This window comes from Pseudoalteromonas ardens (genome assembly GCF_030125445.1).
Classification (GTDB): Bacteria; Pseudomonadota; Gammaproteobacteria; order Enterobacterales; family Alteromonadaceae; genus Pseudoalteromonas; species Pseudoalteromonas ardens.
The window spans coordinates 57672-115342 of sequence record NZ_JASJUV010000007.1 but is presented as its reverse complement, the minus strand read 5'-3'; the positions used below and the strand labels follow the sequence as shown (position 1 = coordinate 115342).

Sequence of the window (57671 nt, the reverse complement as noted above, 5' to 3'; positions counted from 1 at the left end):
AACGCGCTGCAAAAACGTCAACATAGCAGCGCGCAAGTCTGCACCATGCACAATGTCGAGGGCACAGAGTTTCACGTCTCAGTACAATTGTGTCCGCTGGATGAATCACACAGCTTTGCCGTGATCCACGATGTGACAGCGCAGTATCAACCTTTGGTGGACGCCTCCTCAGCCACACAGGCCTTGTCAAACGCCCAAGCTTGGGCAGAGCTGGACCTGCGAGGCACGGTATTGAATGCCAACGAGCATTTCCTATCCCTGGTGGATGCCACAAGACAGCAGTTGGTTAATCAGCACTATCAGCAATTTGTGGTCAATGAACAGCTCAATGCCGCTTGCTGGGAAGCGCTTTGTGAAGGCCAGACGCTTGAGTGTGACCTTAAATGGCAAACTTCGGAGCAAACATTTGCCTGGCTGCATGCCAAACTGGTTCCGGTGCCGGATCCACACCAACGCACAGCTAAAGTCTTGTTGTTAGCCAGCGATATCTCTAAGCAAAAACATATGACAATCAATCTCAACAGTCAGATTGACGGGATCCGCAATGCCCAGGCAGTTATCGAGTTTACCCTCGATGGCACGATAGTAACGGCCAATCAAAATTTTCTTGATGTGATGGGTTATCAGCTTGAAGAGATCCAGGGTCAGCACCATCGCCTGTTTGTCACTACAAAAGAAGCTGCCAGTGATGAGTATGCGGCATTCTGGCGGGCTTTAGGCCGAGGTGAACTTCAATCTGGCGAGTTTAAACGGGTCAACAAACACGGGGAAGCGGTCTGGATCCAGGCGCACTATACCCCCTTGTATGACGAGAATGGTCGGCTCTGGAAAATCATGAAGTTCGCCTCTGACATAACCGCAGATAAACTGAATGCCTTTGAGGCACAAGGACAAATCGAGGCAATCAATCGCTCTCAGGCGGTGATCCAATTCAATTTAGACGGGACCATTTTAGACGCCAACGACAACTTTTTGAGTGCCATGGGTTATAGCAAAGAGGAAATCATCGGCCAGCACCACAGGCTGTTTGTTGAGCCCAATTATGCTCAAAGTGAGGAATATCAGCAGTTTTGGCAAGATCTGAAGAATGGCCATTTCCATTCCGGTGAATTTTTTCGACTAGGCAAACATGCCAAACCTATCTGGATCAGTGCAACTTATAACCTGATCCGTGATGATGAGGGCAACCCGCTGAAAGTGGTTAAATACGCCATGGATATCACCCATCAGAAACAAATCACAGCGGATCTGGAAGGGCAAGTACAGGCCATTCATAAATCTCAGGCGGTCATTGAATTTGAAATGGACGGTACCATACTGTGGGCCAATGACCTGTTCTTAGCAACCATGGGCTATACACTCGATGAAGTCAAAGGCCAGCATCACCGCATGTTTGCCACCCCGGAGCAGGCTCAGAGCAACGAATATCAACAATTCTGGGCACAGCTCAATCGTGGCGAATTTGACTCGGGGCAGTATATGCGGATAGCCAAAAATGGCCAGGAAATCTGGATCCAGGCAACCTATAACCCAATCCTGGATCAACATGGCCGCCCAGTCAAAGTGGTGAAATATGCCACAGATATCACCGCACAAAAGCAGGCTGTGCAACATATCAAAAACGCCATTTTTGCACTTGAGCAAGGCGATTTAACCCACCGGATCACCGCTGAACTGGGAGAGGACTTCTCAGTGCTAACCCAAGCAATGAATGGCCTGTTCGACAAGCTCAGCGAGCTGGTTCAGACCATTAATAACGGGGCGGCTCAGGTGTTTGATATCGCCCGGCAAATCGCCTCCAATAATGAAGAGCTCAATAGCCGGGTAGAAAGCCAGGCAGCCAGCCTGGAACAAACGGCCGCCACAATGGAGCAACTTACAGCGACGGTGAAAAATAACGCGATCAGCGCAACCACAGCGTCAGAACGAGCAGCGGTTGTGCGTGAAAAAGCACTCAGTGGTAAACAAACCATTGAAGATGCCATCAATGCGGTTGGCAATATTGAAAGCTATAGCAGAAAAATCTCCGACATCGTTGGCGTGATTGATGAAATTGCCTTTCAAACTAACCTGTTAGCACTCAATGCCTCGGTTGAGGCCGCCAGAGCGGGCGAAGCTGGCAGAGGGTTTGCCGTGGTCGCCAGTGAAGTGCGTAATCTGGCACAACGCAGCGCCAGCGCAGCCAAAGAGATTAAAGCCCTCATCAAGAACAGTGTTGACGCCGTTACCGAAGGAAGCAAGCTGGTTTATGATTCCGGCACGACTTTCGATGAGTTGACGCAATCGATTACACAAGTCAGTGACATGGTCTCGAACATTGACGATGCCAGCAAAGAGCAAGCATCAGGCATTGCCGCGGTATGCTCGACCATTGCACAAATGGATGGCATTACTCAGCAAAATGTCTCCCTGGTCGAAACTACGTCAAAGTCGGGCAAAACCATGGAGAGTCAGGCCCGGGTGTTGACCGATCAGGTTGCCTTTTTCAACCTCGAAGACAGCCGCTTGTCTTAGCGGCTGTTCGGTTGATACTCACGAATAAAACTGTATTCAAATTTGCCCGTATTGAGTTCAGCGCAAACGGGCTCAAAGCCGTAGCTACGAATGCTGTCAATTTCTGCGCTGATGGGAGACTCATCGCTCAGCTGAGACAAGCCGTTAATTAGCGTCAACGCCTGGTCTTTATCATAACGACAACCAAACTCAATGGTTTTAAACAGCTTGGCATAGTCATCGCCAAGCTCTGCCGCCTGTTCAATTTGCTGACTTCCTTGACTCCCCCCGTTGATGATGCCCAGAATAAACAAAGCACGGGGTTCAGCCCTTTGCTCTGTCAAATGGATCAGGATGGTTTTCGCCTTGAACTCAGAGTGCACAAACTGGCCCTTATTTCTGCCATATTCGTCTATCCGGTAACCGCTAAAATAAGCGTAGGCATAATGCAACGCTTGTCTGGTTGAGAGGGCCTTAAGACCCTGAGGCGTAACGTCAATTTCGTTTTTCTGAGCGCGCAGTGCTCGCTGTTGCTGCTGTTCGTCTAGCTCCTGTGCAATCAATAACTGCTCCGCTGTCGTCACACCATATATTGCCATCAGACTGGTGGCCAGCGAGGTGATCAGTAAAACAGGTAACACAATAAACCAACGGTTTTTCAGCTTCTTTCGACTTGCATGCTGCTGTTTTTCCGCGAGCTCAAAAAAAGCCCGGTGCTCAGAAAACGGTACCTTTTTACGTGCCAGAAACACACTGGACCAAACGCCAATGGCATATAAAATACCCAATACCATCAGCCAGGTATCGTTACTGACGATTAATTCCAGTGCCAGGGCCAGAAAAACCAGCCAGGCATGCAGTACAAAGGCAATAACACCAAATACTTTCTGATAGCCCCGACCGTGTAATCGGATCACTAAACCGACCAGCACGCCACTCACGGCGAGCATCAAGGGGCCAAAGTCTGCGTTTAATGTAAAAGCACCAAACCAGGCAAATAAAATGGGAAACACCCACAATCCACCAGCAATCGCTGCACCCAGCGCATTTTGTTTATTGAGCCGGTGCTCAACTTTGGCTAACTCGTCACAAGGAACCTGCATCTGACTTTCCTGTTTTTATTATTGTTTTGTTTTTTATTGTCATATCAGCATAAAGCATTGGCTTGTGTGAACACTTCACACTTTGGCCGCAAAGAGCGGCAGATGCATAAAATCAAAACGACCCGACACATCTGACCAGCACTTGGTTAGTGCGCTTTCTTCGGCCCCTGACGGACAAGGTCCTTACCATTATCAAACACTTCTTGCGTCACCCAGCGGCCCAGGATCAACTGATGGTTATCATCCAATACAGCAACAAATGGCCGACCATTACTATTATTCGTCGCCAGTGCCACTCCTGCTGCGTTATTCAGACCTAACCCACCACTTTCTACCAGCTGTAAAAACGCTTCCAGTTCGTCCAGTGTGCTGATCAATTCTTTATCGTCAATCATGTTTCGTACTCAGTTGTCGCTAAAAGCGTGTAGCATATCAGGTCTGTCACTGTCTGCACCAGCATTGGCATGGAGATCTTCGTCACTCCTGTTTCGTGACGTCATCGCTACCCTGCCCACCCCTGTGTTCGGCTTGCATGGCTGCTTTGATGGCCTCCTCAGTCTGAATGAACAGCTTACGAAAATCATGATCATATTGCTGGCCATCGCTACCATGTTGCCAGGTATCGTAGAGCTGCTCGGATGCAGCCTGCTCGGTTTCCCAGAAGGCTTGTTTTTTCTGCGCCGCAGTGTCTGGCGCAAAGCCCAGACAGGTAAGCGCCTGTGCCCCCAAATCGAGCGCAGAATGATACGTTTCACTGACAATCACATCCGCGCCGGCATGTTTCAGTTCGTAGTGATGACCTCGGTCAAATGCTCTGGCCAACACAGTCACCCCGGGATGACTATGCTTGACCGACTGCACCAGTGCCTTCGCACTTTCTCTGTCATCAATGGCAACAACCAGCAAGGCAGCTTGCTCAATACCCGCGGTATGCAGCAATTCAGGTCGTGTGGCATCACCAAAGTAGGCCTTAACCTGAATGCGGCGCATTGACTCCACCTGGGTTGCATCCAGGTCCATCACCACAGTGTGCACGCCATTGGCGATGAGTAAACGATTAACAATTTGCCCAAAACGACCAATGCCTGCGATGATCACCTGCCCATGTTCATCAATCTCATCATACTCCTGTTGATTGGCCGTATGTTGATAGCGAGGCAAAATCACTTTGTCGTAAAGAATAAACAAAGTCGGTGTCAGAAACATAGACAACGCCACAACTAGCTGCAACAAGCTCACCGTGTCGGGTGGGATGACATGGTTTTGCAACGCGTAGCTTAACAACACAAAACCAAATTCCCCGGCCTGAGATAAACTCAGCGCAAACAACCAGCGATCGCTATTATGGATTTTAAACATCATAGCGAGCCCCCAAAGTACTGCGGCTTTTACCAACATCACGGTCAGTGTCAAACTCAGGATCAAAAGTAAGTGCTCAGAGAGTATGGCAAAATTGATCCCAGCCCCCACAGTAATGAAAAACAGCCCTAGCAACAGACCTTTAAAAGGCTCAATATTTGATTCAAGCTCATGACGGAATTCGCTGTTCGCCAGTACTACCCCGGCCAGAAAAGTCCCCAGTGCCGGAGACAGCCCAACCAGACTCATCAAAGTAGCGATGCCAATCACAAGCAATAAGGCGGTTGCGACAAAGATTTCCCGTAGTCCGGAGTTAGCAACATAATGGAACAAAGGACGACTCAGATAATGACCTATCACAACCACACCGGCGATACTGGCAAAAATAGCCCCCGCGTAGGCCCAGGCTGGCAAACCTGCAACCAGGCTCAATGATTCATGATGTTCCGCTGTGGTTTGCAGTGCTTGCGCTGCACTCATTAACTCAGGTAAAGCCAAAACAGGGATAAATGCCAGTATGGGTATCACAGCGATGTCCTGCATCAGTAATACAGAAAACGCATTTTGCCCGCCTTCGGTTTTCGTCAGACCTTTCTCGTTCAATGTTTGCAACACAATGGCGGTCGACGACAAAGAGAAGAGCAGACCGATTGCCACCGCAATGGAAAGAGGCTGACCCAATAGCCAGGCAATAAAGGCAAGCAACAGAGCACTTGCAACCACCTGCAAGCCGCCCAGCCCGAGCAACCTGTGACGCATTTTCCACAGCATCTGAGGGTGTAGCTCAAGCCCCACCAGAAACAACATCATCACCACCCCGAACTCAGCAAAATGTTGTATTGTCACCGTTTCCTTGCCGACAACACCTGCCACAGGGCCGATCAGCACACCGGCTATCAGGTAACCCAATACAGAGCCAAGCCCCAGGCGTTTTGCCAGTGGCACCATCACCACTGCCGCGGCCAGATAGATAAAAGCCTGAATAAAATAGCCGGTCATGCTAGGACGTCCTCCGTGGTTAAACGCTGCACCACCGGGCAACGACCGAGGCCATTACAGGGTGACTGCTGTTGAAGTGATTTCATACTAAAACATCTCTATGTTGCGCGCAGATCTTTTACACTTTAGTACGAAACGGATGACTGTGCCGACGGCACACTGCATTTGCACTTGTTCATATAATCACAGCCGTGTCTTATATTCGCTATCGCTCACTGAATAATAGTAAGACATCCAGTCATATAGCTTTTTGCCACCTAACCTGCTGCATCAGTATTCTCCCGGGGCGTTTGATGCTAACCTGTTCACAGTCGCAGCTTTAAGGATAAACGTTATGCACACTTCCCCTCGTTTTCACTACATAGATAACTTGCGTAGCCTGGCACTTTTACTGGGCGTGGTGTTCCATGCAGCGCTGGCCTATGGCCCTTACTTCTCAAACATCTGGTTTACCGCCGATCCGAGCAAACATGTCGCTTTTGAGTACTTTGCTATCTGGTCGCACTTATTCAGAATGCCGTTGTTTTTCGCCATCGCCGGGTTTTGCGCTGCACTGCTGATCAGTAAACGCGGGGGTAATGCCTTTATCAGCAATCGCCTCAAACGCGTTTTTTTACCCTTTGTGATATTTTTTCCGCTGACCATGTTGGTGTTAATTCATGCGCTTGGCTGGGGCGCAGAAATCGTCCATGAAAAACCGGGCCTGTTTACCATTTTTCAGTCCGTCGACGAACCGCTCATCTCCACCATGCACTTGTGGTTTCTATGGAACCTGACCCAGTTCTGCTGCATCATCTGGTTATTGCAAAAATATACTCAGGTTTATCAATCCATACTCGCCTTTGTCGTGCGCCCTCTGTTTTTAGGAGTAGCTTTGCCGGTATTGCTTACGCTTGCCATGCACCAGCAACTGGTGCCATTCCCGGCGCCCGATAAGCTGTATCCGCAACTCTGGTCCTACGGGTTTTATGGTATCCTGTTTTTAATCGGTGCCGGGCTCTATCATCATCATACCCGGGTAGAACAGTACGCCAGATACTTTACGCCTTTACTGATACTGGCTTGTGTGTCATTACTGCCTTACTTTTACCTGATGGACCCTCCCCCCTCGATAGAAACCATCATTCGGGCAGCGAATACCGGAGACATGACACCAGAGCACATCAATCTCTACGCCGTGCTCGCACAATCGGTTGCCATCGTTAGCTGGACCGGTGTTGCCTTCCTGGCCGGATATAAATGGCTCAATCAATACAGTCAGCTGAACAAGTATATGTCCGACGCGTCTTACTGGATTTACCTCATTCATGTACCGGTACTGATGTACATCCAGTTTCCACTGAGCAATACCACGCTGCCATTATTACTTAAGCTCGTCATTTCGGTCACCACCACCCTGGCTATCGGTTTGGTAAGTTATCAGTTATTGGTCAGACACACCTGGATAGGCGTTTTGTTAAATGGCAAAAAAGCAAAACCAAGCACCTCCCCTCAACGTGCTGAATCTGCTTCTTAGGTGTATTTTGGGTCGGTACCCTGAAAACGGGCTGTCTGTTTCCTTTATCGCTCCGTTAACAAAAGAAACATCGGGTCCGAACAATTAGGAGGAGTCGCCCTCCTCCTTCCTTACTCACCAATGCAAATAGACGAGTTCATTATCGGGTCCTTCCCATTTTGTGGATCAATACACAAGTTGCAACGAATAAAGCGTTGGGTATCCAGAGCACATCTATTCTCCTCCATGTAGATAATAAAAGACCTTTTTTAGACAGTACCAAGCGAACCCATGGCATACAGGCACCCCCGAAATAAAAAACAAACTATTGATTAAATTACTTATTTTATATATCTAAACGCTAATTGGTATGAGCAGGCCCATTCGAACGACCGAACATCCTCTTCACGGCACACTTGAAAGCATATTCACCGTTACGAGGCCATCACAATGGACAAAATACTTAATACGACTTCTGGAACAGAAGCAATAAAAGAGGCAAGCGCAGCCACATCGCACAAAGGTATATCAACGCACACTGCTGGCAAGACGCTCAGTTACACTGCCATATTCTGGTTTATTTCCGTGTTACTCGGGCAATGGTTTTTCTTTTACTACATCATTAAGTTCTACGGGTTTTCCGTGATCAATGACAATATGGAAATTTGGAACCGCTGGGAGGTTATGGGTGCAACCCCTTACCATGTGGGAGACTTTGCCGGTAACCTGGCATTTGCAGCGCACACAATCGGCGCAGGCATCGTCGCGTTCGGCGGCGTATTTCAACTTATTCCTAAGATGCGCAGCCGCTTCCCTACTTTCCATAAAATCAATGGCTACGTCTATCTGCTTACCGTTATTCTGTTGGCTTTCTCAGGGTATTACCTGGTGTGGTTCAGAGACGCCAGCCCGATCGAACTGGGCGACATAGGCACCAGTATCAATGGCTCTTTGATCCTGCTGTTCTCTTATTTAACGGTACGCAGCGCGATTAAAAAAGACATCGCGAGCCACAGAAAGTGGGCTATCTGCTTGTTTCTTGTATCAAATGCGCAATGGTTCCTGAGAGTGGGCGTGTTCAGCTATCTGGTCACCGGTACCACCCTGGGTCTTAATCCCGCGTTTGGTGACCCGTTTTTCCCAATGTGGACTTTTGGCTGCTTTTTAATCCCGCTACTGACCGCTAAGGTCTACTTTTATGCACAACAAAGCCGCAATGCACAGGTGAAGCTGGCGATTAGCATCATCTTATGTGCACTCACACTGCTTATGCTGATCGGTATTATGGGATATACGCCATTTCTGCTATCCGTTATGTCTGAAGATCCTATCTCCTTCTGATCCCTCAGCACTGACACAATCACAAAAAAGCAGGGCGATGGTATCATCGCCCTGCTTTGCGTTAATAAAGCCTGTTTAAACGTGGTTATAACTGATTGACATCAACACGCAAAGTATCCAAATGTGCGCTAATGGCTGGATTAACCTTGTTAGAAGTGCCGCCACCCAGGTGTTTAGCAAAAAAGCGCTCCATTGCCACAATAGAGGCCAGTTTATTGTTTTGCTTCATAAACCCATGCCCTTCGTCTTTTGCCAGAATATATTCGAGCGGGTGATTTTTAGCGGCCAGCGCTCTGGCAATATTATCCGATTCAACCTGTGTCACACGCGGGTCGTTTGCCCCCTGTACCAGCATCAAAGGCGCTTTGATTTGGTCAACGAAGTTAATCGGTGAACGTGATTCCATGTCTGCTCTGTCCTTTGCAATCTCAGGGTCGCCTACTGCGACATACCAGGTCCCCAGATAAGGGCGGTAGTGTGCCGGGAAAGACTCCATCAAAGTCACCAGGCTGGATGGTCCAACATAAGAAATCACCGCTTTATATACGTCTGGTGTAAATGTCGCACCAGCCAGTGCTGCATAGCCGCCGTAGGAGGCTCCCATAATACCCACGCGTTGTTTATCCGCAATGCCCTGCTCTATCAGGTAATTTACACCATCCGTCAAATCGTGCTGCATGGTGCCTGTGCCCCAGTTTTTCTCGCCCAGCTGAATAAAGCGCTTACCGAATCCCAATGAGCCACGGAAGTTAGGTTGCAGCACGGCATAGCCGCGGTTAGCAAAATAATGCGCCACAGGAACAAAATAACCGCTGCTGTAGCCCCACTGATCTCGCGCCCATGGACCGCCATGTGGCAACACTATAGTTGGCAGGTTCTTATTCAGGTTTTTAGGTAAAGTCAGATATGCCTGGATTTCAACACCATCTGATGCCGTATAAGTAATAGACTTTCGGTCTCCCAACAGCTTAGGGTCAAACTCTGGTGCCTCATTCAACAGGCCTGTCAGCTTATCCTGAGTCGGATAATACGCATATTTTTGATCCGGGCGGTCAGCAAAAGACACCGTTAGCAACCACTGATCTTCCTTATGGTTTATTTTATCTACTTTTAATTCAATATCTTGTGAGAAACGATTGTGTATCTGTTGTAACGCTTTAGCCGCGGTGTCGGTCAGTGGGTAATTACGCAGCTTACCCCCATAGTAAGATACGATCAGTGGCTGCCCTTGCTCGTCAAACACAACATGGTGCAGATCAGAACTTTGCTGGGGATCAAGGTGGACCGTCTCTGTCGACTTAGTCGCTAAATCCACTTTAATCAGTTCCTGTTTATCGCGTCCTTCAATACTGCCTGCAATAAAAGCGGTATTGGTTTGCTCATCAAAGCTGATGATTTCCAGGATCTCTCCCGGTTCAGTGGTCATCACCTTGAGCCAGCGCCCGTCTGTGAATGTGTACATGCTTGTGGAATTATCAGCATTGAGCGCCAACCCAAGCGCCACCTGACCCGCTTTATTCAGCTGTGTCTCAAACAGGCTCACACTGTTAGTCTGAGTTTGCGTCAGTTCGCCCTGATCCACCGTCAGGTGAAAGTAATCAATGCGCTCCGGTGTCACGTGATTGGCGGCGACAGCCAAAATATTTGCATCCTGCTCAGACTGTCCCAACAGAATGTAATCGACCTCATCATTATGAGTGAGTCGCGTCGTAGTGCTGGCTGTCAGATCTGTGCTATTCAGCGCCAGTTTATAAATCTGGCTATTTTCATTGCCCTGATGATCCTTAGAAAACAAGATCTCGTTGCGATTGGCAGACCAGATAAAACTGTCAACCGAATCGATGAGGTTAGTCACAGGTACGGGTATCGCATCAGACTTATCGGCAGCCACCACAAACAGGTTATGTGCGCCGTTGTGCATTTTCAGAAATGCGATCCACTGGCCATCCTTTGACATCGCAATCGACTTTTTCTCACTGGTACTGAATAAACTCTCTACATCCACAAATGCCGAAACATGCTGAACCGACTCTGCCTCGCTCACTGGCTGCTTGTCGCTCAGCGTACAGCCTGACAACACAGCCATAGTACCCAGTACGGTACTCAGTGCAACACTCAACGCTAATCTGGTTACTGTGCTTTTATTTTTCATCATGTCACTCCTTCTCTTTGTTGAAAATATCATTACACGGATTTTTATTATTGTAAAACGATAATTTGTTTTCTTTTTTCAGAAAATAGTTTCTGTGTGATATGATTCTCATCAAGAACAACATAGAAACAAGGGATCTTTATGGTCAAATCGACAGACAAAATTCAGCGCTGGTGCGGCACCTTCCGCGCTGTGGTGCTGGGTATCAGTGGCTTGGTATTTTCGTTTCTTATTTATCACCTGATCATCAATGGTCAGGTCCGGTATATCGAAAGCGAATCATTCAATTTATTGTGGGAAAGTGAGCAAGTCAGTCACGGCATGTTATTTAGTCTCACTCTCCCCTTGCTGGCTGGGATGCTACTCAGTGTGTACTGGATAATCAGGCTATTAAAACTCTTTAGTGGCGGACAGTTTTTTCATAACGACTGCTACACCTGCTATCAGGGATTTATCTGGACAAAAATTGCCTTGGTCCTCTATTCGTGTGGCCTGAATTTTTTTCTGGATTATTGGTATCACACGCTCTACCACTCAAACCAGGTGGTGCTGAAAATCCCTTTTGGTGAGCTCACGACGCTCGGACTCTTCGCTGTGGTGGCCTATCTGCTTAAAGCAGCAAAAGAAATCGAAGATGAAAACAAGGAGTTCATTTAGGCTATGGAGATTGTTGTGAACTTAGATGTAGTGATGGCAATGCGCAAAGTGTCATCCAAAGAGCTGGCCAAAGCCATAGGGATCACCGAAGCAAATTTGTCTTTGCTCAAACGCGGTAAGGTGAAGGGGGTGCGCTTTGAAACACTGGCACAGATCTGTCGATATTTAGACTGTCAGCCCGGCGACCTGTTGGCCTTTAAACCAGACGACGCGTGATTATTTAACAGGGTTGCAGGCCGCTGCAACCCTGTTTTATGCGTGGGCCTTAAAATTGCGCCACAAACTGCAAGCTGGTTTCTTCACCAGCATCACGATCTATGTATTCAGCTCTCAGGTAGTAGCTGTCGTTAAAGAAGTACTTACCTTCCAGTGCTAAATCAGAGTCATAAGAGCCTACGCCTACAGCAATATTACGGTTAAAGTAATAGTTTACCAAAGCATTGGTATACGACTCATCGGTGTATCCTAAATCGACCTCATGATGAGATACATCCACGCTGATATAGCGCTCTGCATCCAGATGCATAAAGTAACGGCCAGAAACCGTGTAATTATCCATCTCATCATCTGTATCAATGGTTACACCCAAATAGTCGGTGTCATTGAGCTGATGATTGTACTCGGCTTTTAACCAGGTGCTGTCAGCGCCCAGGTCTGACTCATTGCGACGAACGCTCAGTTTCAGCGTGTCGTTGTACAGATACCCAATCCCGTATGTGTAGTGGTCATCCATTTCACCCAGGTCACTCACCCGACCAATCACAAACACTTCTTTGTTGAAGTAACCTTCACCCGCAAAAGCGAAACGGTCCACATATTCGTCGTTGTAATAACCCAGCGCAACATTACTATCCGTATCCAGATAGCCATAGTCATCCCAAACGCCTGAGCTTTGCTGCGGAGCAAAGAAATAACGGCTGCTAATCATCAACGCATCGTTATCATACGCACGGTCCTGATCGGTATACGTGACGCTGTTAAACCATTGCTTAGTCTCGGTAGCGTGGGCTGATGTGGCGGTGATGACGGCAAGTGCCGCAAGTGTGAATAGCTTTTTCATAAAAAAACCTTTATTTCCATATAGTAAAGCAGTATTGCTCACCACTGTAGTGAGCGCGGCGCATCATATAGAAGCGAAACTGAATGCGCAATGACTTTCTCAGGTTTTACCGAATTTCGCTTTACAGGTAATATGTTAGCCCGACGCGCTGAGCAAACTGAATTTTATATATGACGATAGTAATCATTGAAGACGAGCCCGCCATTGCCGATACGCTGGTCCACATTCTTGAAATGGACGGGTTCGACGTGCACTGGTTTACAACCGCCGGGGCTGGCTGCGAGTACTTACAGCAACACCCTGCCGATCTGTTGATCCTGGATGTTGGCTTGCCGGATGGAAACGGCTTTGACGTGTGCAAACAGCTACGTCAGTATTCCGCTATTCCGATCATCTTCCTCACGGCACGCAGCGATGAAATTGATCGTGTGGTTGGCTTAGAAATTGGCGCGGACGATTATGTCACCAAACCCTTCAGCCCCAGAGAAATGCTCGCCCGGGTCAAACTCAGACTCAAAAAACTACATCCGCCTCTGACGAGTGTAGCGACGGAGCAAGCACCCAAGTGGCAGGCCAAGAACTTTGATTATTACTACAAAGGGGCGGCACTTGGGCTGACAGCATTGGAGTTCAAACTGCTTGATGCACTTATCACCCATACACCGCGTGTTCTGAGCAGAGCCCAGCTACTGGATGCAACCCAAGCACCGTCTGATTGCGGTTATGAGCGCAATATCGACAGCCATATCAAAGCCATTCGGGTCAAAATGAAGCGCTATGACTGTGCAGAGTCGTTAAAAACCAAGCGAGGGTTTGGTTACTATTTCGAGGATATAGCGTGAAAGCGCGACACTGGCCACGTATTCCGCTGGGGCTGAGATTCTTCATGCTCTATCTGATATTGGTTTTGCTGACGACTTACGTGATCAGCAATACGATGCTCAGAGAGATTAAGCCAACCATACGTCAGGCAACCGAAGAAACCCTGGTCGATATGGCCAACCTGCTCGCCGTTGTCGTAGCAGAAGATCTGGCTCAGGGTACCACCAGCAACAGCCGTCTGGTTGAACTGATGAAGGTATATGGACAGCGAGAAGTCGATGCCGCAATTTGGGGAATTGAAAAGACCAACATGTCACACCGCATTTATCTCACGGATCATCGCGGTATTGTGGTTGCTGATTCCTGGCAGCAAGATGTCGGTACTGACTTTTCGCAATGGAACGACGTATACCTGACTTTGCGCGGAGAATACGGTGCCCGCTCCAGTGCCACCGACCCTGATGATCCCCTGTCAACGGTTATGCATGTCGCCGCCCCGGTGATTTACCAGGATCAGATCATCGGCAGTCTCACCGTTGCCAAAGCAAACCGCTCGGTTCAGCCATTTATCGAGCACAGCCAGCAACGCATAGTGAAATGGCTCGCTCTGCTGAGCTTACTTGCACTTCTGATAGGCGCACTCATTGCCTGGCGGATCAATTCAGCGGTGAGTAAACTCGCTGACTACGCAAGAAAAATGGGCCAGGGCGAGCAAGCTGATAAACCCCAGTTCAGGGTCTTTTACGAGTATCGTCAACTCAGTGATGCCTTAGAACAAATGCGTAATCAACTCGATGGCAAAGTTTATATAGAACAATATGTTGAAACTTTAACGCATGAATTAAAAAGTCCACTGTCTGGGATCAAAGGGGCCAGCGAGCTATTACAGATGCCGTTAAGTGATGATAAACGTCATCAGTTTGCACACAATATCGAGCGCGAAACCCAGCGGATGCAACAGCTGATCGACAGGCTTCTTGAATTAGCCCGGTTGGAACAATTGCCCACGCTGAATACCCGACAATTGGTGTCAGTTGCACCTCTGCTTCACCAATGTGAGCAAATCCTGGCCCATCGGGTACTGCAAAAATCGGTTACCTTCACCACGACACAGGCGCGGATATCAGCGGTCAATGGCGATCCCTTTCTGTTACAACAAGCGCTCCTTAATTTGCTGGAAAATGCTCTGGACTTTGTTCCCTCACACGGAGATATCAGCCTGTCTGTCACCTCTGCCGGCAACACATGTTCGTTCAGCATCTACAACACCGGCCCGGCAATCCCAGACTATGCGCTGCCCAGATTATGTGAGCGATTTTACTCCTTGCCTCGTGCCAACGGCGCAAAGAGCACCGGACTGGGTCTCAATTTTGTGGAGCGGGTTGCCAAACTGCACCAAGGTAAGTTGACCATCAACAACCGCGCGCAAGGCGTGGAAGCCACACTCACCATTAAAACTCCATAGAGTCTCCACATATCCCCCATTCTGACACCAATTATCTCGGTTAACCTGTCGACAAATCAGGCCTAACCGAGATACTTATGACACAACAAATTACCGAAAAGACAGGGATCAAATTAGCCATCATCGCCGCAATCATTTTATTGCTGATGATCCCCATCGCCATGATCACCGACTTGATCGACGAGCGCTCCGCCACTGAGCACACTGTACAACAGGAAATTGCCCGCAGCACCAGCGGTACTCAATCTCTTATTGCCCCCTTTATCTACGCTGAGTATGAGGTATCCACAGAAGTCGATGGCGTACATACGCGCATAAAGCACCAGCGCACCTTTCTCCCCAAGCAATTGACAGTAAAGGGATCGCTCGACACGTTCGAAAAGTACCGCAGCATATACAAGGCACAGCTATATCGTGCAGACTTGGCGCTCACCGGTCACTTTGACCCCCAACAACTGAGTGACTTGGCTGACCTCACACCAACCCGGGTCGCCATGGTGTTAGGCGTCAGCGATATTCGGGGCATTGGCCTGAACACCCAGATTTCACTCAACGGACAAACCCACTCACTGGTTCCCGGCACCACATTAAGTTCTATAGAAGAAGGCGTGCACATTACGCTGCCCATCGCAACATTGCGCGATAACGCTTTGGCGTTTGATATTCAATTAGATTTGCAGGGGATGACTTCATTGTCGATCGCCCCTTTGGGCGCTCGAACTGAGGTATCATTAGACGCCAACTGGCCACACCCCAGCTTTCAGGGAGAATATCTGCCCGTTCACTCTGAGATCACTGACACACACTTTAGCGCCAGCTGGCAGACCAGCTACTTTGCCACCAATATGAAAGAGCTATTTTCGCGTTGTATTTTTAAGCATCAGTGCGAGCAGTTAGAAGCACGCAATATGGGCGTGCGCCTCGTGGAGCCGGTTGACCATTACCTGAAAAGTCATCGTGCCACAAACTATGCACTGTTGGTGATTATTTTAGTGATATCGAGTTTCTTTCTGCTGGAACTCAGTAAAACCAAAGCCATCCACCCGGTACAATACGGGTTTGTCGGGCTGTCATTAGCGGTCTTTTATCTGTTGCTGATTTCTCTGAGCGAACATCTGGGTTTTGCCTGGGCCTATGCGCTATCGGCACTGGCAGCCATCCTGCTGTTGGTCAGCTACATTTGGGGGATACTGCAAAGCGCGAAACTCAGTGCGGCTTATCTCATTGCTTTAAGTGCCCTGTATGCCATGCTCTACGCCATGTTAAGCGCCGAACATTATGCACTACTGCTGGGTAGCCTGTTGTGCTTCACGGTACTCGCGGCGGTTATGCTGGCGACCCGACACGTCAACTGGTACGGCACAACGCAGGCTAACGCTGGACAACCCCCAGCTCAACAAGGCAACTCGCCCGCCCAATAATCACCAGGGGTGTTGCAGATTTAGTCCGATATCTTTGGCTTGCCATCAGTTAACACCACTGTTATCTGATGGCCCGCACATATGAGAGCGCAATCACAGCGAAAATTTACAAAACAACCTATTGATAAAAAACAAAAAATACGTGATTTCTCGTAAAAACTCAAAGGTCCATAAAGTACAGCAGCTTGATCACGCCACGGCAGATAAAAAATAGAGCAAACACCTATTGGTGACACCATATAAAAGGTACACTCACATTTTATCTAAAAAGGACTAACCATGTTAAAAAAAGCAATAACCTTAGCACTTGCCCTGACAACGTTTAGCTCAGTGGCTGTAACGAATCACAATGGTGAGATAGCCAACATGAGAACCTGGGTGTCCGGTTCGAATACTTATGGAGTCTGGGTTAGTTTGAAAAGTAACCCGAGTCTTTGTCCCGGAGGCTTCTACCTGCCTCACACGTCTGACAATAAACAACTGGTTTACAGCACCTTACTCGCAGCACATATGTCTGGCAAAGCCATTATGATCCAGGCTGCAGACAGTTCCTACAAAATTGGCGATCGATGCCGTATCAACTACGTTATGCTCTAAAAATCGCCAACCCGGGTGTTTAAACTAAACACCCTCATACTTCTCGATGACCCAGAAAGAACAACCCCGTCCAAACTCATTATTCCTCCATATTTTTGCGATATACTAAACATTGGGTAAGAATAGATTAGGAAATACAATGCGCCATTTAACACGTGCCATTTTAGCGAGCGCTATGCTCACCACACTATCCGGGTGTGATCTTGGGGGGGACGATAAACTCCCTATCGTGATCCCGGTTGAACAGAGCAAAAGCAATATTGCCATTACCAAGATATCCACAGGTCCATTAGAAACACTGGAACCCAATACCGCTGTGCAGGTCTTCTATGATGTAGACATCAGTGGCTTTAAGGACATCGACGTTGATGTGCACTTCTATCTGGTGCATGCGGCTGAACTGGACACCTCTGACGGTGAAGAAGCTGAAATCGAAGAAGTCCATAAAGTAGGCGCATTGGAGTTAACTCAAGTCACTGAAGGCAGTCACAGCTTTGAAACGGAAATCACCATTCCGGATACCCTGCTGGGTGGTCATTATCACTTAATCGCACAGATTGACCCGCATGATGATCATGCCGAGGACGTTGAAGAAGACAACCACCCATCGGTTGATCACGCACCTTTCTCTGAGGGCGAGTTCCCTTTCGCTGACATTCAGGTGCGGGTACCAGAAAGCCACGATTATAAACTGCTAAACGCAGAATTTGGTCAACAAGCGTTGATCCTGGATGTACCAAATAATACCGACGGTACCAGCGAGCACCATTCTGATCTGGTCGGCTACCTGACTGCAGACTATGAAGGGGGCAATCTGGGCAGCACCGCGATTACAGCGGAAATTTTGGTAGACGGTAACTGGCAACCAACCCACTTCTGGAATACCGAAAACACCGCTTATGAGGCGCAGCTAACGCATAATTTCACTGCGGGTTTGCACGATGAGCACATTGGTTTTGACATTGCACTGGACGACGCACTGCTCACTCAGCTTTATCAGGGCTACGACGCGACTCAGGAGCAGTCTTTACAGGTTCGCTTCACGCTGACGGATTTGGCTCAGGATGCCGAAACCATCACAGACAACAATGTGATCGAAACTGAAATCCCGCTGTACTTCTTTACCGGTGACGACACGGACACCGAACAAAGTCTGGCAAAGCGTGATGCGCAATATGCAGTGGGACTAGCTAACATCAAGCTTGAGAAAGAGTTTGATAAGTCTTATGGCAACAAGTCTAAGTTCAGTGTCGGTGTTGATTTAAGCGGTCAGTTGTTTATTGTGCCAACTGGAGACCCGGGCGGTCGGATCACAGGTGAAGGCATCGTGGAAGCGTACTTCTTCAATGCTCAAAACACTTTGTTCAGTATTTCATATGACGGCAGTGCCTATATCAGCGGACAGAACACTGGCTATGCGTCTGAAATGATCATCTTCAATAACGTTGCGTTTGAAGATGAGAAATACACCACCAAATATGAAAAGTCCTGGGAAAAATCCTGGGAAGAAGAAAAAGTCCTGGCGCAGGCGCGCTTTACCATAGGTCCGGTGCCTATGAGTGTTGAAGCAGGCGTGACCGGCAGCCTGGGCTTTGAACTGACAGTAGGGTATAACGCCGAGCTTTATGCCGAGGGCGACTTGTTCCATGTTGACTTTAACGCCTTTGGTCGTGGTGGTGTGAATCTTGGCTTAGTGTCAGCCGGTATCCAGGCGATTTTGACCTTGATCGACAATACTTTTGCCATGGAGTCCAATGCGGGCTTTGCCCTGGTTTCTAACGGTAACAAAGCACCACACATTTATTATGGCATTGAGCTGAAGAACGACCTGGATGTGATTTCAGGTAAATTTGGGTTATACGCCGAGACCATTGGCGTGAAATGGTGTAAGAAATGGGGGATCCCTTATCCGTGTGGTAAGAAGACCCACCGCTACGACCTGTGGCTATACCAGACACCAAGCGTGTATAACAAATCCTGGACTTTGTACTCCAAAGAGGACGAAATCGAACTATGACCTTGTGTCGATTGACTCTGCTTGCAGCGCCCTGGGTGGCGCTGACAAGCGCACAGGTAATGGCTGACACACTCTGCCAGCCGCAATACCAGTTTGACATCAAAAGCCAAACCTCCTTTGACTACATTAAGCTGCAAAGTGCCCCGCAAACTTCTATGGTGCATTTACAGGGTAAGCTGTCGCTCAAACCGGCGCAAAAAGGAGAAGAGCACAACTGGTGGGCAATTAAAGCCGATCAGGTCGCTGCAGTTCAGGGCAAAGAACGTATGCCGCTGCCCAGTTATGAACACCCGTTTGCCTTTAAACTTACAGACAAAGGCCTGATCAGTGACTTTTACTTTGCAGGTCAGCTTGACCAGCAAACTCGGGACAAGCTGAAAGGGTTAGCTTATTATCTTCAATATCAAAGAGATATTAGTGAGGTAAGTAAAGAGCCCGACACGCTGGGCCAGTATCAACCCGCTTATCAGCAGGTCGATAAGCAGTTAAAAATGGTCAAACGACATTACAGCGACTTTGACCGCACTCAGCTGACGACCTTTAACCGTATCGACGTACTCGATTCTGCACATCTGATCACCCCTGATAGCTGCTTTTTGGTGCATCGTGAAGGCCAGGAGGCCCTGGCCCTGTCAGGCACCGATCTGCGATTTGGCTCGCAACAAAGCTATACCCTGACACAACTTAGCCAGCCTTTTAACAGTGCCTTGTACGAATTGGGCACCGATCTGACCACCTGGCAACGCACCACAGCCGAGCTCAGCGAAGCAGAAAAAGCACGTCTGGCAGCCGAGTTACAGCAGCTGCTCACTGGTCAGGATATCACTCAGATAGATGCCCATACGCTGTCTATTCTGTTGAAAAAATACGACGCTGTTATTGGCACTTTGGCGCCGTTGATGCTTTCAGGCACACTCAACGACAAAGCTCAGATGCGCCTGTTCAATGCACTGGGCCAACTAGACTCGGCCACCAGCCAACAGTTACTCAGCCAGCTGCTGCAGGCTGAGAAGCAACCACTCACTCAGTTCCGTGCGCTGCGCGCACTGACCCAGGGCAGTGCACCATTGTCACAACAAGCCACTGATATGCTGCTGGAAATGCTGGCAAATGGATTCAGCACCTTAGACTCAGAAGTCGAGTCCAGTTTCTATATGTCACTCGGCACCTTACTCAATAACCGCCGTGCATCAGATACCGCGATGCAGTTAAGCCAGGCAATCACTGAACAGATCACGCTGGGCGAAAACGAAGGTAAAACTGCCAACCTCATCACCGCTTTAGGGAATAGTCGTGATCCCCTGCATGAGCCGCTGCTCAATGCGCATCTGTCTGACAGCAGTGCCCGTATCGAGAAAGCCTCCATCCGAGCGCTGGGCATGATGCAAACCGACACGGCTTATCAGAATCTGGAACAGCACTTTTTTAACGCCCCTGCGCGCAATAAGAAGGCACTGATCAGTGCATTAGGGAATTATCAGATGAGTGCTAAAACCAGTGACACTGTGCTTAATATGGCGGTAAATGATCAGGATGATGCGATCCGTCTGGCTGCTATCAAAGCATTAGCTACTCAACAGCAAAAAGACGGGATCAAGCCAGTGTTACGCCAGGCGTTGAAAAACGAAACCTCGCGACGCAACTTTAAGGCCATCATAAAGCTGTTACACAGCAAAGAGCAACAGGCGCAATAGCGCCTTTTGTTCATCATCCCAGCCAAACCGCGATACGATGCCGCCCTACCGTGCAGGTTTTCTGACCTTTCACTTCCCAAAGCTGACTTTTGACACACCGACATATACAAGCACAGTAAGCACTTTCACAACCGTGGTTACTTATGTATACTAAAATACATTAATGAATATAATAGACATTGTGATACGCTTCGATGTCTGAGACATTTTTTAACGAAGGGAAACTGCATTATGACCAACACAAGCGCCTCTGCTCGCCGGGTATTTGAACAAAATGAGCGCTGCCCGATCCGCAATGTAGTAGCACAAATAGGCGATAAGTGGTCGATTTTAATCCTGTTTGCTTTGGTCGATGGGCCTGAACGGTTCAATGCCTTAAAATCAAGAATTCAGGGCATATCACAACGCATGCTGACACAAACCTTGCGCGATATGGAACGCGATGGCTATGTCAAACGCACCGTTTATGCAGAAGTCCCGGTTAAGGTTGAGTATGAACTCACCGAGCTGGGACGAGGGCTGGCTAAGTCGGCCTGGCAACTGGTGTCGTGGGCCGACGATCACTTTGATGAAATAACCGCAGCCCGCGCCCGTTACGATGAAGCCAGCCAGTCATGATCGTTAAGTCTGTCGCTGCCTGATCGCGGTAACCTGTTCAAAGCCAATGCCCCAGTTGTCAGTCGAGACTTCATCAATAACCACAAAGGTAGTCTCCGGGCTTTTCCCTAATACATCGACCATCAACTGGGTCGTACCTTTGATCAATGACTGCTTCTGTGCGTTTGTCACCCCTTCATCGGTGACACGAATGTGAATATAAGGCATAGCTACTCCAGGTGAGTGTGTGGTAAATCCGCATACATTTTGTTGACTATTCGCCACTGGCCCTGTTCTTTCAGCAGGCCCAGAAAGTCAACGTAAGTTAGTTCAAACAACGGGCATAACACCTTGACCATGGCCTGTTGTCCAAGCAAGTCTACCGCCAGCACCTGATAGGCAAATTCATCGCCTTTGTCCGCTGGTGAAGTGCGATGGCTGACCAGCTCTAGCCATTCATCCAGGCTGCGCCTCAAACCCGGCGCTTTGAGCCAGCAGTCAGGATCAAACAGAGGACGTAATGCCTCACTATTCCCGTCATGTAACCCCTTGAAATAACTTTGTACTATGGCCAGGATCTGACTCAGATCCGCTTTCATTTCAGCGTGCTCCATTATGCCCCCTGTGCTTGTTCAGCTTGCAGCGCTGCCACAAAGCCTGGCATGTGCTTGACTGCTTCAATCATCTGCGTCGTGCGCGGTGGGATTACGATGTCGACCTCAAATGCAGCCCCCCAGCGCGAATACACTGCCAGCAAAATATCGGCAACTGATGCGTGCTGGCCACCCAAAAATGGCTGAGATTGCAACTGAGATTCGACCTGCTGCCATAGCTGATTGATCCCCTTTGCGGCTGCTTCAAACAGCTGCTGGCGCACAGTGCCATGCTGCATAACACGCGCGATAAAAAACAACCTGGAATAGGCCGGATGCATAGTGGCATTGGCAAACAATAATTGCTCAATCGCTCGGCGGCGAACAGGTCCCGGCTCAGTAGGAAACAAATGGCTGGGATGCTTACTGGTGAGATGCAACATAATCGCAGCCCCTTCAACGAGCTTTTCGTCTCCATCAATGAGTACCGGAACCTGTTGGGCAGGATTCACGGTCGAAAAGTCACTGTGGGTATCAGCACGAATGAGCGTTACATCCTGCTCCAGCTCACGTAATACGGTGTTCACGGCAAGTGAACAGGCTTCCTGAATGTAGTAAAGGGTGTACATAGTCATTGTCCTTCTTATCGGATAATACAGACGAATTTAGCGTGCTTCGTCTGCGGTTATGTTCAATGCCTTTAGTCTATGACTTGCTCTTTGTTTGATATATAGCTACAAAAGAAACCAAGTGTTCACACACAGGAAACAGTATATGCTTAACTCAATACAATCCGTGGCCAATAAGGACAATTTATATGAACAAGCTACGTGCCATTGAGCTCTTCGTGAAATTGGCGGAAGTGGGCAGCTTTACCCAGGTTGCTGAGCAATTCAGCACATCAAAATCAATGGTCAGCAAAGAAATAAGCCGCCTTGAGGATCAACTGGGTGCACGCTTGTTACATCGCACCACCCGCAATATCCAGCTGACTCAGGTCGGTGAGGGTTATTTGCAACGTGCCAGGGATATCCTCAGTAAACTGGAAGAGGCAGAGACCTTTGTTCAGTCAACACAACAAGCGCCCAGGGGGAAGCTAAAAGTGAACTTGCCTATGGTGCTGGGGATCACCGATCTGGGGAAAATGTTTGCAGACTTTATGCAGGCTTATCCGGATATTGAGCTCGACATTCATCTTGGTGATGAGGATATTGACCTGGTTGAGCAAGGGTTTGATCTGGGTCTGCGGGCCACCAGCCGACCCATTGACAGCAATTACATCGGCCGTGAAATCACCCGGTTTGACTATCACATTTGCGCCAGCCCGACATACCTGGCGACACACCCAGACATTACTCACCCTCGCGATTTGACTCAGCATAACTGCTTTGAATACCGTTATTTTAAAGGAAAAAATATCTGGCCGCTGGCTGAAGGCGTCAAAATTACTGGCACATTAAAAGCGAACAATGTTCTGTTTATGCTGGAAGCCATTAAAGCTGGCCTGGGAATAGGTATATTGCCGGAATTTGCCTGTCGGCATGCCATTGAAGCCAAAGAAGTGGTGAGTATTCTGCCGGATAGTAAGAAACCGCAACTCACCCTGCTCGCCCTCTACCCAGCCCGTCACCATGTACCGGCCAGCGTATTGCAATGCATCCAGTTTTTACAGCACTGGTTTATACACCAGTACCCAAACAACCAGCGCATCATTTGAGTGCAGCACCACTCACCTGGATCACACCGGAATGTCGATTACCCGCAATTGCTGAGACTCATCTCCCTGCACCAGCACAGTCCCGTGCGGGTCAACAATGAGGCTGTTGCCAATGAAACGCACCCCGGTACTGCAGTCATGATCCATACCCAGGCGATTGGCGGCTATCACATAGACACCATAGTCTTTGGCCGCCTTTTGGATAACTTCCAGGCTGTCCTCCCCGCAAAAGTTAGACGGATTAAGAATGATCTGCACGCCCTGTTGTTTGAGCGCCTCCAGTCCATCTTCAAACCAGATGTCATAGCACAATAAGACACCGATTTTGACACCCTGAACGTCATACACACAGAAATCCTTACCAGGCACAAATCGTAACTGATCCGTTGATGCTAGATGCACTTTGCGGTGAATGCCAAGCACACCGTCTGGACCTGTCAGCAGTGTACTATTATAGAGTTGCCCGTCATGGCACTCAGCCAGGCCGGCAACAATGCAGGCCGACTTTTCCTGCGCCAGAGTTTGCAGCAACAACGAAGATGCCCCATGATACAAATCTTCTGCCAGCTCATTCACTTGCTGACGATCGAAGAAGATGCTGCCCGTGGTGCACAACTCAGGGAGCAACAAGAGATCAAACTCATGAGACATCATCAGCGCCTGCCTGATGGCATCGCGGTTTTGCTCAGGCTCAGCAAACGCCACGTCGAACTGAAAGAAACCCACTTTCATCACACTTCCTTACTTATCAGATCTGGTCAAACTGGCGAAACGTTAGATTAAAACGGGGACCAGCCCCTTCTGGTGCCCGAGGTACTGCATGTTGATAGCGTGACTGAAAGCCCTCGCCCATAATAAATAAGGAGCCATTTTCCAGCTCAACCGAGTGCAGCTCCTGGTGATCTTGTGTATTGCGTATCAGGAAGGTCCGTTTTGCGCCTATGCTCAAAGAGGGAATGACATTGGTGGAGCCAAACGCTGGCAAATCACAGTGAAAATCCATCCACTCCTCTCCGTCTGGATAATACAGGCACACACACACAGGAAAAACTAACCCGGTCAGCTCTGTCAGGCGCTGATGGATCTGCTCGATTAACGGAAACCAGGGTTGTTGCCTGCCGTGGAACAAGCCAAACTGCCCAGAATGGGCAAGCTCAGGCTCTAACAGATTGACTTTCCATGGTAAAATTTCAGATTCTGACCCGTCCCCCATGGTAATGGTTTCAGGCTGTGACAGGTCAAAGTGCTCTGTCAGCCACTGAAACAAAGCTTGGCTTTGCGCGTCAGTTAAAAAATCGGGGTCATAGCTCGAGTCGCATTGTAATGACAGCGTCATGGCGCATTCCTTTTGGTGTTTCAGTGTTGACTTTCACTGATCCTGCCTGTGCTGTCAATAACAGAGGATTACATCTTTTGTGATTGGCCTTTTGCACGCACGCTAGGTAGAATGTCGGCCCTTGAAATAAATGCCAGTCGCAGGTTATCCGTGTTAGTGAATTACGCTCCCCCTACCAATCCTTATCTTGATATTCTCCATCAGGACGAGCATATGCTGGTATTGAATAAACCCAGTGGCCTGCTGAGCGTACCGGGGAAAGATCCAAAACACTGGGACAGTGTGATCAGCCGGGTAAACCTTGTCTACCCAAATGCGAAAATTGTGCATCGTTTGGATATGGCTACGTCCGGAGTACTGTGCCTGGCAATGAACAAAGCCGCACATCGCTTTCTCAGCATTCAATTTCAGGACAGGCTCACTGCCAAGCGCTACATTGCGAGGGTGCATGGCCACCTGCAACAAAGCAGTGGCTCAGTGGAGCTGCCGCTGATCTGTGATTGGCCGAACCGCCCGAAACAAATGGTTTGTCATGAGACAGGCAAGCCCTCATTGACACATTTTGAGGTGCTGACGCACGAACCACACGCCACCCGGGTTAAGCTAACGCCTATCACCGGGCGTTCGCATCAGCTGCGCGTGCACATGCTCTCGCTGGGCCATCCAATTTTAGGCGATCGCCTCTACGCTCAGGGCGAGGCACTTGCTGCGGCCCCAAGACTTCAGCTTCATGCCGAGATGCTCCAGATCCGTCACCCCGACAGTGAAGACATGATGACCTTTATTGCGCCGGTGCCGTTTTAAACAAATCCAGCGCACTGGCTGTCATGGCGCGCACGCCGGTTTTAATGGTCAACGGGTAGTCCGGTGCAAATTTGCTGGAATGCAAAGACGGCAAAGACTCGCCTGAGAATTGAGCCTGTCGGTAGGCTTCTGGCTCCACACCTCCAAGCCAGAATATCGTTGCCGGTATATTTTCCGGTGTACGACCGTACAGACCAAAGTCTTCCCCCGCCATCACAGGATCTGCTTTGACGACTTGCGCATCACCCAGCTCCGTACGAATACTTTGTTCCACCCGTACTGCCAGTTCAGGCGTATTATAGGTTGACGGAATACTTTCTTCTTCATGCACATACACGATAGGAGCAAGCTCGGGGGGTAAGCCGGCACTTTGCGCGATGCCCTTCGTCATGCGTTCCAGCGCTGCAATTTGTTGCTCGCGCACCGCCGGATCATAAGAGCGCAAGGTCAGCTGAAGCTTCACTTCGTTAGAGATGATGTTGTGTTTAGAGCCACCGTGGATCGAACCCACCGTAATCACCGAAGGCTTTAAAGGTGATATCTCCCGACTGGTAATGGTTTGCGCAGCCAGCACGATACGCGATGCCAATACCACAGGGTCAATTGTGGTGTGTGGATAGGCGCCATGGCCGCCCTTACCGCGCACAGTAATGTCTACCGAGTCGACATTGGCCAGTGCATAGCCTGGCGCAATGGCCACCTGACCCGCTGGTAATGAGGCACTCACATGCAGGCCAAGTACATGATCAGGCTTAGCAAAACGGCTAAACAAACCTTCTTTAAGCATGGCTTTTGCCCCTGCCCCTACTTCTTCTGCCGGTTGTGCCACCATCATCAAGGTCCCCTGCCATTGATCACGGTTATTTGCCAGTTGCTGTGCTGTACCGATAAAGCTGGTCATGTGAATATCATGACCACACCCGTGCATCACACCCACCTCATTATTGCTGGCATCTTTTACTCTGACTTTTGAAGCATAAGACTTGCCGGTTTGCTCTACGATGGGCAGGCCATCGGTATCAGCACGGATCATCACAGTGGGTCCTTCACCATTGCGCAGCAGGGCCACAACGCCATGTCCACCAATGTTTTCGGTCACCTCAAAACCCAACTGTTTGAGCTCTTTAGCCAGGCGTTTGGCGGTTTGCGCTTCCTGATAAGACAGTTCGGGATTCTGATGCAAGTGCAAATACAGCGCTTCAAGCTCAGGCAATGCCCGGGCGACTTCAGTGTTCAGTTGATACGCCCCTGCGCTGTGACTCGCCAGCGCCAGCGATAATGCAGATAGTAGTGTTTTCATCATTGTTATTCTTACTGTTTTTTTGGATTTATCAGCTTGCGAAGAAATCGCACGAATTGCAACCACTTTGCGTTATCAGACTCAGTGTGATGTTAATAAACTACCCGATCCGGCCTTTCTTTATGCCTAACCTTTGCTAAGCTTAAAGTCTGAGCAATCATTCTCAACAAAGCCGTGAAAACGATTACTATCAACGACTTAAAACCAGGTATGTTTGTTGTTGGTGTCACCCAGCAAGCGGGCAATGTGCGGGTTAAAAGCCAGGGCTGGGTACGCACCAAAGGGGCAATTGGTGCATTACAAAAAGCTGGCGTACTGGAAGTGGAAATCGATCCAGACAAAACCCTGCAGGCCAAGCAGCAAAAGCAAGCGCAGTCGGATGAAGGCCCTCATGAGGCAGATGTTACCGTGCATGATCCGTGGCACAAAACCACCAGTGTCGAGGCCGAGCTGGATCTGGCCACCACTTTATACGAAGAAGCCAAAGGGTTGCAGGAAAAAGCCTTTGCGGATGTCAAAGCGGGTAAAGCCATCGCCGTTGACGAGTTTAAACAAACCGCGTCTGGCTTTATTGATTCCATATTTCGTAATCAGGATGCCCTGGCCTGTATTGCCCGGATCCGGGAAAAAGACAGCTATTTACTGGAACATTCACTGAATGTGTCCATTTTAATGAGCATTTTTGCCAAACACCTTGGTCTGGAACGTGACATCATAGAGCAGCTGGCCACCGGTGCCTTATTACATGATATCGGCAAAATTAAAATTTCCAGTCAGATCCTCAACAAACCCGGAAAACTCAGTGACGATGAGTACCGCTTAATGATGGAGCATGCCAGATATAGTTATGAAATTGTCGGGGAAAGTGGCTTAGGCCAGATAGCCACTGAAATTGCAGGCTTTCATCATGAACGCCTGGACGGCAGTGGCTACCCCTATGGCAAAAAAGCCGATGCGCTTTCTCAGTATGTGCGCATGGCTGCCATTGTTGACGTATACGATGCCTTAACAGCGGAGCGCGTGTATAAGGTAGGCCTGACACCGATCCGTGCCTTTCGTATTTTAAAAGACGGCACCCCCGAGCACTATGATGCCGACCTGCTGGCACACTTCATCAATTGTATTGGCGTATACCCGGTCGGCACCCTGGTAAAACTGAAAAGTGAACGCATTGGCATTGTTGCCTCAAGCAACCCGCAAGAGCCGCTCAAGCCAGTAGTGAAAGTGTTTTACCATGCTAAAAATATGCTTTATACCGAAGTAAAAGACATAGACCTGGCTGATAAGCGGGTGACTGATGAACTGGAAGCGGCGATAAAACCGGAAGAGTTCAGCATTGACCTGATCCGATTTTTCCGCCACACCATGATGCCCTGAGTGGTAACTACTCTGCGGGCCAATCCTGCATGGCCTGCAGCGTAAACTCTATGCCATCAAAGTCAAACATGGCCTGCTCCGGTGTGATCTCCACCAGTTGCAGCGCTCCCATGTTATCGCCTTCATATAACTCACGGTTATTCAGCTTGATCCAGCGCTTTTCAGCATCGGTGGCATAAATGTGTGCCTGATAACGTAACCTTGGCAAACTATTTTGTAGCTGCACAGGCAACAACTCGACCGGCGTCGCACGTGCCGACCCTCTGGTGCTGGATAACACCTCAGAGGCAATCTGTTCAGACTGCGGTGCGGTGTCTTCTACTGCCTGTTCAAACGCTTTTTTCAGCTCATCCGGTACACCAGCCAGTGCCTGAGCTTCCTGACGCTCCGCTTCTTGACGGGCCGCGTTCGCACGGGCTTGCTCCAGGGGGACCCCAAGCACCCGATAGCCACTCAGATCTTCCAACGGTTGTTGCACTGGTTGCCCCTGATTGGCCGTGAACATCGCGGCATTATTGGGCTGATAAGCCTGCTGTGTCGCCGCATACTGATTCCCGACAGGCTGCTGCACAATCTGGCCATTGGCTGAAACGGGAACCAACTGCTGTGAATACACCGGCTGTCCCTGAGAATCAAAGCCCACCTGAACAGACATCCACTGATAGTGGATCTGGCGCTGTGCGCTATGCATCACAGGGTTAGTAGCCTGATTGACCGGCTGACTGATAATTTGTCCGGGCTGCATTACAACCTGGTTGCTAACTGGCACCTGAGTCACCGGTGCAGGTGTCATGACAGGCACTGCCGCCTGAGTTTGTGTTGTCTGAGCCGATGGACTGCTTTGCGGATTGGCTTGCTTATCCTCAACCGCCACACTTGCATCACCACCTTCATCTGCGGTACTTGCCTGCACTTCAGTTTGGGGAGCGCTCTGAACCGCTTCTCCCACAAAGTAACCTGCACTTAACGAGCACACACTGATCAGCGCCCCACCCAAAGTAAGGCTTAAACGGCGATAAAAGCGGACCTGTTGCTCATGACGTGATTGTTGATAATCCTGCTCAGAGTCGATTTGTTGAGATTGTTTTAATGCATTGATTAGGTACGACATATCACACCACTAAAAAATATAAGAAAGACCGATGCCACAAATAAACATGGCAGCTACCCAACCAGACACCAGCACCGGCATATTCACCGACTTCTTACTGGACTGTGGCACCAGATCCAACGGCAGGGCCTCTTTGGCAGCCTGCACTGCAATCGCTTTGGTGACCAGTTGCTGTTGTGCGGAATACGCTCCCAGTAAACAGCGGTCTGCCAGTAAGTTAATCAACCTTGGGATCCCGGCAGTAACCTGATGCATGTAGGCAATGGCCTGAGGCTCAAACAGGCTGGTCTGACAGCCAGCCTTATTAAGGCGATGCTTCACGTAAGCAAAGACCTGAGATTCCGTCAGCGGTAATAAGTGATAGCGTGCCGTAATCCGTTGTGCCAGCTGACGCAATTCATTGCGCTTCAGTAGCTGCTGTAATTCCGGCTGGCCCACCAGCACAATCTGCAACAGTTTTTTATGGTCGGTCTCCAGATTAGTAAGTAATCGCAACTGCTCCAGCACCTCTGCGGCCAGGTGTTGCGCTTCATCAATGATCAGCATGGTGTGACCACCCTGATGATGGTTATCCAGCAACCGCGCCTTAATCACATCGGTGAGAGATTTGAGGGTGGCATTATCCGCGTCATAGTCAATATTCAGCTCGTCACAGATGCTTGCCAGCAATTCCATTTCCGACAAAGCCGGATTCAGAATAAATGCTACCTGCGTGGAATCAGGCAATTGCGCCAGCATGCTGCGAGTTACGGTTGTTTTACCTGTGCCAACTTCGCCGGTCAGCAGCACAAAGCCACCGGCATCACCCAGGCCATAAGTCAGATGAGCAAGCGCTTCCTTATGGCGTTCGCTTAAGAACAAAAACTCCGGGTTTGGTGCTATCGAAAACGGCTTTTCGGTCAGACCAAAATAACGTAAATACACGGCTCGTCTCTTTCTTGTTAGAATGGGGCCTATAATGGCAAAAAAACAGCACAAGTGAAAACCTTGTTTGCATTTTCAATACGGAATTTACCATGAAAATTTACCTGGTCGGCGGCGCAGTACGCGATGAACTCCTCGGACGCCCTATTCTGGAACGCGATTACGTGGTCGTTGGCAGCACACCTGAGCAAATGGAAGCGCTTGGTTATCAGCAGGTTGGCAAAGATTTCCCGGTGTTTTTACACCCTGAGAGTAAAGATGAACACGCACTCGCCCGAACTGAACGAAAGCAAGGTCAGGGCTATACCGGGTTTATCTGTGATTTCGCACCCAACATTACGCTGGAAGAAGATTTAATGCGTCGCGACCTCACAGTCAATGCCATTGCCCGGGATCAGGACGGCAGTCTGATTGACCCATACCAAGGCCAGCAAGACTTGGAAGCTCGGGTGCTACGCCATGTCAGTGATGCATTTGGAGAGGATCCGTTGCGGGTATTACGGGTTGCCCGCTTCGCCGCCCGCTACCATCACCTGGGTTTCACTATTGCCCCTGAAACACAGGCGCTGATGCAGCGCATGGTGGATGATGGCGAACTGGCGACACTCACCAAAGAGCGAGTGTGGCAGGAAATTGAAAAATCACTCAAAGACGGTGCCATTGACGTTTTTTCTGAGGTACTGGCCAGCCTCAACGCACTCCCCCTGGTAATGCCATGGCTGAACGAGTGGACAAGTGCCGACGGCCAATGCCTCAAAGCCCGCCTCGCTCAGCTTGATCCACAAGATAATGACTTCCTGCTGATGAGTTTTGCCTTATGGCAATGCCAGGCGCAACTGGATGATTACAACCTGGAGCAGGACTTTAAGGTCCCTAAAGCTTACTGCGAGGCCCTGCGCGACCTGCAGGCGGCATTACCGGTGTTGCAAGGTACCCAGTGGCAGCCACAAACGATAATGCAGATTTTTAACCTGCTGGATGCCTCACGCCGCCCACAGCGACTGACTTTGCTCTGCAAAGCCGCCAGAACGTTCAGTGATGAGCTGGCTAGTCGTTGCGATACGCTAACACACGCACTTTCTCTTGCTGCAAATGTAAAAGCACAAGATGTCATTGCATTAGGCTTTAAGGGTCCACAAATTAAAACCGAAATGGACAAGTTAAAAATACAGGCCATGCAAGCTTTGTTTGACTGACAACAATCTTATCCACTGCAAGAAGCTAACCTCCTGCGTCCTTTGTACAGTCATAACTCCCGGCCTTCGTTATGACTGTACACGACTCCTTCTCTTAATATCGCCCCTGTGCCGTCACCACAATCAGTGACGGCCCAGCTGACAAGTAACCTAAAACGATTAGACTTAGGCAAAGCTATGCAGGTCATTGATATAAATACTTTTAAAATAAAAGAGCCTAAATTCAGCTTAACATCAAGATAACGTCATGCCTTTTATCTCAGTCTGGATACAGTGTGATTTCAGCACATCTGCTGTCGTAACCAAGCACCAGAACATCAAGAGGAATTCGCATGATAAAACGCGCCCTGACACTATCACTGTTACTGCTGTCTTTTAATCTGCTGGCCAGTATGAAAACAGTGCCCTATGAAATACCGCGCACTCAGGTTGTGCCGCTGACTCAAACTGATACTCACCACCAATATCAACTCATCATCCAGCTTCCGGAAAATTACACAGCGGAAAAACACCATCCCGTACTGTATTACACCGATGCCGCCTGGCACATCGAAATGCTGGCATCTGCCGCCTATTTTCTAATGGAAGACGCCATTCTGGTCGGAATTTCCTGGCAAACCAATATGCCAGCTCTCCTGATGAAAGAAGAGGGAGCCCATGTCAGCCGCTTTAGAGATTACTCCTTTGCACCGTCGAGCAACCCCGAAAATCAGGCAAAATACCAGTTTGGCGGGGCCAAGGCACATATCGACTTTATCCGCAGTCAGGTCAAGCCCTACATTGAACAACACTATCGCGTTAAACCCGACAGCGACAGTTACTTTGGGTACTCTATGGGTGGGCTATTTGGCGCTTACACACTCCTGACACAGCCCGATACCTTTGATAATTACCTGCTGGGCAGCCCTTCAGTATGGCGGCTGGCGCAACTCATCAACACCCGCACTAAAGCCTTGAACAAAGCGAAAGCCAATGTTTATCTGTCTCACGGCACGGAGGAAGCCAAACTGAGCCCGCACATTAATGACTTTTATCAGTTTTTGAATCAGCAGAATAACCCTTCGATGCATGTGGAACTGGCCGTCATAGATGGTACGCACCAAACTGCCGCGCCTTTGACCGGTGTCCGTGCCGTCAAATGGCTATCAGAGCGCACTGCCGCAGGAGTATCGCTATGAAATCCAATGCATTCATACTCGCCAGCATGCTGTTTGCGAGCGGCCAATCTCACGCAGAAGCGGAATTCGCCCCCGTCACGGGGCCTCTGATGGGCCAGACACCACCCGGCATGGTTGCCGAGCCCTTTGCGCCGGGTCTGATCTCCAAAGGTGACTGGGAACTTGAAGGGGTATTTGCACCGGGCATGCAGGAATTTTACTTTACCCTTGACCGGGGCGTCTATGCGGGTCCTGAAAAAACGGGCTTTCGTCCAACCGTGATTGGCTTCAGGCAGCAAAACAACCAGTGGGTCAAGTTCACTGAGTTTTTACGCACCGGCGAGGTCAGCTTCTCACCCGATGGTCAGCGTATGCATATGGCGGAAGACTACCGGGATCGTCAGGACAGCGGCTGGTCAGAGCCTCAAAGTCTGGGCCCGATGTTTGACCGTGAAGACTGGGGCATTATGCGCTTGTCCGCTTCCAGCAAAGGCACTTATGTCTTTGATGATTATAAAAGCAAGGTAGTGCGCATTTCTGAGCGAGTGAACGGTCAGCGACAAGCGCCGCGGGTCATGAACAAAGTGGTTAACTCAGGTGAAATGACCGCCCACCCTTTTATTGCCCCCGATGAGAGCTACCTGATCTGGGACAGTGTACGCAAAGACGGCTTTGGAGACTCCGACCTCTATATCAGCTTTAAACAAAAAGACGGTAGCTGGGGGCGCGCAATCAACATGGGCCCTGCCGTCAACTCAGATAAATGGGATGCCTATGCCACTGTCACACCTGATGGTAAATATCTGTTATTTAACCGCGGTGTTAGTGACGACAACAAGAATGTTGATATCTACTGGGTGGATGCCAGCATCATTGACACCCTCAGAACACGACAGTAAATAGCACATGCGCCGTTATCACCGTATCAAACCCAGTGACACGCGTGATAACGCGCCTTTTGTCAGGCTCAGCAGCAGGTAGGCACTCCAGTGCAATGGCTTGGCACGTGCTACCGGGTTGGCCAGCAAGCGCAGTGCATGGCCATACAAACGGTGCCTGATATTACGCTTAGCCAAGTCACAGATGTGCGTAGCAACGTATTTATGCGCCATGGCTATGTGCGTGACTTCGCCATTTTTAACGGCTGTCAGCAAACGCTCTGCAAAAGGACACAGCTGCGTCGGTGGCGCTTTATCGCAAGCACTGCCTGGCGCTCCGAGAAAATAAAAACTCTCAATGGCCGGAGAGTACGCAATGCGCGACTTCAAGGCTGCCTGGACATAAAAGCTCTGATCTTCACCCATCCATTCCCCCACCGGGAAGCCACCTAATTGATTAAAAGCGCCCTTCTCAACCACCAGACTCGACATGGTAAAAGGCAAGTCCCCATTGGCCGCAACCTCAAAATAATTGTCCATCTCATACCCTTCTGGCGTCCAGTCGGTCAGAGCGATTTTGGCGTCAATGTATTCACCATTGTCGAGCACTTTCTGATAGCGAGAGGCGAACAGTCCGGCCGCAGGAAAACGTTGGATCAATTCTGCCATGCGTGCCAGAAAGAACGGACTCCAGGTGTCGTCGGCATCAAGAAACGCCACATAATCTGAAGAGGCCACTTTCACGCCATTATTGCGTGCGACAGAGACGCCCTGATTGGCCTGACGTACCAGTCGCAGGTTGGGCAGACCCAGATCAATCACTTTTTGTGGGCTATCATCGGTAGAGCCATCGTCCACCACTATGATTTCCGCAGCCTGATAATGCTGTGCATGAACACTTTGCAGTGCCCGGACGATGCACTCGCTCTTATTGTACAGTGGAATAACGACTGTGAATTGAATAGTGTTCATAGTTTTCGCTCCAGTTAGAAAGAGATAAAGTGATTGCCTGGTTAAGGGCCAGACTGGGGGCATCGAAACCGCGCTCCAGGCCGCGATACATCACCCGAAATAAGGTATCCGGACTAAATTCATTGGCATCAAACGCATACTGTGTCGGCAAGCCAATTTGTTCACACCACTGTGTACATTTGGCGTGATATTGCAGGCTGATAAACGGCGTTTGTGTCATATAGGCGTATATTTGCGCATGCAGTCGCATACCTATCATCACCCGGAACATCGCCATACACTGCAAGATACTGGCAGGGTTCGGCACATAGCTGACCCGTTTCACATTCACATACTCTGGCAGGCGAGCAACTATTTTATCGTGAATGGCTCTGTCGCTGCCTTTTGTTTGATCATTCAAATCAACCAGGTAAATGTCTTCGTTAGTAAAGCTCCACACAGTCGTAATAAGGTCAACCGCTTTCGCTATACGACGCAACTCGTTGTGCTCATTCACATTGCCAAACGCATCGATAGATTGTGGGCAAAAATTAAATGCAATCCCCTGACGCTTAACCGGATTCAATTTACCTTGCAGGTGATGCAGTAAAGAAGGCGCAAGGTCAAACGTGTGCTTCAGGTTCGCATGAGGCGCCAGTGCCTCGGCAATGTCATAGCTTTGTTTGTCACGTAAGGTAACCAGCCCACATTCGTACAGAAACTTTTTACACTGGTTTTCATCATCCAGGGTTTTGAATGGCTCAATACCAACGCCCAGTGCCATGGACTGCTTACGACCACTCAGTGCCATCATATGACGTTTAAGCGCAATGTCGCGGCTACTATGTAGCACAGAGCCACCACCAAAAATAACGTGCTGTGCCCCATACGCATGACGGTAATGCCATAACCGCTGGTGACCACGAAACAGCAGTGGCTGCTGTCCAACGCAGCCAATCTGATTCACCAGTGCGTCATCGTCAGGCGCGCTGACAGTGATCTGTTCACTGCCCAGAAAATGCCGGGCTCCCATTGCTGATGCCAGCATGAGCGCATCGTCACCGCTGTTGCGCATGCCGTAGTAGCCGACAATATATGCTTTGTTTTTTGCTGCCATTGTGCTGCCTCGTTAAGTTAATATACTTAGGTATAGCAGCTCTCGTGCCAGAATTTAAATCATTGTTTTTAAATGATTTATTGTAAACTTAAGCAGATTGCGAATGCTTAATTTGCAAAAGGCGATGCGTTGTCTGAAGTGAATTACCAAAATAAAAAAGCGGGTTTGCAAAAAGAAAGCCACCGACTAAGCGGTGGCTCTACATGAAAAGACAGGTGTGATCCACAATGTGCTCCCTCAATGAATTTAGTAGGCTCCTTTGGCACCAATGACGCAAGGAATGGTCTTAAGCAAAATGGTGACATCATTCAGCGCACTTTGCTCACTGATATAGCGCTTGTCCAGTTGTACCTGCTGTGCAAAAGTCGTGTCGGCGCGGCCGGTGACCTGCCATAAGCCAGTCAGTCCCTGCTCACTGTTAAGGCGACCTAACTCATGTGGCTGGTATGCGTGTACTTCTTTTTCCAGCGCTGGGCGCGGACCTATTAGCAACATATCTCCCCGTACCACATTCATCAGCTGGGGTAACTCGTCGATTGAGTACTTACGGATAAAAGCGCCAATACGGGTAATACGCGGATCATTGCGATATTTAGCGCACACACCTTCACGGTCGCTTTGTGCCGGGTCCGGATTACGAAAACGCGGATCCTCTGGCATGTACATAGAACGAAACTTATACATAGTAAAACGGCGGCCCAGTTTACCGACCCGAACCTGCTTATATACACATGGGCCCTGACTTTCCAACTTGATCAGCGCTATAAGCACCAATAAAAATGGGCTGAGTAACAGTAATCCGGTGATCGCAGCCAGGCGCTGTAAACAGGCTGGAATACCATGGTGACGACCATCTGTTTTGGTTTGCTCAGAAGTAGATGATGACATTGTATTGTACTGAGTTGCTGTGGTTTTTTTGATGCTATACATGATTAAAGTCCTCGCAAAGCTTGTTGTAAAACATAAACACGGAATAGGAAAATCGGGTTACCGAGCACATAGCGGTTAAACTTGGCTTTGGGCTCCTGGATAAGGCGCCAAACCCATTCAAGGCCCAGCTCTCTCATCCACATAGGGGCACGCGCTATATTGCCGGAGAAAAAATCGAATAAGCCGCCGACCGCCAGCGCACACTGCGCCTGGAGTTTATGTTTATTGTTATCTATCCAGAGTTCCTGGCGAGGCGAGCCCAAGGCGACCAGTACAATGTCGGCGCCACTTTGATTGATACAGTCGACAACCTGTTCATCATCATCGAAGTAACCGTGGTGCGCACCCGCGATACGCAACCCCGGGTATTGTTGACTCAAGTTAGCAGCGGCTTTGTGTGCAACACCGGGCTGCGCACCAAGTAAAAACAGAGAACGCTGATTTTCAGCAGCAGCCTGACAAAGCCCGGGCAGCATGTCGGTGCCATTGTTGTTGTCGGCCAGGTTCATGCCCGCTTTTCGGGCCGCGATCCGCATACCCGACCCATCGATAAAGTTCCGGTCACTGTTTTGCAGTACCTGATAGAGCTGTGCGTTACCAGCCGATAAATTGACCGAGTTAACATTGATGTAGTAAGCCGACTGGCACCCTTGTGTATCTGTTTCCGCCGAGCCTTTTACGACCCAATCCACTGCAACCTGCATACGTGTGTTGCTAAACGGAATGCCAAACAATTCACTGCTCGACGGGGTACTTGCCGATTTGCGATACAAACCCAGACACAAGAGCACCTTAAATACTAATAGAATATCGGCAAACAAAGACTGGTTGTGCTGCGCATGGAGCAACGCGAGCGGCTTATCCACACTGAGCCCGGTCAGGCTATGTAACCAGAGACAATCGAATAGTCCAGGCTGACCGCAGGGAGAGTGTAAACGCGCCACCCGGGGCATGCTCACACCGTCACGTAGCAGCGGGTTACCGACAAACCGAATACGACCACTCACAACATTTAACAGCGCTGCGCTGCGCTTGAATATGCCGACCTGCCAGCCGAGCAACGACACAGGCTGAGCACTCACGTCTATCCAGGTCTGGCGTCTCAGTGGCGCTTTAAAACAAATTAGCGCAGCCAGAGAATTGAGACAGAACAACGGCACTAAAACGATAACTAACAGCAATGCAGCGCTGACTCTGAGTGCTTTGCGTGCACCTGACTCACTTGCGTGTGATGAGTGTGTGGTTAAGTAAGTAGACATCGCTTCCTCCGCTGTTCAGTTGATTACATCGAATAGATAGCGAGGACCATGCCAAAATTTAAACCACTGATTTAGATTGAATTTTAGATTTTCTGGGGGTTTTATTCTCAGCTAAATTGCATTGCATTTTGAGAATTTTCTTATTTTGAAAAGCGTCGATGTGACGCTTATAAGGAGGAAAAATAACCCGGATACAAAGTCTGGATCTGACTCAGCGCCGCAGGAATGCGCAGCTGCACCACGGCGAGCTTATCCGCTTGCTCGTCCGGGCGGGACAGACTATGCCCGAGCAACAAACGTGAACATTTGAAAATCAATGTATGGAAACATTTATCCACTATTGAGCACTTCAGTGGTCCGTAATTAAAGTGACGAATGTAGTCATCCAGGTGTGGCTCACAGGTGTTATTCCAGCGCCGCTCCAGCTCGCCGACGCCCTCGCAATCCTGTGCATAATGGATCACATGGCCATTTTCTCCCCAGCCAATTCCCCGGGATTCGGGCACCGGCTCGGTCATCGCAGCTATCAGTGTATCCAGCCACTCAATTGCCTGTGGGCAATTGCGCATCAGCATCACGCCTGAGTTAAACGCACCACTGTAACCCCGAGCCAGAAAAAGGAACTTATCGGCGTCATCCAGTTTATCCAGTGCCGGGCACGCAGGCTGAATACAGGCATCCGCATCAACAAACATCACCTGTTTATAACCCACCTGTAACGCCGCTTTCAACAAAAACAACTTCAGCCAGCAGCACTCAGCGCCCAGTCGATTCAACCAGGGTCGTGTGACCACCACATAATCATACCCCATGCGCCTGGCATAGTGACGTTGACTGTTCAGATAACGTCGGTAGCGCCACTGATACCCATTCAATGCCACGCTAAATATCAAAGTGTCTGTTTGAGACGATTGCATACCGACCTCCTTTATCTTCCATCTCTCATGAAGCAAGTATTGCACCGTTTATAGAAAACACCGCATAGACTGGCTTTTCATGCTCTCGGTTAATCGCTGTCGGTCAGCATTTTTTTGTTTGCAAAGCGCAATGCAGTGCAATTTGCAAAAAACCCCGACACCACAGAACGAAAAACCACAACCAACTGATAAATAACAACTAAATTTTTGGCACACTTCATGAAATATCCAGTACAGAAGTACAAGATTGAATTTAACTGGAGCGAATATGATGAAACTGCTTAACCCACTCTACCCTCTGATGACCTGTGGACTGTTGTCTTTTGCAGCCGCAGCGGTTGAACAGATAGATGGCCAATATGTTTGGCAATTCCAGTCTGGTGAGGCCTGGCCTTCAGGCTACAACCAGTCTACCGGCAAGCCCGACTCGATGATTTATGCACGTGAAGAGTATAGCCGCGAATTTTTTCAGCGCATTCAAAATGCACTGCCCGAAGCACGGATCAATGAGGCCTTCATTACAGGTGACGAAGGCTCAACCATTCATCTGGTTGAAGACGCCGAAGTGTTTGTAACATTTATCCACGAAGGCGCGGGCTACAAAAACTCCTTTGGTTACTTTACCTTCGACCCGGAGAATCCGCCACAATCACCTGAAGAGGTGCAGGAGACCATCGTCTTTCCAAACCTCAGCTACCCACATCTGACCAATGGCCACCGGGTCAGTATTGGCGAGTTTCCGGCAGGCACCAGCATTGGCTTCTTTATTGCGGCAAACGGGTTTTGGTATTACACCGGCGTAAAACCATTTCAGATCCCTTATTACTATTCATTGTCTGATCTCAACCCGGAAAGTAACGAGACCTTGCGTCAGCACTGCGTGTTATTGCTGGATGAAGAGCAGCAGGAAGTGGTCATCGGTTTCGAAGACTTACCCCGCACCTGGGGAGACAACGACTTTAATGATGCGGTATTCAGCGTAAAAAGCTCCCCCGCGACTGCCATATCTGCCCTCAACCTGACGGTTATGCCGGAGCAGAACGATAGCGATGCCGATGGCATTGAAGATGAGCTGGATGAATTCCCCAACGATTTTGACCGGGCCTACAGCCAGTATTATCCGAGCGCAGAAGGGGTCACGACACTCGCATTCGAAGATAACTGGCCAGCACGCGGCGACCATGACATGAATGACCTGGTTGTTAAACAACGCATTCGCTTTACCTACAATGCAGATAATCAAATCAGCGGTTTCATCATCAATGGTTGGATCACGGCACGCGGTGCAGCTTACCAGAATGGTTTCGGTCTGCGTCTGATGAACAGTAACCCGGCACTGATTAAACAAGCCACACTCATGGTTGACGGTCAAAGCTATGACAAAACGGCAGAAGACGGACAAACCAACGCCGTGTTGTCTTTGTGGAGCAATACCCATGTCTTCACCACCACAGGTCAGTCTGGCCAGTGCCAGCACTTTAATACGGTGATGACCTGCGATTACTTTGAACCTGTACCATACACCTTCGATGTCAGCTTTGAACAAAGCCTGGATGCACTGAGCATTAACGATTTCGATTTCTTCCTGTACAGAACCCAAGATCGTTCACTGGAAATCCACATGGCAGATTTCCCGCCAACAGACAAGTTTGATGCAAACCGCTTTGGCACAGCCGATGATACCTCAGATGCACAAGCGGGCCGCTACTTCAGAACAGCCGAAAACCTACCCTGGGCCTTAATGATCAGTAATGACTGGCACTACCCCAGAGAATATCTCGACGTAATCTGGGCGTATCCTGCCTACGAAACCTGGGTGGAAAGCAATGGCGAGCAGGCTCAGGACTGGTTTATGACCAACGAACGCACCACCCACACTTTCAGCGCACACTAAGAGGATATAACCATGAATACATTAACTAAATTTTCGGCTTTAACCTTGGTTTGTTTCACTTTAAGTGGCTGCGGAGGCGGTGGTGGTGAAGGTGGCTCAACGGGCACCTCAACCAGCAGCAGTAATACGGCCACAGCACCGGCAAATAACACCAGCACACCTGCGTCAACCCAGACTACACAGAGTCAAAATCAGACGCAGAACGACGGCGCAGCAACACCAGTCGAGCCGACAGAGCCTGCACCAAGTTATGAGCCGGACCCGACATTGCTGGACAGCCAGGCTGAAACCTCTAACGACTTGCATGTCAAAGCGGATTTTAACTTCAGTACCAGTAAAACAGTGACCTTAGATCTGGGTGGCCAGGATGTGCTGGGAGACAGTCTGGCCAATAAGATGGTGAAAGTCTATGCCATGCATGAGGTGGTTGAAAGCTATGAGGACGAGGCGATGGCCGACAAAGCCCTGCTGGCAACGGCGCGCTTTAACAGTGCCGGACAGATCACCATGACACTGGATATTCCGGTCAATTACAAAACCCTGCTGATCAGCGTAGACGGTATGTTACAGAGCAATCATTTGCTCACCGAGCTGAATATGCAGGCCACCACAGTGGCACATCAGTTCAATTAAACTATGATAGTTCCTCGCAAAACCGCCTGCACCTCTCTCATCGCAGGCGGTTTTATTGATCACCATAAACTCCAGTATATAAATGCTTCAAATTGTCTAAGACTGTGTAATACTTCTATTAACACGCGTTAACTCAGGCAGGATTACATGGAACCGGTTACTAACATTACCTTGCTGTTCGTCGATGACGAACCCCTTATTCTACGCTCCCTCACCCGCGCGCTTAAGAACGAGCCTTACACAGTGTTCACCGCGTCAAGTGGAGAAGAAGGCCTGGCCTTGTTAGAACAACACCCTATCGACGTCGTTGTCTCAGATAAAATGATGCCCAATATGTCTGGTATTGAGTTTCTGGCTCAGGTCGCCGAGCGCTTTCCGGACACCATTCGCATGATGCTTACCGCCTTCACCGAAGTGGAAGACCTTATTGATGCCATTAACCAGGGAAAGGTATGGGGCTATATGCAAAAGCCCTTCGACATCGGCAATATCAAACTCACACTCGAGCAGGCCGTTCAGACCAAAATGTTGGTCGCTGAACGGAATATGTTGCGGGCCAGCCTGCAGCGCTATCATAGCTCAATCAAGTCGCAGTTTTATCGTTTTGTTGGGGGCTCTATTGCCATGCAAATGGTGTATAAAGCCATCGAAAAAGCCGGTCCCAGTCAGGCCAATGTATTTATCACCGGGCCCAGTGGGACGGGTAAAGAGCTGGCCGCCGATGCCATTCACCGCGCCAGTACACGCAAAGATAAGCCGCTGGTGTGTATTAACTGTGCGGCGATCCCCAGTGAACTGATGGAATCAGAAATCTTTGGTCACATCAAAGGCGCATTCTCAGGGGCAGTCACGAACCGCGATGGCGCAGCCACACAAGCCGACGGCGGCACCCTGTTTTTAGATGAAATCGGCGAAATGGACATGAACCTGCAGGCTAAGATCTTACGCTTTGTCCAGTCAGGTACTTTCCAGAAGGTCGGCAGCGGCAAAGAAGAAAAGGTCGATGTGCGTTTTATCTGTGCGACCAACCGCGAACCGCATCAGGCCATTGCCGACCAGCGGTTACGTGAAGACCTGTTTTACCGTCTGAACGTCATTGCCATTGATTTGCCCGCATTGCATGAACGAGATCACGATGCCTTGCAAATTGCGCAGCACTTTTTGAGCAAGTTCAGTGAAATCGAAAACAAAGTCTTTGTTGGTTTTTCAGCTGCCGCCGAACAACTCATCGTAAATTATGACTGGCCGGGTAATGTACGTCAGCTCGAAAACCTGATCCACAGCTGTGTGGTGATGTCCGATGGTCCCCTCATCACCGAAGACACGTTACAAATGCAGCTTAAGCTCAAGCCGAGCGATGCCCAGGCCTTGCTCAATGGCCAATCTGGTAGCGCTTCTGCAACTCAGAGTACACCAATGCCGCAACCGGTAGCAGTGCAGGAAAATGGCTATGCTGCCCCTCAGCCACCAGATGTCCCTTCTGCCAATCAGATTTGTTCACTCGCCGAGGTTGAGCGTATCGCCATAGAAAAAGCCATTGCAGCATGCGATGACAATGTGGTGAAAGCAGCCAGTTTACTCGAAGTCAGCCCCTCAACACTGTATCGCAAAATACAGCAATGGGGAGACAATAAAACCGGCGCCTGATCCCCTCAGGCACGCTGTCTATGCAGATTGCAAATTGCAAAATCGCCATTGCAAAATGCGATCTGCACTCCTCCTGGGTGACTAAATTTGTTCAGTCTATCGCCTTCGAACTGGGCGTCACCATCTCAACCAAGCTGTTAAAACCATATAAAACAAACGATTAAAATCAATTCTCAGTTTATTTTTTGTACTCACCCGTCTTGGTACGAATTTTGGTTAGTAAAGGTATCTGATAAAAAAGAGCGCGATACCATGACTCACTCATCCAGCACAATGCGGACCCTGCTCAGCAACACTTCGTACCTGATTGGTGCAGAAGTGGTTGCCAAGGCTTCGCGGCTGATCAGCATCATGGCCATGGCAGCCTGCTTGTCTGCGACCGAATATGGTACAGCCATGCTTGCGCTGACACTGCATGAAGTGCTGAGACTACTGCTTCGCTCAGGCGCGGGGGCACAGGTGATCCGTGCCAGCGATGATGAATTGCCCGCATTTTTAAAAAATGGTTTATTACTTCAGTGGCTGCTTTGTGGCGCTTTGTGTGTGGTGCAAATACTTGTTGCACTGGCGAGTACCTGGATATTTCCTGGCCAGGACATGACGCACCTGGTCGCCCTGATGGCCCTGACTTACCTGGTCTTCCCATTAGTGTGTAACCAAGTCTTTCTGATGCAACGCCGAAATCAGATGGGTTTGTTTGGCCTGATCAGCAGCGTCTGTATCATCACCGAAAACCTCGCCCTGGCCGCTGCACTTTATCTTGATGCAGGCCTGTTGGCCGTCGTGATTGGTAAATGGGCATTTACGATACTTTGGCTTGGCTGCTTTGCCTTCATACAGTCTTCGCCCCTGGCTGGCGCGTACAGTCGGGCCGTTTTTTCCCGGTTACTGCGGGCATCAACACAACTGGCTGGCAGCGAGATCCTGCGCTCACTGCGTGTCAATATGGATATGTTTGTGGCAGCTCGCCTGCTAACTCCAGAGCTGTTCGGTTTATATAGTTTTGCTAAAAGTGTGGGCGTCGGGCTGGCGATATCCGTGGCTCAAGCCTACACCACCGCGCTCTACCCGTTTATCTGCAAACTTAAAAATGCAGGCAGCTTCGAGCGCAGACATCGTCACCTGTTGCTGGCCATCACGGCCGCAGTCTCGGTCATTTTCATTGTTCAGGCGTTACTGGTGCCCTGGTATGTGCCGGTGTTATTCAACGACAACTGGCAAGGCAGCTTTACCACCAGTGCACTGTTGTGCCTGATAGCGACAGCGACTGTGTGGGTAGATAGCTACGCAGTGATGCTTCGCGCCAACGGTCGTTATGCGCGAGAGTGCCAGCTCAACGCTTCTTGTTTACTGATTTCTCTGGCAGGGCTGTTAATGATACAGCCAGGTCAACCCGTTTTACTTGCTGCTGTTTTGGTCAGTTGCAGTGCTTTGTGGCTGCTCTTCCCGGCGGCAGACATTGCGCTGAAACGCTGTCACGTCAGCGCAGCAAAATCTTCCTCATGATTCGGAGCCCATTATGACTAACTATGTAATTAACTCAAAACCCGTTGTCAGTATCATCATCCCTATGTACAACGTTGAAAAGTATATCGATAAATGTATCTGCTCGGTCCTTAACCAGACCTATCAAAATTTTGAGGTGATCTGTGTTGATGATGGCTGCAGTGACAACACACTCAGCTATCTGAGAGACTATAAAGATCATCGCATCAACATCATTCGTCAGCAAAATCGCGGCTTATCCGGGGCCCGTAATACCGGGATCCGTAATGCACGAGGCGTTTATATCGCCTTGCTGGATGCCGACGATTATTGGGCGGTTGATAAGCTCGAAAAACACATTGCTCATTTAAATCGGAACCCTCAGGTTGACGTCAGCTACTGTCCTTCGCTATTTGTTGATGATGACAACAAGCAACTGGGCATTGGCCAGTTTCCCAAGTTGAACAATATAGATGCCAAGACCATTTTTTGTCGTAACCCCGTTGGCAATGGCTCTGCACCGGTGATCCGTGCCTCAGCGTTGGAAAAAGTGGCGTTTCACGATGATACTCGCAGCTGGAGACAGTACTTTGATGAAAACCTGAGACAGTCTGAAGACATTGAGATGTGGCTGCGCCTGGCACTATACACTCAGGCCACCTTCGCCGGGATCCCTGAGCCGCTGACTTATTATCGCGTCAATGCCAGCGGCCTGTCGGCCAACTTGCAAAAGCAATATCAGAGCTGGGAAACCGCGGTCAATAAGCATCGCCGCAGTCATGCGCAGTTTTTCAGGCAGTGTGGATCGCTTGCACGTGCTTACCAGCTCAGATACCTGAGTCGTCGTGCCGTACAATCGCGCAACACATCAGCTGCACTGAAGCTGATACATCAGGCGTTATTCACCGATATTCGTATTCTGTTCGAAGAGCCTGGTCGCACAGCACTCACCTGGTGTTGTGCCCTGACCAGTTTATTACCGAAATCGCTGTACGATCGCGCAGAAAAACTGGCGATGCGCACTGTGGGCCAGTCGAATAAACACCCAGCGGGCTAACCCTTCGCTCCCGGGCCTGCGATCATCAGTGTGTTGTAATGATACGCTGATACTGCACCTCGCTCCTAAGGCCCTTAAGCCAGCTTTTGCTGGCTTCTTTTCATTTTGAAACTGCTTTGCAAAATACAAAAAGCCACCTAAAAAACTCGCCTCAAAAAACCTTAAGCAATTGATTATTATAAACTTTAAAAGTTGGCTCAAATTATGCTCTTCTCTTGATAAGACCACTTAGAGAGACAGACCTCCAAGGAGCACATTATGAGACCAGCCACTTCAATCACAGCCCTGATGACCCGCACTTGTGCGCTCGTACTGTGTGTGCTTGGTTCAGGATGCACACTCAGCCCGGACTATAATGACGAGGACTTTTATGGCATGCCACATGCGGTTGGCACGCAATTCGGTCAGTCGAACTCTGTGTTTGCCTCTCGCCTTACTTGCACCGATGCGGACAACTTTGCAGCCGCAGCAAATTATCGCATCGATCAGCCTATTCCGCTTGCCGCACCCGGTCTGAATCCTTATGAGTCCAGTCACCGTGGGGTATTCGGCGCTGCTCCACTGAGCCCGGGAGACCTGATCCAGGTCAAAATGGAATACGGTGAGGGCTTCAACGGTGACTATGTACTGGACAGCTCTGGCGCACTGACTCTGCCCGTTATCGAACCCATTTATGCTGCAGGCCTGACTACTAAAGCGCTGGCACAAAAAGTTGAATTGGCACTGATCCGGGCCAAAATTTTCCGAGCTCAAACACTAGATGTCACCGTAAAAGTAAAAACCTGGGCGGCCATTGAAGTCCCGGTGTCTGGCGCAGTGTTTTCACCGGGCCGGGTCACCATCAATGCAAAATTACCTGAGCAACTATTAGATCAGCAAGTCGCCGCGTCAGGCGATCACTCTAAGCAACGTCTGCTGTCTGAAGCAATACGTGCAGCTGCCGGGGTGCGTCCTGATGCCAAGCTGGACCAAGTGATTTTGGTACGTCAGGGCTGGCGCATTGAAGCAGATTTGACCGGCATCATGACCGGACAGCCCGTGTCAGACCACGTACTCATTGCCGGCGATCAGGTCATTGTACCGAGCACCGGGTGTTTTCAGCCAAATCTGGTGAAACCGTCGCAGATCACGCCAAAAGGGTTTAGGGTCTTTATGTCTAACCTGATTGACTCATCAATGAGTAACGCCAATGCAGCAATCGGTCGTTTTTCCAGTAACCTGCCATATGGCACCCGGTTATTGCAGGCCGCGATTTCAGCGAACTGTGTGGGCGGTAAAGAATACACCAATGCACCACGTCGCGTCGTGCTGGTCAGCAACCACCCATTGACAGGGCAAACCCAGGTCGTCGAGCGCTCCGTGGAAGAGCTGATGCGGATGTCTTATCGCGACCATGTTAATCCTTATGTCATGCCGAATGATGCGATAGCCTGCTATGATTCAGATATCACTAACTTGCGTGATATCGCAAAGACGCTACTCGATATTGTGGCACCCTTCTCTTTGTTGAGTAAGGAGGACTCATGAACACGCAACTTCAAGTAACCACACCGTACTCACGGTTCAGGGCGGCGGTTTACCGCACCCTGCACAAACCTTATCTGGTGACCTGCCTGGTCAGCTATGCTGTGATTTTGCTGCTGGTTTTCGCTTACCTGCAACAACCTGCAAAATATCGCAGCGACCTGGACATGGTGTTACCTGGCACAGGCGCAAACAGTAATGTATCGCTGGATGAAGTTGGCCAGGTGGTGTCATCCACCAGCGCACCGTTTGGCAAGGGATATAATCCCAGAGTAAATTACAAAGAAATGCTGATGAGCAAAAACCTGCTGGAGAATGCAGCCAAGTCTATGGGCATGTCAGCCAAAGCATTTGGCCGTCCCAAAGTGCGTCTGACTGAGCAAACCTCAATCCTGAAAATAGAGATCACCGGGGCCAGCCCGCGTATCGCCGAGAAGAAAGCCTGGGCTTTATACAACGCATTACAGGACCAGCTTGATCACCTGCGTGCTGATGAAGTTCAGCGCCGTGATGCCAGCATCAAGTCAGTATTAGATCAGTACAGAGAGCGACTTAATCTTACCCGCAGCAACATTACTGACTTTCAGCAACGCTCTTTGCTGATCAGCCGGGATCAGCTAGACCAGCAAATGCGTACGTTGTCCAATTTGAAAGAACAGGTTGCCATCGTCAAAGCCGAAATCGGCCGTGCTGAGTATTTTGTCGGCCAGCTCAGTGTCGATTTAGGCGTATCCCCTTCTATGGCGGGTCAGGCCTTTGTCCTGCAATCTGATGGTGAGTTCAGAGCCTATTTGTCTGAACTGGATAAAAGTGCAGCTCAGTTAAGCGAATATCGCTCTCGCTGGGACGATGGTCATCCCATGGTAAAAGCGGAGTTGGCGCGTTTTGAGCAGTCAAAACTGGCGCTCAGAACCCGCTCGGAAGGTCTGGTCGGGATCAATGCAGCCCATGCGTTTCACACCACAGATCTGGCGTCTAACCCGAATCGCGCGCAACTGTTTGCTGATCTGATCAGTGCGTTTGCCGCCAAAAAAGGCTCTGAAGCAAAATTGATTGAGCTGGAAAATGAAGTGCAGTTACTCAATGAAAAGCTCAAAGTGTACGCCAGAGAAGCAGCCGAGCTGGAGCGTCTGGAACGTGAGTTTGATTTGGCAAAAGCGGTGTTCACCTCCGCAGTGGCACGCCTCGAAGCCGGTAAAGCGGATATTTTTGCATCGTATCCGGTGATCCAGCTGATGTCTCCACCGTCATTGCCTGTGAACTCGTTCTCACCGAAAAAGTCCATTGCCATTGCCGCAGCACTGGCCGCGATGATCTTCTTATCAATGGGCGTGTTAATGATCAACAAACGTCGGGTGATCATTTCCGCTGTGATGAAACAGCCAGACTAGTCGGAGGCAAGCATGCTATTCACCGCCTATTTACCCTTCAAGGACAAGCGCTTTATCAGCACAGAAGAAAAATTGGTCTGGGCGGGTCTGGTGCTTACCTACCCCACTTTTATGCTGGGCATGCTGTATGTGATGGGCTCCATCATCGGCTGGTTGATTTTTATGGTGGTCTTAATGCGCTGCTATCTGGACCTGCGTGCTAAGCCTCGCCCACTGTCACCGATGATCTGGATGTGGATCATCGCCATGTTATTGATGCTCGTGGCTTTGCTGGTCGCACACAGCGAATGGTCTTTGGGCACCGGACAAACTATTAAGTCCACCATTGGCTGGATGAAGGGCTGGGCACTGCTGGCTATTTTTCCTGTCATTGCGGCACTTGCAAAGATCCGCAAAGAAGTGGTGATCCGCGGGGTCTGTATTGTCGCTATTCACACGCTGATCTTCTCTTTTATTTCAGTGGCATTTTATGTCGTCAAATTACCAGGTGATATTTTCCTGTCGCCATTGAAGGTCATAGGCGGACCAGGGGAGAGTTTTTTCATGGTCAGCTTTTACGGCATTAACCCCGAGACAGGCGCCGGCCGCTGGCGCTTCTTTACACCCTGGGCACCGGCTGCTGGATTTATGGCCTGCATCTACTTGGTCTTTTGTCTGCAAGAAACAAACAGCCGCATTCGTCGCTGGGCCATTGCTGGCTGCTGGGCCATGCTATTGTTATCGCAATCCCGCGCTGGCATCGCCATTTTCATAATGCTGTTTCCTCTGGTGCTGTTCAGCGATAAGTTTAAAGAACCCTGGATGCTGCTGCTACTTGGGATTACCGTCCCCATCATATTGCTACTTGGTGAACCCATCTACAATTCAATCATGGATTCTTACGAAGCCGTGAAACAACAGCGCCCGGGCTCTACCAGAGTACGAAAAGCGCTGGCCAACATTGCCATTCAACGCTGGCAGGCAGAAGCACCTATCTGGGGCCATGGCATTGTTGAGCGCGGGCCCAAAATGGTGGAATTTATGCCGATTGGCTCGCACCACAGCTGGTATGGGCTGTTATTTGTCAAAGGTATGGTTGGCGCGGTTGCATTGGCTGTCCCTATGCTGGTTTCGAGTGTCTATTTACTGTGGGCGTCGCAAGATTCAAAAACAGCGCAGACTGCGCTGTGTCTGATGGCGGTGTTGGTCTGCTACAGCTTCTTTGAGAATTTGGAGATCCTGTCGTATCTCTACTGGCCTGCCCTGTTGTGGTTTGGTTTTGCATTTAGCAACAAACGCTCATCAATGGCAATGTAACGGGTGGCCGCGCGTTTCAGCGAGTTAGCAGTGAGCTGAGGCACGCCGTACACTTCGACCTCACAGTTATGACGGCTGCGAATACGCTCGGCGAGTAAGTCAAAATCACCATCCCCGGTCAGCAACACCACCACATCACAATGTGGCGCACACTCCATGGCATCCAGAGTGATCCCCACATCCCAGTCACATTTGGCCGAGCCATCAGCGCGCTGAATATAGGGTTTTTGTTTAACCTCAAAGCCGATGGCTCTGAGAATATTCTGAAACTGTTGCTGCTTAGGCGCATTAGGCTCACTGGAATAGGCCAAAGCACGATACAAAGTGCGGTCTTTTAGTACCGTCTCCCAGAAGCCATTATAATCAAAGCTTCTGCCATAGGCCTGTCTGGTGGTGTAGTAGATGTTCTGGACATCGACCAGAATGGCGATTTTTTTCATGGTGTTACGGACCTTTTAGATTCATTTATGAAGATGGCCGTGCAGCACACTGAGTATCAATGAATGCATTTATGCCCTCGTAATAATATTGCTTGCCAAGCTCGGGCCGTTGCTTAATTGCCTTGCCCAGTGCTGTCAGCAAAGTGTCCGGATTCCAGGCTTGCAAACACTGACCATCAACCCCGTGCGGTGGATTCAGTTTGAGTGCATCAAGAAAGCCAAATAAATAGCCCTGGCAACCCTGTCTGAGTGCACTGTGCTGCTCAGAACGACAGTCATCGACAAAGTGCATAAGCCGACTTGGCTGATAAGCTTCACTATGAAAACATACCCAGGCCAACATAAAAATTACACTTACCCACACATTAGGCTCCCTCGCATCTAAGTGCGTATCGGCTGCATAATGGCCTTACTATATCACAGACCCCTGCCAGTGGGGGTCATAAATAAGACGTTAAAAATTCACAACGTTTACATTCTAAATACACTTGTTCCCCGGATAATCCCGCGTTTCGCTTAATTACCAAGGAAACTACTATGACCTATTCTCTGCGAATACTGTCTCTGGGTCTGGTGCTGGCGCTCGGTCAGGCTCACGCCCACACCGAGGGACTGGCAGTCCACCCCTATTTGCAATCTGCAACCCCGACCAGCATCTGGATAAAATGGGAAACCAGCAGTGGTGATGAGTCCATTATAGAATGGGGCACCACCGCTGAGCTGGGCCAACAAGCCAGCGGCACCAGTGAAACCGGTTATCTGCTGAGTCGCATCCATGAGGTCCAATTAACGAACCTTGCACCGGATAGCGTTTACTTTTACCGGGTCAGAACCGGCGATACTTACAGTCATGTTCACCAGTTCAGAACCCCACCGCTGGCATCTGCAGAAAAAAGCAGCCGCATTCTGGCGGTCAGCGATATGCAACGAGACTCGGGGAACCCGGGCAAATTTGGTGAGATCATTAACCAGGGTGTATTGCCTTATGTGCAACAGGCACTCGGACTTGAGTTACACGATGGCCTGAATATGACCCTGATCCCCGGCGACTTAGTCGACAATGGTCAGGATTACAACAGCTGGCGCACCAGCTTCTTTTCACCCATTGCAGCGCTGGCCAGCTCAGTGCCGCTGTATCCTGCCCCCGGCAATCACGAGCGTGACACTCCAACCTACTTCAAATACTTCCGGCTGCCAGAAAACGGCACACCCGGCTATGAAGAGCATTGGTGGTATCAGGACCATTCCAATATCCGGGTGCTGTCACTCGACACCAATACCAATTACCGTATTGATGAACAGCTCATCTGGCTGGACAAAGTGCTGGCCGAAACCTGCCTGCGTGCGCAAACCGATTTTGTCTTCGCGCAGATGCACCACCCACATAAATCTGAAATGTGGATTGCTGGAGAGACCGATTACAGCGGTAAAATTGTTGAACGTCTTGAGGCCTTTTCAACGCGCTGCAACAAACCGAGCATTCACTTTTTTGGCCACACTCACGCCTACTCTCGCGGCACCAGCCGGGATCACAATCACACTATGGTGAATGTGGCCTCCGCCGGTGGCAACCTGGATTACTTTGGCGAGTTTGCCCAGCGCGACTACACGGAATTCTCAGTCAGTGAAGACGAATATGGCTTTGTAGTGGTGGATGTTACTGCCGGTGATGACCCGGCCTTTGAGCTCAAGCGCATTTCAATGGGTGATGAACAAGTGCCACTGAACAGTCAGATCAAGGACACCCTGACTGTAAGATTAAACAACACGGCACCGTTTACGCCTGCAATATTGGCTCCCACAGGACAAGTCCCGGCCAGCTGTGCCAACGCAGTTGCAACCTTATTTGCAGATCCCGATAAAGATCTGTTTGGTGCTGCGCACTGGCAATTGAGCAGTCATTGCGATGACTTCAGCCAGCCGCTGATCGATACCTGGTATCAGCATGAGAATATCTGGGATGGGGTTGATACCCGTGCAGGCCTTGCACCTAACCGCTTTGCATTGGGCCAGCTGACACCTGGTGCGCAGTATTGCGTCCGCATGCGCATGCGAGACCGCTCGCTGGCCTGGAGTGACTGGTCACAGCCACACTCATTTACCACCACCGATAGCGCACAACTAACCGACAACCTGTTACTAAACCCGGGGGCAGAACTGGGCACCGACAGCTGGCTAGGTGACGGGCCGTTGGAAAGCCTGACAGATAAAGCCTGTGGTTCCGTTTCTCCTTATCAGGGTGAACGCTTCTTTGCCGTCGGTGGTGTTTGTGATAATGAACGCCAAAGCGGACGCGCATATCAGCGTGTTGATGTCAGCAACTGGGCTGCCAGTATTGACAATGGCACCCTAAAAGCCCTGTACTCGGGCATGCTACGTAGCTGGGGTGGCAGCGATATTCCCGCGTTTGCCCTTGAATTTCGTGATGCAGATCTGGCGCTGTTGAGCAGCACACCCGAAGTTAAAGGCGGGACTGCCAGCTGGCAGGCCTATGTCCAGGAAGCGCCGCTGCCCACCAATACCCGTTATATTGATTTCGTCCTGACAGGCCAGCGCACCAGTGGTACCGACAATGACAGCTATTTTGACAATTTAGCACTCAAGCTGGCCGAGCAAAGTGACTGCGCCACAGTGTCGGATCAGGGACCTGCTGGCGTGGCAGAAGAATACATTACCCAGCAACCCGGCGATTCAGCTAACCTGCTGCAAAACCCAGGCGCTGAAGCCGGTATTCAGGGCTGGAGCGGCGCCGGTCCGGTGGAATCCTTGACGGCTCAACAATGTGACTCTATTCCCCCTGCGACAGGCGAGCGATTTTTTGCCGTGGGTGGCGTGTGTACAGGCGAATCGGCTCAGGGCCAGATCAGCCAGACACTGTCTGTACAACACTACAGCCGATTAATCGAAGCTGGCCGAGTCAGCGTCAGTTATGGCGGTCAACTTCGCAATTATAGTGGTAAGGATGTGCCAGCCATTCAGCTGCGTTTCCTCGATAACCGCCGACAAAGGGTGAGTGACAGTGAACAACTCAGCACTACAGCTGCACAGTGGACAACCGTATCCGGGCAAACATTGCTACCCAAAGGGACAGCCTATATTGAGTTTGTCCTGCAAGGGACGCGTAATCAGGGCAGCGACAATGACAGCTACTTTGATAATTTGATCTTGCAAATACGTGTTGATTAAGCCATCCGCCGCCGATCCACATCGGCGGCATCTTGAACTTTTCGCATCATGACACTTTTTTGATTGTTTTTTACACTTTCCCGGTCCGGTATCTGATACATTCAATTTGCGTAAAAATCATCCCATTTACGTCCCCTCATTTTATACAACATAAAAAGGAAGTGTTTATGGAACACAATAAAAAGCAATCAGGCGAACATATCGCCACCTCACGACGTCAATTTCTCAAATCATCACTGGCTATGGGCGGTGCCGTCGGTGCAGCCCCTCTCATGCTCAGCAATCCCGCTGCCGCCAGTCCTCAGTACGGTCAGTATCACAAAGTGTATGCCGACGACCCCAGATATCTCTCTATGCTGACCGGTTCTAACCTGAGGTTTCCCAATCAGCCAGGCTACATCGCAGCATGCAGCTCTGCCCATGAAGTGTACATGGCAGCCAGGGAGGCCCTGGCAAATAACCTCAGGCTCACAGTGCGCTCTGGGGGACATTGCTATGAAGGCTTTGTGGTGAATGATCAGGGTGTGGTTATTGACCTCAGCAATATGGATCGAGTCTATCGCAGTGATGATCACTATGTTGTTGAAGCAGGGGCTTCTTTAGGACATACCTATAAAACCCTGTTTAAAGAATTTGGCGTGATCATCCCAGGCGGCTCCTGCTTTGGCGTCGGTGTTGGTGGTCACGTTTGCGGTGGCGGGTTCGGTATTCATTCCAGACAATACGGACTCAGCAGTGACTACCTGGTGGGGGTAGAATTAATCACCTTTGATCAATGGGGCGGACAGGCCAACTATCCGCGCAGCTATTTTAAAGGTCAATCAGCAAAAGCTGACGAAATCGTCTGGGCACATCAAGGTGGTGGGGGAGGCAACTTCGGCATAGTCACTAAATATTTCTTTAAAGACCTGCCCCCAGTGCCGGCATATATCCACCTACAGGAAATTGCCCTGCCCTGGCACTTGTTCGATTACGACCAGTTCGCCCAGCTACTGCGCAATTATGGCGAATTCTGGTATGCACATAACGGCCCCGATAGTCGGTTTAATGCTTTGCACACGTCGATGGCATTACCCAACTCAGTAGCTGGCAGCGGCGACATTCGACTATCCCTGTATTGTAGTGGTGACCCAGCCCTGATTGATGAGTTTATCGATGCCTTGTTTACCCCAGAGCAACTCACGGAGGCAAAAAAGGGACTACGTACCACCAATCATATGGGCTTGCAGGAACAGGAAAACGCCCCTCAGCGTCCGGTGCCGCCGGGCAGTTATTTTAGCATGCCCTGGTGGTATGGCACTCAGTATGGCGCTGGGACACTGGTTGGCGCACGAGGCAAGAATAAATCGGCTTATATGAAACAGCCTTTTCCCGACGCACAAATTCAAACACTCTGGCAAACATTGCGCCATGGCGACTATCTGAGCCCAGGCGGTATGTTGCAGCTATCTTCTTATGGCGGCCAGATAAACGCGTTATCGGACACCGACACTGCCGTTTCCCACCGCGATTCCATTATGAAACTGCAGTATCAGACTTACTGGTTTGATGCCGCCCAGGACCCCTACCATATTGGCTGGATCAATGGCTTTTATCATGCCATGTACGGCGCTAAAGGGCCGCTGCCCGACGAGGTGATGGATGGCTGTTATGTGAATTATGCCGATGTCGATATCCCGAATTGGCAGCATTTATACTACAAACACAATTATGCCAGGTTACAGCAACTAAAACGTCAGCTGGACCCAGAAAATCAACTGCATCATGCTCAATCTGTCGAACTGTAAGTCTTACGACTTGCGTTACGCTCAGAGAATTTACATTTAACGTTATAATAACTAATGTTGAGCCCAGCCAATCATCGCGGGCTCACTGAAAAAAACTACCCAAAATATTAAGTTGCACAACAAATATCCAAAAGCCTTGTTGACTCTCCCTCACTCAAATGTAAATATTGCTGCGCATTTAATGCAAAAATAAAAAATAAGGAAATAACAATGAAACTTAAAATATCTAAAAAGAAACTTAAAAGTTTATCGAAAGACCTGACAGCTATCCCGGCAACAAAAACAGCCGAAATCGCCGGTGGTGATAAATACTCTCTCTATCGTGAGTGCATCCATACTATGGTTGTTCAATGTGGTTCTTTCACTTGTCCATCACGTCCAAACAATACGAACTGCGGTACAGATACCTGTCACTAAGCTTTAAGTTATGATGCGACTCAGGTCGCATCATTTTATCTCCCCCAATGCAGCTTATCCGCTGTCACAAAGCACGAGCCCGGCAGCATGCGTTCCAGACCAAGCTTACGGCGTCTATTGTTTTGCTTGCTGCATATAATCGAGCGTAAATTCCGTCAGCGCCCGCGTGCCCAGCTTAAACGATGATTCATCGGCCATAAAATAAGGGGAATGATTACTGGCCGCATTTCTGGGGTCGATGCCTTTTGCTGTTCCGCCCAGAAAAACAAACAATCCGGGTACTTCCATGGCGTAAAATGAGAAGTCTTCGGCCCCCGTCACCTTAGGCATTTCAATCATGCCCTGTGCACCAAACACCTTCTCCAATGTCGGTAACATTTGCTCGGTCAGAGCCGGATCATTCACGGTTACCGGATAACCCTCGATGATATTCACTTCTGCGGTGTTACCAGAAGCCTGTGCGATGTGCTCTGCAGTGTGGGTAATTTTATCGAAGATCTGTGCCCGGTTATCCATGTCAAAATTACGAATGGTCCCCACCATATTCACCTCTTCGGGAATAATGTTATTGCGCACCCCACCGGCGATTTTGCCAAATGACACAATGGCTGGCTCTTTGGTGATATTGATCTGACGGCTGACGATATGATTCACCCCGGAGACAATTTGCGCAGCAGCGGCAATGGGGTCGGCACCTGCCCAGGGTGTAGAACCGTGAGTTTGCTCTCCTTTCACACTGATCTCAAAGCGATCGGCACTGGCCATAGTCGGACCACTGCGATACCCCAGCTGACCGACATTGAGCTTAGAGGTAATGTGTAAACCAAAGGCCACTTCCGGCTGATACTTTTTAAAGATCCCCTCTTTAAGCATTAACTCCGCTCCACCCTCTTCTCCTTGTGGTGCGCCTTCTTCAGCTGGCTGGAAGACAAACATCACGTTACCAGCCAACTCACCACGCATCCCTGCAAGCACCTCAGCGGCGCCCATTAACATGGCGACATGGGTGTCATGCCCACAGGCATGCATGATGCCAACATCCACCCCACGGTAATTAGTCCTCTTAGTCGATTTAAATGTCAGGTCGTTCTTCTCGGTCACCGGCAGTGCATCCATATCGGCACGCAACATGACGGTGGGGCCGGGCTTAGCACCTTTCAATATCCCTACCACACCGGTATAAGCAATCCCGGTTTCCACTTCCATGCCCAGAGATTTTAGGTGTTTGGCCACCTTAGCTGCGGTTCGCACCTCCCGGTTACCCAGCTCCGGGTTCTGGTGAATATCCCGACGCCACTCAATCACTTTAGGTTCAACCTGTTTCAGCAAACTGGCATGATCCGATGCCAGGGCAGGCATGCTCAATGCGCCCAGAATCGACGCCAGACTCAAACTCAGAATAGATTTGTTCATTTCCCTTCCTTTTATATTTTTTATTAGTCACCAATCAAAATAACAGACAAAACTATTAGGAGAAGATATTTGCGACAGAGCCTGGATGAGCGCGATGAGCTAAGTAAAGTTGCAATCGAACTTTGACTGTATTTAATGCCACTCAGTCGCTGCTGATAACAGCGAGTGGCACAAAAATAGAGTACACCCAACCTCATAGCATTTGCACTGTACAGAAACGTGGATGACGACATCATCCTTATTGGTTGCCGTCACCAATGCGGCAAAAGGCTAAAATAATAGGCAATAAAACCCCTGTTATTGCAGGTTCACCAAGCACTCGATTGCTACTCCTGCACGGGGGTGCAGCGATTCAATTCAATAGTGTGCAGGTCATTCATCCATGAATCGCTAAATGGCGCGCTCGCCAGAGTCGGCGCCTGTTGCCAACAGCGCTTAAACAGCATGACTGTTCATCGTTTACCTCTGAAAAAGCAGTACTTTTGTGGGTGATATTGTTTCGCCCAAACGCCAATTTGCGGGCCTTACCTGCTGACGCCTTATGTGATGCGTACAAAAAAAGCACTAAATAATTTTAAAAAAAACGCGTCATTAAACAAAAAAGACACACAAAAGAAAAGAAACAAACTTAATATTAACTAGATTTAACACTCGAAAAAACA

At 49.6% G+C, this 57671-nt stretch carries 50 protein-coding genes (1 of these 50 only partly in view); 29 read left to right on the top strand and 21 right to left on the bottom strand.

What is annotated here, in order from left to right; all coding sequences use genetic code 11:
• Positions 1-2514, top strand: the 3' portion of a protein-coding gene (locus tag QNM19_RS19095; protein WP_049863621.1) for a methyl-accepting chemotaxis protein. The gene continues 207 nt to the left of window position 1, outside the view; 2514 of the gene's 2721 nt are visible here — the last part of the coding sequence; its start codon lies beyond the left edge, outside the window; its stop codon occupies positions 2512-2514.
• On the opposite strand, the gene QNM19_RS19090 is transcribed toward QNM19_RS19095, so the two are convergent.
• From QNM19_RS19090 to QNM19_RS19080, 3 genes are all read right to left on the bottom strand, one after another.
• Complete coding sequence (locus QNM19_RS19090; protein WP_049863620.1) at positions 2511-3596, bottom strand: hypothetical protein; 1086 nt, start codon at positions 3594-3596, stop codon at positions 2511-2513. The two genes, QNM19_RS19095 and QNM19_RS19090, sit on opposite strands and share 4 nt — an antisense overlap.
• Positions 3597-3742: 146 nt before the next feature.
• Complete coding sequence (locus QNM19_RS19085; RefSeq protein ID WP_010384156.1) at positions 3743-3991, bottom strand: hypothetical protein; 249 nt, start codon at positions 3989-3991, stop codon at positions 3743-3745.
• A gap of 82 nt (positions 3992-4073) precedes the next feature.
• Positions 4074-5954 (bottom strand): monovalent cation:proton antiporter-2 (CPA2) family protein, encoded by a 1881-nt coding sequence (locus QNM19_RS19080; protein WP_284027098.1) that lies wholly within the window; start codon positions 5952-5954, stop codon positions 4074-4076.
• 334 nt (positions 5955-6288) lie between these two features.
• Here QNM19_RS19080 and QNM19_RS19075 point away from each other — a divergent pair, with 334 nt between their 5' ends.
• Both QNM19_RS19075 and QNM19_RS19070 read left to right on the top strand, forming a co-directional pair.
• On the top strand, positions 6289-7470 hold the full coding sequence (locus QNM19_RS19075; protein ID WP_049863619.1) for an acyltransferase family protein: 1182 nt from the start codon (positions 6289-6291) through the stop codon (positions 7468-7470).
• A gap of 429 nt (positions 7471-7899) precedes the next feature.
• Complete coding sequence (locus QNM19_RS19070) at positions 7900-8790, top strand: DUF2306 domain-containing protein (protein WP_049863618.1); 891 nt, start codon at positions 7900-7902, stop codon at positions 8788-8790.
• 85 nt (positions 8791-8875) lie between these two features.
• Here the strand turns inward: QNM19_RS19070 and QNM19_RS19065 are convergent, their stop codons facing one another.
• Positions 8876-10945 carry a S9 family peptidase gene (locus QNM19_RS19065; protein WP_284027097.1) on the bottom strand — a complete coding sequence of 690 codons (2070 nt, stop codon included), beginning with the start codon at positions 10943-10945 and terminating at the stop codon, positions 8876-8878.
• A 138-nt stretch (positions 10946-11083) separates the two neighbouring features.
• Between QNM19_RS19065 and QNM19_RS19060 the strand changes: the two genes are divergently transcribed.
• Together QNM19_RS19060 and QNM19_RS19055 are read left to right on the top strand one after the other, a co-directional pair.
• On the top strand, positions 11084-11599 hold the full coding sequence (locus tag QNM19_RS19060; RefSeq protein WP_049866587.1) for a hypothetical protein: 516 nt from the start codon (positions 11084-11086) through the stop codon (positions 11597-11599).
• Between the two features lie 3 nt (positions 11600-11602).
• On the top strand, positions 11603-11815 hold the full coding sequence (locus QNM19_RS19055) for a helix-turn-helix domain-containing protein (protein ID WP_049866514.1): 213 nt from the start codon (positions 11603-11605) through the stop codon (positions 11813-11815).
• 49 nt (positions 11816-11864) lie between these two features.
• Here QNM19_RS19055 and QNM19_RS19050 read toward each other — a convergent pair whose 3' ends face one another.
• Complete coding sequence (locus QNM19_RS19050) at positions 11865-12659, bottom strand: putative porin (protein WP_049866513.1); 795 nt, start codon at positions 12657-12659, stop codon at positions 11865-11867.
• Positions 12660-12829: 170 nt separating this feature from the next.
• On the opposite strand from QNM19_RS19050, the gene QNM19_RS19045 reads away from it, so the two are divergent.
• The 7 genes from QNM19_RS19045 to QNM19_RS19015 all read left to right on the top strand — a co-directional run bounded on the left by QNM19_RS19045 (position 12830) and on the right by QNM19_RS19015 (position 21293).
• A complete protein-coding gene (locus QNM19_RS19045) occupies positions 12830-13501 on the top strand; it encodes a response regulator (protein WP_284027096.1) in 672 nt (223 codons plus the stop codon).
• The gene (gene creC / locus QNM19_RS19040; RefSeq protein ID WP_082225514.1) at positions 13498-14946 is read left to right on the top strand and encodes a two-component system sensor histidine kinase CreC; all 1449 of its coding nucleotides are present in this window, start codon (positions 13498-13500) and stop codon (positions 14944-14946) included. The genes QNM19_RS19045 and creC overlap by 4 nt, the downstream gene beginning before the upstream one ends.
• 77 nt (positions 14947-15023) lie before the next feature.
• The gene (gene creD, locus QNM19_RS19035; RefSeq protein WP_049865480.1) at positions 15024-16367 is read left to right on the top strand and encodes a cell envelope integrity protein CreD; all 1344 of its coding nucleotides are present in this window, start codon (positions 15024-15026) and stop codon (positions 16365-16367) included.
• 279 nt (positions 16368-16646) lie between these two features.
• The gene (locus QNM19_RS19030) at positions 16647-16964 is read left to right on the top strand and encodes a hypothetical protein (protein WP_284027095.1); all 318 of its coding nucleotides are present in this window, start codon (positions 16647-16649) and stop codon (positions 16962-16964) included.
• Between the two features lie 139 nt (positions 16965-17103).
• Positions 17104-18981: a hypothetical protein gene (locus QNM19_RS19025; protein WP_049865479.1), complete on the top strand. Its 1878-nt coding sequence runs from the start codon at positions 17104-17106 to the stop codon at positions 18979-18981.
• A complete protein-coding gene (locus QNM19_RS19020) occupies positions 18978-20675 on the top strand; it encodes a HEAT repeat domain-containing protein (protein WP_049865478.1) in 1698 nt (565 codons plus the stop codon). The genes QNM19_RS19025 and QNM19_RS19020 overlap by 4 nt, the downstream gene beginning before the upstream one ends.
• Before the next feature lie 231 nt (positions 20676-20906).
• Positions 20907-21293, top strand: a complete 387-nt coding sequence (locus tag QNM19_RS19015; RefSeq protein ID WP_049865477.1) for a winged helix-turn-helix transcriptional regulator — start codon at positions 20907-20909, stop codon at positions 21291-21293.
• A 3-nt stretch (positions 21294-21296) separates the two neighbouring features.
• Here QNM19_RS19015 and QNM19_RS19010 read toward each other — a convergent pair whose 3' ends face one another.
• The 3 genes from QNM19_RS19010 to QNM19_RS19000 are packed head-to-tail and all read right to left on the bottom strand — an operon-like array spanning position 21297 to position 22494.
• Positions 21297-21500, bottom strand: coding sequence for a tautomerase family protein (locus QNM19_RS19010; protein WP_049865476.1), 204 nt, complete (start codon positions 21498-21500; stop codon positions 21297-21299).
• 2 nt (positions 21501-21502) lie between these two features.
• A complete protein-coding gene (locus QNM19_RS19005) occupies positions 21503-21886 on the bottom strand; it encodes a nuclear transport factor 2 family protein (protein WP_049865475.1) in 384 nt (127 codons plus the stop codon).
• Positions 21886-22494 carry a glutathione S-transferase family protein gene (locus tag QNM19_RS19000; RefSeq protein ID WP_284027094.1) on the bottom strand — a complete coding sequence of 203 codons (609 nt, stop codon included), beginning with the start codon at positions 22492-22494 and terminating at the stop codon, positions 21886-21888. Before QNM19_RS19000 ends, QNM19_RS19005 begins: the two co-directional genes overlap by 1 nt.
• 188 nt (positions 22495-22682) lie before the next feature.
• Here QNM19_RS19000 and QNM19_RS18995 point away from each other — a divergent pair, with 188 nt between their 5' ends.
• Entirely contained in the window at positions 22683-23582 is a 900-nt protein-coding gene (locus tag QNM19_RS18995; protein WP_284027093.1) for a LysR family transcriptional regulator, read from the top strand.
• Positions 23583-23603: 21 nt separating this feature from the next.
• Here the strand turns inward: QNM19_RS18995 and QNM19_RS18990 are convergent, their stop codons facing one another.
• Positions 23604-24314 carry a nitrilase-related carbon-nitrogen hydrolase gene (locus QNM19_RS18990; protein ID WP_049865474.1) on the bottom strand — a complete coding sequence of 237 codons (711 nt, stop codon included), beginning with the start codon at positions 24312-24314 and terminating at the stop codon, positions 23604-23606.
• A gap of 16 nt (positions 24315-24330) precedes the next feature.
• Positions 24331-24918, bottom strand: a complete 588-nt coding sequence (locus QNM19_RS18985; RefSeq protein WP_049865473.1) for an alpha-ketoglutarate-dependent dioxygenase AlkB — start codon at positions 24916-24918, stop codon at positions 24331-24333.
• 150 nt (positions 24919-25068) lie between these two features.
• Here QNM19_RS18985 and rluA point away from each other — a divergent pair, with 150 nt between their 5' ends.
• Complete coding sequence (gene rluA / locus QNM19_RS18980; RefSeq protein ID WP_284027092.1) at positions 25069-25722, top strand: bifunctional tRNA pseudouridine(32) synthase/23S rRNA pseudouridine(746) synthase RluA; 654 nt, start codon at positions 25069-25071, stop codon at positions 25720-25722.
• On the opposite strand, the gene QNM19_RS18975 is transcribed toward rluA, so the two are convergent.
• A complete protein-coding gene (locus QNM19_RS18975; protein ID WP_049865472.1) occupies positions 25700-27025 on the bottom strand; it encodes a M20 metallopeptidase family protein in 1326 nt (441 codons plus the stop codon). The two genes, rluA and QNM19_RS18975, sit on opposite strands and share 23 nt — an antisense overlap.
• A 171-nt stretch (positions 27026-27196) precedes the next feature.
• Here QNM19_RS18975 and QNM19_RS18970 point away from each other — a divergent pair, with 171 nt between their 5' ends.
• The gene (locus QNM19_RS18970; protein ID WP_284027091.1) at positions 27197-28399 is read left to right on the top strand and encodes an HD-GYP domain-containing protein; all 1203 of its coding nucleotides are present in this window, start codon (positions 27197-27199) and stop codon (positions 28397-28399) included.
• Between the two features lie 7 nt (positions 28400-28406).
• On the opposite strand, the gene QNM19_RS18965 is transcribed toward QNM19_RS18970, so the two are convergent.
• Positions 28407-29510 carry a general secretion pathway protein GspB gene (locus QNM19_RS18965; protein WP_284027090.1) on the bottom strand — a complete coding sequence of 368 codons (1104 nt, stop codon included), beginning with the start codon at positions 29508-29510 and terminating at the stop codon, positions 28407-28409.
• Between the two features lie 9 nt (positions 29511-29519).
• Positions 29520-30434 (bottom strand): ExeA family protein, encoded by a 915-nt coding sequence (locus QNM19_RS18960; RefSeq protein ID WP_010384127.1) that lies wholly within the window; start codon positions 30432-30434, stop codon positions 29520-29522.
• A gap of 92 nt (positions 30435-30526) precedes the next feature.
• On the opposite strand from QNM19_RS18960, the gene QNM19_RS18955 reads away from it, so the two are divergent.
• From QNM19_RS18955 to QNM19_RS18945, 3 genes are all read left to right on the top strand, one after another.
• Positions 30527-31630 (top strand): tRNA nucleotidyltransferase, encoded by a 1104-nt coding sequence (locus QNM19_RS18955; protein WP_284027089.1) that lies wholly within the window; start codon positions 30527-30529, stop codon positions 31628-31630.
• 332 nt (positions 31631-31962) lie between these two features.
• On the top strand, positions 31963-32808 hold the full coding sequence (locus QNM19_RS18950) for an alpha/beta hydrolase (RefSeq protein ID WP_082225377.1): 846 nt from the start codon (positions 31963-31965) through the stop codon (positions 32806-32808).
• On the top strand, positions 32805-33686 hold the full coding sequence (locus QNM19_RS18945; RefSeq protein ID WP_049863817.1) for a TolB-like translocation protein: 882 nt from the start codon (positions 32805-32807) through the stop codon (positions 33684-33686). Before QNM19_RS18950 ends, QNM19_RS18945 begins: the two co-directional genes overlap by 4 nt.
• Positions 33687-33704: 18 nt before the next feature.
• Here QNM19_RS18945 and QNM19_RS18940 read toward each other — a convergent pair whose 3' ends face one another.
• From QNM19_RS18940 to QNM19_RS18920, 5 genes are all read right to left on the bottom strand, one after another.
• Entirely contained in the window at positions 33705-34637 is a 933-nt protein-coding gene (locus QNM19_RS18940) for a glycosyltransferase family 2 protein (RefSeq protein WP_049863816.1), read from the bottom strand.
• Positions 34594-35733, bottom strand: coding sequence for a polysaccharide pyruvyl transferase family protein (locus QNM19_RS18935; RefSeq protein WP_049863815.1), 1140 nt, complete (start codon positions 35731-35733; stop codon positions 34594-34596). Before QNM19_RS18935 ends, QNM19_RS18940 begins: the two co-directional genes overlap by 44 nt.
• Before the next feature lie 246 nt (positions 35734-35979).
• The gene (locus tag QNM19_RS18930; RefSeq protein ID WP_049863814.1) at positions 35980-36663 is read right to left on the bottom strand and encodes a sugar transferase; all 684 of its coding nucleotides are present in this window, start codon (positions 36661-36663) and stop codon (positions 35980-35982) included.
• A 2-nt stretch (positions 36664-36665) separates the two neighbouring features.
• Positions 36666-37922 (bottom strand): WecB/TagA/CpsF family glycosyltransferase, encoded by a 1257-nt coding sequence (locus QNM19_RS18925; RefSeq protein WP_049863813.1) that lies wholly within the window; start codon positions 37920-37922, stop codon positions 36666-36668.
• A gap of 167 nt (positions 37923-38089) precedes the next feature.
• Positions 38090-38839 carry a hypothetical protein gene (locus tag QNM19_RS18920; protein ID WP_049863812.1) on the bottom strand — a complete coding sequence of 250 codons (750 nt, stop codon included), beginning with the start codon at positions 38837-38839 and terminating at the stop codon, positions 38090-38092.
• Positions 38840-39107: 268 nt separating this feature from the next.
• Between QNM19_RS18920 and QNM19_RS18915 the strand changes: the two genes are divergently transcribed.
• From QNM19_RS18915 to QNM19_RS18880, 8 genes are all read left to right on the top strand, one after another.
• A complete protein-coding gene (locus tag QNM19_RS18915) occupies positions 39108-40733 on the top strand; it encodes an LruC domain-containing protein (protein ID WP_284027088.1) in 1626 nt (541 codons plus the stop codon).
• Between the two features lie 12 nt (positions 40734-40745).
• Complete coding sequence (locus QNM19_RS18910) at positions 40746-41366, top strand: hypothetical protein (RefSeq protein ID WP_049863811.1); 621 nt, start codon at positions 40746-40748, stop codon at positions 41364-41366.
• A 147-nt stretch (positions 41367-41513) separates the two neighbouring features.
• Complete coding sequence (locus QNM19_RS18905) at positions 41514-43013, top strand: sigma-54-dependent transcriptional regulator (protein WP_049863810.1); 1500 nt, start codon at positions 41514-41516, stop codon at positions 43011-43013.
• A gap of 252 nt (positions 43014-43265) precedes the next feature.
• On the top strand, positions 43266-44519 hold the full coding sequence (locus QNM19_RS18900) for a lipopolysaccharide biosynthesis protein (protein ID WP_082225375.1): 1254 nt from the start codon (positions 43266-43268) through the stop codon (positions 44517-44519).
• 13 nt (positions 44520-44532) lie between these two features.
• Positions 44533-45555: a glycosyltransferase family 2 protein gene (locus tag QNM19_RS18895; protein WP_049863808.1), complete on the top strand. Its 1023-nt coding sequence runs from the start codon at positions 44533-44535 to the stop codon at positions 45553-45555.
• Between the two features lie 258 nt (positions 45556-45813).
• A complete protein-coding gene (locus tag QNM19_RS18890) occupies positions 45814-47082 on the top strand; it encodes a polysaccharide biosynthesis/export family protein (protein WP_049863807.1) in 1269 nt (422 codons plus the stop codon).
• Positions 47079-48470: a GumC family protein gene (locus QNM19_RS18885; RefSeq protein ID WP_049863806.1), complete on the top strand. Its 1392-nt coding sequence runs from the start codon at positions 47079-47081 to the stop codon at positions 48468-48470. Before QNM19_RS18890 ends, QNM19_RS18885 begins: the two co-directional genes overlap by 4 nt.
• A 12-nt stretch (positions 48471-48482) precedes the next feature.
• A complete protein-coding gene (locus QNM19_RS18880) occupies positions 48483-49766 on the top strand; it encodes an O-antigen ligase family protein (RefSeq protein ID WP_049863805.1) in 1284 nt (427 codons plus the stop codon).
• Here the strand turns inward: QNM19_RS18880 and QNM19_RS18875 are convergent.
• Together QNM19_RS18875 and QNM19_RS18870 are read right to left on the bottom strand one after the other, a co-directional pair.
• Positions 49700-50206, bottom strand: a complete 507-nt coding sequence (locus QNM19_RS18875; protein WP_010384104.1) for a LabA-like NYN domain-containing protein — start codon at positions 50204-50206, stop codon at positions 49700-49702. The genes QNM19_RS18880 and QNM19_RS18875 overlap by 67 nt on opposite strands.
• A 25-nt stretch (positions 50207-50231) precedes the next feature.
• Entirely contained in the window at positions 50232-50570 is a 339-nt protein-coding gene (locus tag QNM19_RS18870; protein WP_156202206.1) for a hypothetical protein, read from the bottom strand.
• A gap of 173 nt (positions 50571-50743) precedes the next feature.
• Between QNM19_RS18870 and QNM19_RS18865 the strand changes: the two genes are divergently transcribed.
• From QNM19_RS18865 to QNM19_RS18855, 3 genes are all read left to right on the top strand, one after another.
• Positions 50744-53392, top strand: a complete 2649-nt coding sequence (locus QNM19_RS18865; protein ID WP_284027087.1) for a purple acid phosphatase family protein — start codon at positions 50744-50746, stop codon at positions 53390-53392.
• 167 nt (positions 53393-53559) lie between these two features.
• A complete protein-coding gene (locus tag QNM19_RS18860; RefSeq protein ID WP_049863801.1) occupies positions 53560-55179 on the top strand; it encodes an FAD-binding protein in 1620 nt (539 codons plus the stop codon).
• A 210-nt stretch (positions 55180-55389) separates the two neighbouring features.
• Positions 55390-55596: a hypothetical protein gene (locus QNM19_RS18855; RefSeq protein ID WP_156202204.1), complete on the top strand. Its 207-nt coding sequence runs from the start codon at positions 55390-55392 to the stop codon at positions 55594-55596.
• A gap of 114 nt (positions 55597-55710) precedes the next feature.
• Here the strand turns inward: QNM19_RS18855 and QNM19_RS18850 are convergent, their stop codons facing one another.
• Positions 55711-56955 carry a M20 family metallopeptidase gene (locus QNM19_RS18850; RefSeq protein ID WP_417712664.1) on the bottom strand — a complete coding sequence of 415 codons (1245 nt, stop codon included), beginning with the start codon at positions 56953-56955 and terminating at the stop codon, positions 55711-55713.
• Between the last annotated feature and the right edge of the window lie 716 nt (positions 56956-57671).

Coding starts and splice junctions, on each gene's coding strand:
- QNM19_RS19090 (WP_049863620.1), bottom strand. CDS start 3,596: ATGCAGGTTCCTTGTGACGAGTTAGCCAAAGTTGAGCACCGGCTCAAT.
- QNM19_RS19085 (WP_010384156.1), bottom strand. CDS start 3,991: ATGATTGACGATAAAGAATTGATCAGCACACTGGACGAACTGGAAGCG.
- QNM19_RS19080 (WP_284027098.1), bottom strand. CDS start 5,954: ATGACCGGCTATTTTATTCAGGCTTTTATCTATCTGGCCGCGGCAGTG.
- QNM19_RS19075 (WP_049863619.1), top strand. CDS start 6,289: ATGCACACTTCCCCTCGTTTTCACTACATAGATAACTTGCGTAGCCTG.
- QNM19_RS19070 (WP_049863618.1), top strand. CDS start 7,900: ATGGACAAAATACTTAATACGACTTCTGGAACAGAAGCAATAAAAGAG.
- QNM19_RS19065 (WP_284027097.1), bottom strand. CDS start 10,945: ATGATGAAAAATAAAAGCACAGTAACCAGATTAGCGTTGAGTGTTGCA.
- QNM19_RS19060 (WP_049866587.1), top strand. CDS start 11,084: ATGGTCAAATCGACAGACAAAATTCAGCGCTGGTGCGGCACCTTCCGC.
- QNM19_RS19055 (WP_049866514.1), top strand. CDS start 11,603: ATGGAGATTGTTGTGAACTTAGATGTAGTGATGGCAATGCGCAAAGTG.
- QNM19_RS19050 (WP_049866513.1), bottom strand. CDS start 12,659: ATGAAAAAGCTATTCACACTTGCGGCACTTGCCGTCATCACCGCCACA.
- QNM19_RS19045 (WP_284027096.1), top strand. CDS start 12,830: ATGACGATAGTAATCATTGAAGACGAGCCCGCCATTGCCGATACGCTG.
- creD (WP_049865480.1), top strand. CDS start 15,024: ATGACACAACAAATTACCGAAAAGACAGGGATCAAATTAGCCATCATC.
- QNM19_RS19030 (WP_284027095.1), top strand. CDS start 16,647: ATGTTAAAAAAAGCAATAACCTTAGCACTTGCCCTGACAACGTTTAGC.
- QNM19_RS19025 (WP_049865479.1), top strand. CDS start 17,104: ATGCGCCATTTAACACGTGCCATTTTAGCGAGCGCTATGCTCACCACA.
- QNM19_RS19020 (WP_049865478.1), top strand. CDS start 18,978: ATGACCTTGTGTCGATTGACTCTGCTTGCAGCGCCCTGGGTGGCGCTG.
- QNM19_RS19015 (WP_049865477.1), top strand. CDS start 20,907: ATGACCAACACAAGCGCCTCTGCTCGCCGGGTATTTGAACAAAATGAG.
- QNM19_RS19010 (WP_049865476.1), bottom strand. CDS start 21,500: ATGCCTTATATTCACATTCGTGTCACCGATGAAGGGGTGACAAACGCA.
- QNM19_RS19005 (WP_049865475.1), bottom strand. CDS start 21,886: ATGGAGCACGCTGAAATGAAAGCGGATCTGAGTCAGATCCTGGCCATA.
- QNM19_RS19000 (WP_284027094.1), bottom strand. CDS start 22,494: ATGTACACCCTTTACTACATTCAGGAAGCCTGTTCACTTGCCGTGAAC.
- QNM19_RS18995 (WP_284027093.1), top strand. CDS start 22,683: ATGAACAAGCTACGTGCCATTGAGCTCTTCGTGAAATTGGCGGAAGTG.
- QNM19_RS18990 (WP_049865474.1), bottom strand. CDS start 24,314: ATGAAAGTGGGTTTCTTTCAGTTCGACGTGGCGTTTGCTGAGCCTGAG.
- QNM19_RS18985 (WP_049865473.1), bottom strand. CDS start 24,918: ATGACGCTGTCATTACAATGCGACTCGAGCTATGACCCCGATTTTTTA.
- QNM19_RS18975 (WP_049865472.1), bottom strand. CDS start 27,025: ATGATGAAAACACTACTATCTGCATTATCGCTGGCGCTGGCGAGTCAC.
- QNM19_RS18965 (WP_284027090.1), bottom strand. CDS start 29,510: ATGTCGTACCTAATCAATGCATTAAAACAATCTCAACAAATCGACTCT.
- QNM19_RS18955 (WP_284027089.1), top strand. CDS start 30,527: ATGAAAATTTACCTGGTCGGCGGCGCAGTACGCGATGAACTCCTCGGA.
- QNM19_RS18950 (WP_082225377.1), top strand. CDS start 31,963: ATGATAAAACGCGCCCTGACACTATCACTGTTACTGCTGTCTTTTAAT.
- QNM19_RS18945 (WP_049863817.1), top strand. CDS start 32,805: ATGAAATCCAATGCATTCATACTCGCCAGCATGCTGTTTGCGAGCGGC.
- QNM19_RS18940 (WP_049863816.1), bottom strand. CDS start 34,637: ATGAACACTATTCAATTCACAGTCGTTATTCCACTGTACAATAAGAGC.
- QNM19_RS18935 (WP_049863815.1), bottom strand. CDS start 35,733: ATGGCAGCAAAAAACAAAGCATATATTGTCGGCTACTACGGCATGCGC.
- QNM19_RS18930 (WP_049863814.1), bottom strand. CDS start 36,663: ATGTATAGCATCAAAAAAACCACAGCAACTCAGTACAATACAATGTCA.
- QNM19_RS18925 (WP_049863813.1), bottom strand. CDS start 37,922: ATGTCTACTTACTTAACCACACACTCATCACACGCAAGTGAGTCAGGT.
- QNM19_RS18920 (WP_049863812.1), bottom strand. CDS start 38,839: ATGCAATCGTCTCAAACAGACACTTTGATATTTAGCGTGGCATTGAAT.
- QNM19_RS18915 (WP_284027088.1), top strand. CDS start 39,108: ATGATGAAACTGCTTAACCCACTCTACCCTCTGATGACCTGTGGACTG.
- QNM19_RS18910 (WP_049863811.1), top strand. CDS start 40,746: ATGAATACATTAACTAAATTTTCGGCTTTAACCTTGGTTTGTTTCACT.
- QNM19_RS18905 (WP_049863810.1), top strand. CDS start 41,514: ATGGAACCGGTTACTAACATTACCTTGCTGTTCGTCGATGACGAACCC.
- QNM19_RS18900 (WP_082225375.1), top strand. CDS start 43,266: ATGACTCACTCATCCAGCACAATGCGGACCCTGCTCAGCAACACTTCG.
- QNM19_RS18895 (WP_049863808.1), top strand. CDS start 44,533: ATGACTAACTATGTAATTAACTCAAAACCCGTTGTCAGTATCATCATC.
- QNM19_RS18890 (WP_049863807.1), top strand. CDS start 45,814: ATGAGACCAGCCACTTCAATCACAGCCCTGATGACCCGCACTTGTGCG.
- QNM19_RS18885 (WP_049863806.1), top strand. CDS start 47,079: ATGAACACGCAACTTCAAGTAACCACACCGTACTCACGGTTCAGGGCG.
- QNM19_RS18880 (WP_049863805.1), top strand. CDS start 48,483: ATGCTATTCACCGCCTATTTACCCTTCAAGGACAAGCGCTTTATCAGC.
- QNM19_RS18875 (WP_010384104.1), bottom strand. CDS start 50,206: ATGAAAAAAATCGCCATTCTGGTCGATGTCCAGAACATCTACTACACC.
- QNM19_RS18865 (WP_284027087.1), top strand. CDS start 50,744: ATGACCTATTCTCTGCGAATACTGTCTCTGGGTCTGGTGCTGGCGCTC.
- QNM19_RS18860 (WP_049863801.1), top strand. CDS start 53,560: ATGGAACACAATAAAAAGCAATCAGGCGAACATATCGCCACCTCACGA.
- QNM19_RS18855 (WP_156202204.1), top strand. CDS start 55,390: ATGAAACTTAAAATATCTAAAAAGAAACTTAAAAGTTTATCGAAAGAC.
- QNM19_RS18850 (WP_417712664.1), bottom strand. CDS start 56,955: ATGCCTGCCCTGGCATCGGATCATGCCAGTTTGCTGAAACAGGTTGAA.